Annotated in this window: 43 protein-coding genes, 1 pseudogene and 1 other annotated feature; of the genes and pseudogenes, 21 read left to right on the forward strand and 23 right to left on the reverse strand. The window is 52.1% G+C overall.

Annotated elements, in window-relative coordinates; genetic code table 11:
• Positions 1 to 253: 253 nt before the first annotated feature.
• The gene (gene tonB / locus ABDW13_RS15915) at positions 254 to 982 is read left to right on the forward strand and encodes a TonB system transport protein TonB (protein ID WP_343553527.1); all 729 of its coding nucleotides are present in this window, start codon (positions 254 to 256) and stop codon (positions 980 to 982) included.
• A gap of 51 nt (positions 983 to 1,033) precedes the next feature.
• Here tonB and yciA read toward each other — a convergent pair whose 3' ends face one another.
• From yciA to ABDW13_RS15935, 4 genes are read right to left on the reverse strand one after another with little or no spacing between them, the layout of a single operon-like run.
• A complete protein-coding gene (yciA, locus tag ABDW13_RS15920; protein WP_343553528.1) occupies positions 1,034 to 1,453 on the reverse strand; it encodes an acyl-CoA thioester hydrolase YciA in 420 nt (139 codons plus the stop codon).
• Between the two features lie 54 nt (positions 1,454 to 1,507).
• A complete protein-coding gene (locus ABDW13_RS15925) occupies positions 1,508 to 2,047 on the reverse strand; it encodes a septation protein A (protein WP_343553529.1) in 540 nt (179 codons plus the stop codon).
• Positions 2,048 to 2,106: 59 nt separating this feature from the next.
• Complete coding sequence (locus ABDW13_RS15930; RefSeq protein ID WP_343553530.1) at positions 2,107 to 2,841, reverse strand: YciC family protein; 735 nt, start codon at positions 2,839 to 2,841, stop codon at positions 2,107 to 2,109.
• A gap of 27 nt (positions 2,842 to 2,868) precedes the next feature.
• The gene (locus ABDW13_RS15935) at positions 2,869 to 3,285 is read right to left on the reverse strand and encodes a YkgJ family cysteine cluster protein (protein WP_343553531.1); all 417 of its coding nucleotides are present in this window, start codon (positions 3,283 to 3,285) and stop codon (positions 2,869 to 2,871) included.
• Positions 3,286 to 3,526: 241 nt separating this feature from the next.
• Here ABDW13_RS15935 and ompW point away from each other — a divergent pair, with 241 nt between their 5' ends.
• Complete coding sequence (gene ompW / locus ABDW13_RS15940) at positions 3,527 to 4,159, forward strand: outer membrane protein OmpW (protein WP_343553532.1); 633 nt, start codon at positions 3,527 to 3,529, stop codon at positions 4,157 to 4,159.
• A gap of 46 nt (positions 4,160 to 4,205) precedes the next feature.
• Here ompW and ABDW13_RS15945 read toward each other — a convergent pair whose 3' ends face one another.
• Entirely contained in the window at positions 4,206 to 4,520 is a 315-nt protein-coding gene (locus ABDW13_RS15945) for a BON domain-containing protein (RefSeq protein ID WP_343553533.1), read from the reverse strand.
• A 249-nt stretch (positions 4,521 to 4,769) separates the two neighbouring features.
• On the opposite strand from ABDW13_RS15945, the gene ABDW13_RS15950 reads away from it, so the two are divergent.
• Positions 4,770 to 5,207, forward strand: a complete 438-nt coding sequence (locus tag ABDW13_RS15950; protein WP_343553534.1) for a hypothetical protein — start codon at positions 4,770 to 4,772, stop codon at positions 5,205 to 5,207.
• 46 nt (positions 5,208 to 5,253) lie between these two features.
• On the opposite strand, the gene trpA is transcribed toward ABDW13_RS15950, so the two are convergent.
• From trpA to ABDW13_RS15975, 5 genes and pseudogenes are all read right to left on the reverse strand, one after another.
• Complete coding sequence (gene trpA, locus ABDW13_RS15955) at positions 5,254 to 6,057, reverse strand: tryptophan synthase subunit alpha (RefSeq protein WP_343553535.1); 804 nt, start codon at positions 6,055 to 6,057, stop codon at positions 5,254 to 5,256.
• Complete coding sequence (gene trpB, locus ABDW13_RS15960) at positions 6,057 to 7,250, reverse strand: tryptophan synthase subunit beta (RefSeq protein WP_343553536.1); 1,194 nt, start codon at positions 7,248 to 7,250, stop codon at positions 6,057 to 6,059. The genes trpA and trpB overlap by 1 nt, the downstream gene beginning before the upstream one ends.
• 46 nt (positions 7,251 to 7,296) lie before the next feature.
• Positions 7,297 to 8,664 (reverse strand): bifunctional indole-3-glycerol-phosphate synthase TrpC/phosphoribosylanthranilate isomerase TrpF, encoded by a 1,368-nt coding sequence (gene trpCF / locus ABDW13_RS15965; protein WP_343553537.1) that lies wholly within the window; start codon positions 8,662 to 8,664, stop codon positions 7,297 to 7,299.
• 1 nt (position 8,665) lies between these two features.
• A pseudogene (trpD, locus tag ABDW13_RS15970) lies at positions 8,666 to 10,259 on the reverse strand (bifunctional anthranilate synthase glutamate amidotransferase component TrpG/anthranilate phosphoribosyltransferase TrpD).
• Complete coding sequence (locus tag ABDW13_RS15975) at positions 10,259 to 11,821, reverse strand: anthranilate synthase component 1 (protein ID WP_343553538.1); 1,563 nt, start codon at positions 11,819 to 11,821, stop codon at positions 10,259 to 10,261. Before ABDW13_RS15975 ends, trpD begins: the two are co-directional and overlap by 1 nt.
• A gap of 23 nt (positions 11,822 to 11,844) precedes the next feature.
• Positions 11,845 to 11,949, reverse strand: a sequence feature (Trp leader region).
• Between the two features lie 154 nt (positions 11,950 to 12,103).
• Here ABDW13_RS15975 and ABDW13_RS15980 point away from each other — a divergent pair.
• Together ABDW13_RS15980 and ABDW13_RS15985 are read left to right on the forward strand one after the other, a co-directional pair.
• Positions 12,104 to 12,988 carry a PHP domain-containing protein gene (locus tag ABDW13_RS15980; RefSeq protein ID WP_343553539.1) on the forward strand — a complete coding sequence of 295 codons (885 nt, stop codon included), beginning with the start codon at positions 12,104 to 12,106 and terminating at the stop codon, positions 12,986 to 12,988.
• A gap of 12 nt (positions 12,989 to 13,000) precedes the next feature.
• Positions 13,001 to 13,621 (forward strand): L-threonylcarbamoyladenylate synthase, encoded by a 621-nt coding sequence (locus ABDW13_RS15985; protein WP_343553540.1) that lies wholly within the window; start codon positions 13,001 to 13,003, stop codon positions 13,619 to 13,621.
• On the opposite strand, the gene ABDW13_RS15990 is transcribed toward ABDW13_RS15985, so the two are convergent.
• Positions 13,622 to 14,278 carry a serine protease gene (locus ABDW13_RS15990; RefSeq protein WP_343553541.1) on the reverse strand — a complete coding sequence of 219 codons (657 nt, stop codon included), beginning with the start codon at positions 14,276 to 14,278 and terminating at the stop codon, positions 13,622 to 13,624.
• An 819-nt stretch (positions 14,279 to 15,097) separates the two neighbouring features.
• Here ABDW13_RS15990 and rluB point away from each other — a divergent pair.
• Positions 15,098 to 15,973, forward strand: a complete 876-nt coding sequence (gene rluB, locus ABDW13_RS15995) for a 23S rRNA pseudouridine(2605) synthase RluB (protein WP_343553542.1) — start codon at positions 15,098 to 15,100, stop codon at positions 15,971 to 15,973.
• A 36-nt stretch (positions 15,974 to 16,009) separates the two neighbouring features.
• Here the strand turns inward: rluB and cobO are convergent, their stop codons facing one another.
• A complete protein-coding gene (cobO, locus tag ABDW13_RS16000; protein ID WP_343553543.1) occupies positions 16,010 to 16,597 on the reverse strand; it encodes a cob(I)yrinic acid a,c-diamide adenosyltransferase in 588 nt (195 codons plus the stop codon).
• Entirely contained in the window at positions 16,594 to 17,358 is a 765-nt protein-coding gene (locus ABDW13_RS16005) for a YciK family oxidoreductase (RefSeq protein ID WP_343553544.1), read from the reverse strand. The genes cobO and ABDW13_RS16005 overlap by 4 nt, the downstream gene beginning before the upstream one ends.
• Before the next feature lie 173 nt (positions 17,359 to 17,531).
• Between ABDW13_RS16005 and sohB the strand changes: the two genes are divergently transcribed.
• Positions 17,532 to 18,578: a protease SohB gene (gene sohB / locus ABDW13_RS16010; protein ID WP_343553545.1), complete on the forward strand. Its 1,047-nt coding sequence runs from the start codon at positions 17,532 to 17,534 to the stop codon at positions 18,576 to 18,578.
• Between the two features lie 26 nt (positions 18,579 to 18,604).
• Here the strand turns inward: sohB and ABDW13_RS16015 are convergent, their stop codons facing one another.
• Positions 18,605 to 18,853 carry a DUF2498 family protein gene (locus tag ABDW13_RS16015; RefSeq protein WP_343553546.1) on the reverse strand — a complete coding sequence of 83 codons (249 nt, stop codon included), beginning with the start codon at positions 18,851 to 18,853 and terminating at the stop codon, positions 18,605 to 18,607.
• Between the two features lie 370 nt (positions 18,854 to 19,223).
• Between ABDW13_RS16015 and topA the strand changes: the two genes are divergently transcribed.
• The 5 genes from topA to acnA all read left to right on the forward strand — a co-directional run bounded on the left by topA (position 19,224) and on the right by acnA (position 26,950).
• The gene (gene topA / locus ABDW13_RS16020) at positions 19,224 to 21,821 is read left to right on the forward strand and encodes a type I DNA topoisomerase (protein ID WP_343553547.1); all 2,598 of its coding nucleotides are present in this window, start codon (positions 19,224 to 19,226) and stop codon (positions 21,819 to 21,821) included.
• A 190-nt stretch (positions 21,822 to 22,011) separates the two neighbouring features.
• Positions 22,012 to 22,986: an HTH-type transcriptional regulator CysB gene (gene cysB / locus ABDW13_RS16025; protein WP_007892425.1), complete on the forward strand. Its 975-nt coding sequence runs from the start codon at positions 22,012 to 22,014 to the stop codon at positions 22,984 to 22,986.
• 493 nt (positions 22,987 to 23,479) lie between these two features.
• Positions 23,480 to 23,638, forward strand: coding sequence for a YmiA family putative membrane protein (locus tag ABDW13_RS16030; RefSeq protein ID WP_343553548.1), 159 nt, complete (start codon positions 23,480 to 23,482; stop codon positions 23,636 to 23,638).
• A 3-nt stretch (positions 23,639 to 23,641) separates the two neighbouring features.
• Complete coding sequence (locus ABDW13_RS16035; RefSeq protein ID WP_343553549.1) at positions 23,642 to 23,821, forward strand: hypothetical protein; 180 nt, start codon at positions 23,642 to 23,644, stop codon at positions 23,819 to 23,821.
• Positions 23,822 to 24,268: 447 nt separating this feature from the next.
• The gene (gene acnA / locus ABDW13_RS16040) at positions 24,269 to 26,950 is read left to right on the forward strand and encodes an aconitate hydratase AcnA (protein ID WP_343553550.1); all 2,682 of its coding nucleotides are present in this window, start codon (positions 24,269 to 24,271) and stop codon (positions 26,948 to 26,950) included.
• A 34-nt stretch (positions 26,951 to 26,984) separates the two neighbouring features.
• On the opposite strand, the gene ribA is transcribed toward acnA, so the two are convergent.
• Positions 26,985 to 27,578 (reverse strand): GTP cyclohydrolase II, encoded by a 594-nt coding sequence (ribA, locus tag ABDW13_RS16045; RefSeq protein WP_343553551.1) that lies wholly within the window; start codon positions 27,576 to 27,578, stop codon positions 26,985 to 26,987.
• A 229-nt stretch (positions 27,579 to 27,807) separates the two neighbouring features.
• Here ribA and pgpB point away from each other — a divergent pair, with 229 nt between their 5' ends.
• The 5 genes from pgpB (at position 27,808) to yciH (ending at position 31,420) form a co-directional block, all read left to right on the forward strand.
• The gene (gene pgpB, locus ABDW13_RS16050; protein ID WP_343553552.1) at positions 27,808 to 28,572 is read left to right on the forward strand and encodes a phosphatidylglycerophosphatase B; all 765 of its coding nucleotides are present in this window, start codon (positions 27,808 to 27,810) and stop codon (positions 28,570 to 28,572) included.
• Positions 28,573 to 28,700: 128 nt separating this feature from the next.
• A complete protein-coding gene (locus ABDW13_RS16055; protein ID WP_343553553.1) occupies positions 28,701 to 29,006 on the forward strand; it encodes a LapA family protein in 306 nt (101 codons plus the stop codon).
• A 6-nt stretch (positions 29,007 to 29,012) separates the two neighbouring features.
• A complete protein-coding gene (lapB, locus tag ABDW13_RS16060) occupies positions 29,013 to 30,182 on the forward strand; it encodes a lipopolysaccharide assembly protein LapB (RefSeq protein ID WP_343553554.1) in 1,170 nt (389 codons plus the stop codon).
• A gap of 207 nt (positions 30,183 to 30,389) precedes the next feature.
• Positions 30,390 to 31,097: an orotidine-5'-phosphate decarboxylase gene (pyrF, locus tag ABDW13_RS16065; protein WP_343553555.1), complete on the forward strand. Its 708-nt coding sequence runs from the start codon at positions 30,390 to 30,392 to the stop codon at positions 31,095 to 31,097.
• A complete protein-coding gene (gene yciH / locus ABDW13_RS16070) occupies positions 31,097 to 31,420 on the forward strand; it encodes a stress response translation initiation inhibitor YciH (protein WP_343553556.1) in 324 nt (107 codons plus the stop codon). Before pyrF ends, yciH begins: the two co-directional genes overlap by 1 nt.
• A gap of 64 nt (positions 31,421 to 31,484) precedes the next feature.
• Here the strand turns inward: yciH and osmB are convergent, their stop codons facing one another.
• A complete protein-coding gene (gene osmB, locus ABDW13_RS16075; protein WP_343553557.1) occupies positions 31,485 to 31,703 on the reverse strand; it encodes an osmotically-inducible lipoprotein OsmB in 219 nt (72 codons plus the stop codon).
• A gap of 247 nt (positions 31,704 to 31,950) precedes the next feature.
• Here osmB and araD point away from each other — a divergent pair, with 247 nt between their 5' ends.
• Together araD and ABDW13_RS16085 are read left to right on the forward strand one after the other, a co-directional pair.
• Positions 31,951 to 32,649: an L-ribulose-5-phosphate 4-epimerase gene (araD, locus tag ABDW13_RS16080; RefSeq protein WP_343553558.1), complete on the forward strand. Its 699-nt coding sequence runs from the start codon at positions 31,951 to 31,953 to the stop codon at positions 32,647 to 32,649.
• A gap of 218 nt (positions 32,650 to 32,867) precedes the next feature.
• A complete protein-coding gene (locus ABDW13_RS16085) occupies positions 32,868 to 33,734 on the forward strand; it encodes a crotonase/enoyl-CoA hydratase family protein (RefSeq protein ID WP_343553559.1) in 867 nt (288 codons plus the stop codon).
• A 12-nt stretch (positions 33,735 to 33,746) separates the two neighbouring features.
• On the opposite strand, the gene pdeR is transcribed toward ABDW13_RS16085, so the two are convergent.
• From pdeR to ABDW13_RS16110, 5 genes are all read right to left on the reverse strand, one after another.
• Positions 33,747 to 35,732, reverse strand: a complete 1,986-nt coding sequence (pdeR, locus tag ABDW13_RS16090; protein WP_343553560.1) for a cyclic di-GMP phosphodiesterase — start codon at positions 35,730 to 35,732, stop codon at positions 33,747 to 33,749.
• 156 nt (positions 35,733 to 35,888) lie between these two features.
• Positions 35,889 to 36,185 (reverse strand): CstA-like transporter-associated (seleno)protein, encoded by a 297-nt coding sequence (locus ABDW13_RS16095; protein WP_343553561.1) that lies wholly within the window; start codon positions 36,183 to 36,185, stop codon positions 35,889 to 35,891.
• Positions 36,178 to 38,244, reverse strand: a complete 2,067-nt coding sequence (locus tag ABDW13_RS16100; protein ID WP_343553562.1) for a carbon starvation CstA family protein — start codon at positions 38,242 to 38,244, stop codon at positions 36,178 to 36,180. The genes ABDW13_RS16095 and ABDW13_RS16100 overlap by 8 nt, the downstream gene beginning before the upstream one ends.
• A gap of 184 nt (positions 38,245 to 38,428) precedes the next feature.
• On the reverse strand, positions 38,429 to 40,360 hold the full coding sequence (locus ABDW13_RS16105; protein WP_343553563.1) for an exoribonuclease II: 1,932 nt from the start codon (positions 40,358 to 40,360) through the stop codon (positions 38,429 to 38,431).
• Between the two features lie 124 nt (positions 40,361 to 40,484).
• A complete protein-coding gene (locus ABDW13_RS16110; RefSeq protein ID WP_343553564.1) occupies positions 40,485 to 42,791 on the reverse strand; it encodes an FdhF/YdeP family oxidoreductase in 2,307 nt (768 codons plus the stop codon).
• Between the two features lie 244 nt (positions 42,792 to 43,035).
• On the opposite strand from ABDW13_RS16110, the gene ABDW13_RS16115 reads away from it, so the two are divergent.
• Both ABDW13_RS16115 and ABDW13_RS16120 read left to right on the forward strand, forming a co-directional pair.
• Positions 43,036 to 44,625, forward strand: coding sequence for a PTS transporter subunit EIIC (locus tag ABDW13_RS16115; protein ID WP_343553565.1), 1,590 nt, complete (start codon positions 43,036 to 43,038; stop codon positions 44,623 to 44,625).
• A gap of 56 nt (positions 44,626 to 44,681) precedes the next feature.
• Positions 44,682 to 45,578 carry a LysR family transcriptional regulator gene (locus tag ABDW13_RS16120; protein ID WP_343553566.1) on the forward strand — a complete coding sequence of 299 codons (897 nt, stop codon included), beginning with the start codon at positions 44,682 to 44,684 and terminating at the stop codon, positions 45,576 to 45,578.
• Here ABDW13_RS16120 and ABDW13_RS16125 read toward each other — a convergent pair.
• Entirely contained in the window at positions 45,575 to 46,696 is a 1,122-nt protein-coding gene (locus ABDW13_RS16125) for an oxidoreductase (protein WP_343553567.1), read from the reverse strand. The genes ABDW13_RS16120 and ABDW13_RS16125 overlap by 4 nt on opposite strands.
• A 194-nt stretch (positions 46,697 to 46,890) precedes the next feature.
• On the reverse strand, positions 46,891 to 47,534 hold a 644-nt coding region (locus tag ABDW13_RS16130; protein WP_343553568.1), incomplete at its 5' end, for an SDR family oxidoreductase.

The following is a 47,534-nucleotide window of genomic DNA, read 5'->3' on the forward strand; positions in this document are numbered from 1 at the left end:
TTTTTCCAGTGAATCAGCGGTATCTTCCGCATAAATGACGTAAAGCACGATGGGATACTCCCGTTAGACTTGCCGAAATTGCGTGACACGTTAAGTGATCGTTAATCAGAGTGCAAACGAAAGATAATTCCGCTGTCATTCGGCGCAATTAGCGCTAAAAAAGGCCATTTCTGCCGTGGCTTACACATCGCTTATTGAAACTGATTGCTATTTGCATTTAAAATCTGCGCTTCACTCAATGAACATGAATGATATGACCACGTTGACTACGCCTTTACCTACACGTACCCCCATTGCTGTAATTTTATCCGTGGTACTTCACGGTTCGTTGATCGCTGGCATCCTCTATGCATCGTTTCATCAGGTGATTGAAGTTCCCAAAGCCTCGCAGCCAATCAGTGTTTCGATGGTGGCACCGGAAGTGCAGCCGGAACCGGCTCCGGCGCAAGTCACGCCGCCGCCTCCACAACCTGAACCGGAACCAGAAGTCGCACCAGAGCCGCCAAAAGCCGAGCCAGTGCCGATCCCCACGCCGGAACCTAAGCCCAAACCGAAACCTAAGCCGAAGCCAAAGGTGGAGAAAAAGCCGGAGCCTAAGCCGCGTCAGGAAGTGAAGCCGCAGGAAAATCCGTTTAAGCAAGATGCGCCGACCACGCAATCGCGGCCTACCACTGCGCCGAAAACCAATCCTGCGCCAACGCCAACCGTCTCCGATGGCCCAAAAGCGATGAGCGTCAGTAAGCCAGGCTATCCAACGCGCGCCTTAGCGTTGCGTGTAGAGGGGAATGTGCGGGTTAAATTTGATGTCGATAGCGATGGACGCGTCGATAACATTGAAATTCTGTCAGCCAAGCCAGCCAACATGTTTGAACGTGACGTGAAACTGGCGATGAAGAAATGGCGCTATCAGCCAGGGCGTCCGGGGAAAGGGTTGACCATGAATATCGTGTTCCGCATCAATGGCGGCGCGAATATCGAATAAGTACGGTTAATCGGCAAAGAAAAAGCGGTCATTTGACCGCTTTTTTTATCACTATAAATCGCTCAAATTGCTTCTACCTGCGGGTAACGGACGCGATTGTCCGCTGTTGTCGACGGCAACATAGACGAACACCGCTTCGGTAGCGCAGTAAGTTTGACCGATGGGTTCGGACGAGACTTTTTTGATCCACACTTCAACGTTAATGGTCATCGAACTGTTGCCGGTGCGAATGCAGCGCGCATAACAGCTCACCACATCACCAACCGCTACCGGTTTGAGGAACGTCATGCCGTCAACGCGCACGGTCACGACACGACCTTCAGCGATCTCTTTAGCTTTGATTGCGCCGCCCATGTCCATCTGCGACATCAACCAACCACCAAAGATATCACCATTGGCATTGGTATCCGCTGGCATCGCCAGGGTTCGCAATACCATTTCGCCTTGCGGCGACTTATGTTTTTCGTCCATTGCTCAGTTCTTCTGCAGGTGAAGAGAAGCCCGACGTTGCCGGGCGAAGAGGCATTATTTTTGTTCTTGTTGCGGCATCTGTCGCCAGATATACACGCCGCTCAACAGGGTAAACAGTAGGGTCAGGCCGGTCAGACCGAACACTTTAAAGTTAACCCAAAATTCCTGTGATAACCAAAACGCAACATAAATATTCGCTAAGCCGCAGGCGAGGAAGAAAATCGCCCAAGCGATGTTGAGATTGCGCCACACGCCTGAAGGCAGTTGCAGCTCTTTACCCAACATGGTTTGAATCAGTGGCTGTTTCATAAACCATTGGCTGTAAAGCAGCGCCAGAGCAAACAACGAATAGATCACCGTGACCTTCCATTTGATAAATTCATCATTGTGGAAAACCAGTGTTAAGGTGCCAAACACGGCCACAAGCACGAAGGTGAAAATGGTCATCTTTTCCAGCTTGCGGTACAGCACCCAGCTGACGACTAACGCCAAGCCTGTCGCCACAATCAAGGCGCCAGAAGCGACAAAGATGTCGTACAGCTTGTAGAAGATGAAGAAAACCACCAGGGGAAGAAAATCGAGTAACTGCTTCATAGCGTTTCCAATTAGGGCAGGAGCGTTCAGTTAAGGCGCCGCGTAAAGCGCCATAACGATTAACGTAACAGCATATACAGCCGGTACAAATAAATAACCAGAATAGCGGAGACCAGATTGCCCAGCGCATTCAACACCACGGAGGCAATATTCGCCGGCAGCACCGTCAGTGACGAGAAAAAGAACATCAATACGATCTTCGCTAACAGCCACAGCAGAATCGCGGGTGCAATCACCTTAATATTCTTCCAGGCAAGACGCATACTGGCGCGCATGGCGCCGATCACGCCGAGCTTTTCATTGGCCAGAATCACCGGCGCTAATGAAAATACGATCGCCAGCAACACACCCGGTACCATCAATACCATAAAGCCTAATTGCACCAGCAAGGTGATCAAAAAGGTTTGCAGCAGCAATTTCGGCAGCAACGGCGCAGACGCACCAATGGCGCGTAAGGCGCTGACGCGTTGGCCGCCCGATACCATCGGGATCAGGCACAGCATGCCGCCCAGCAGCAGCGTATTGCCAATTAAGGCTGCGAAGGTACCCGCCGCAGAAGCGCGCAGCAGAATGCGTTGTTGCTCTGGCGACATGTTCTGTACCAGTTCAAACAGCGAGGATGCGCTGTCATCTGACTGGCTCAACAGTGATAACTGGTCTTCACCGGGGGTTAAAGCATGGCCGACGATCACAGTAATGAACGAGGTCAGCAACGCCATCAGCAAAATAGTCACCAGCTGATGACGTAAAAAATTTCCTGTGTCACGGTATAACGAGCTTGCCGTGATAGACATGTAAACTCCTTGAAAGAACCGGGTTAATTAACCCGGCGATTGTACATGTTCTACTGGCGTGCTGGCACCCGCATTGCAATAACTTTCTGTCATGGAAGGTAAAGAAGGGTGAAAAAGCGCAGGAAGACCGTAGCGTGCACGCGCGCGATCGCAGGCTTCGTTATGCACGCCATTTTCACCCGACATGGAAAATTCGCGACACGGTGAGGGCCGTTGCTGATAAATGCCGCAAGAAACGCAGCCGCCAACTTCACCTTGCAGCGCGATACAGTGCGGCTGGCGCTGGTTAGTGCCGCGCATATTGCGCATCAGCAAGCCTAGCTGCTCGGTCAATTCAACGGGCACAGCACCGCCGCCATCTACGGCTTCGGCCCAGTAAAAAGAAACGCGGAAGTTAGCGCAGCATGCGCCGCAGGTCATACAAGGGTTAAGTGAATCGCTCATCTGATTACCCGCCACTCCTAAGACATCGAACCAAAATCACATTGGGAAAAATAAAATAATCACGGCGAAAAACTTTGGCAAGTGGACTTTTAAGACAACGCGCAAAGCCAAAATTGATCTGAATCAATTCATTGTTTTTTAAGTGATTAATTTGAATTGATGCAGATGATCTTTTACTGAAAAAGGGTTAGATATTGTGCCGCAATCCACATTGAGACCCTATTTTGGCAAAGGAGTGATTATGAAACTGGCAAAATGCGCACTGCTCATCGCGTTGGCGATCCCACAATTGGCGTTGGCTCATGAAGCGGGTGATTTCTTTATGCGCGCGGGCAGCGCCACCGTACGTCCAACCGAAGGCTCTGACAATGTGCTGGGTATGGGCGGCTTCAGTGTCAGTAACGACACGCAGCTGGGTTTAACCTTTACCTATATGGCCACCGACAATATTGGCGTTGAGTTGCTAGCTGCCACACCGTTCCGCCACAAAGTTGGGCTGGGGGCAACCGGCAATCTGGCAACGGTGCGTCAATTACCACCAACCTTGATGGCGCAATACTACTTCTTCGATAGCAAAAGCAAGGTACGTCCGTATGTCGGCGTCGGCATCAACTACACCACTTTCTATGATGCCAAGTTCAACCAAACTGGACAGGATGCGGGCTTAACCGATCTGAGTGTAAAAGATTCGTGGGGCATGGCGGGTCAGGTAGGTATGGATTATCAAATCAACCGTGATTGGATGCTGAACGCCTCGCTGTGGTACATGGACATTGACACCACCGTGAAATTTAAAGCGGGTGGTGAGCAGCAAAACATCAACACGCGTATCGATCCGTGGGTATTCTTCTTCGGCGCGGGTTATCGTTTCTAATCGGCAAGCGGAAATGAAGCGGGCGACCAGATGGTCGCCCGTTGTGTTATTTGATCTGCATGTTGTTCACAACAGATTTCACGCCAGCCACGCTGCGGGTGACTTCAACCGCGCGATTAGCCATTTGTGGTGAGCTAACAAAACCACTTAGCTGAACTTTACCTTTGAAGGTTTCGACATTGATTTCAGTCGATTTCAGCGATTCATCATGCAACAACTGCGCCTTCACTTTGGTGGTCACGACAGTATCGTCGATATAACCGCCGGTTCCTTCCTGAGTTGATGTCGGTGCACAAGCGCTAAGCGTTAACGCGACCACCGCAGCCATCAAAAATCCTGCAACGACTTTGAACAATTTCATTGGTTATCTCCCTGTCTTAAATAAAGTTTCGCCGCTTCATGGCGGCGCTATTAATTGTGGTCTGGCTTAGCAAAATCGGCAAATCATCCAGTGCAAAAAAATAGGAATAAGGGGACTTTTACCACTTATTGATCCAATTGCGTTTTTCCTTATCCCGCTAAGCTGATGGCGCAGGGCAAAAAAATGACTTCTACACCATAAAACACGCCGGTCTGTGCCTAAGCATAGATATTGCAGGGAACATAAATAATGAAAAAACGTGCCATTTTAGTCATCGCCACGGTTGGCTATTTGTCATATCTCCAGTTATTTGCGACACAAACGCTTCCTTTGCCGAGTGCGCAGGCGGAATCAATAATTAATCCGCACTTAGGCACGCTTTGCAAAGCTGCGGCGGCAATCAGTTTTGGTCGCAATTTTAAGATCATGCAATTAGATAAAGTTGATGAGCAGGGCGTTGCCTGGGTGCATTACCTGCGGCCGTCGGATCAATCGCGCTGGGCAATTCGTTGTCGCTTACAGGACAATCGGGTGATTTGGATGTCGGATAATCCAGACAGTACCGGACGCTGGCGTGACGGGCCGGATGATGAAGTGCTGACCTGGCGCATCAGCAATGACAAGCTCAGCATGAAACTGGCGTATCCAGACGGATCCGGGGAACAGCAGACGTTCAGATTGGAATAGGGAAGAGAAAGACCTTATCCGCACATGCAGATAAGGTCTTTTGGTATTAGCGGGTTGCCGCTTTCAGATTGCTGACGAAGGCTTTTAGCTCGCTCAGCAGCGTGGCCGGATCGTTCTGGTTACGCTCAATAATTTTCACAATCGCCGAACCCGAAATCGCTCCGGCGGCACCAGCGGAAATCGCATCCTTCACTTGGCCTGGCTCGGAAATACCAAAGCCTTGCAACGGAGGTGCGGCATTGAATTCACGTAGCTTGTTGATCAGGTGATGCAAAGGCTGGCTGGCGCGATTTTCAGAACCGGTTACGCCAGCGCGCGACAGCAAATAAGTGTAGCCACGGCCGTGTGAAGCGATTTCGCGTAACAGGTTATCATCCGCATTTGGCGGGCAGATAAAGATCGGCGCCACATTATGACGCATTGCCGCCTGACGGAATGGCGCTGACTCTTCCACCGGGACATCAGCAACCAGCACCGAATCCACGCCCACTTTTTCGCACTGCGCGTAAAAGTTATCGATGCCTTTGCTGAACACCAGGTTGGCGTACATCAGCAAACCAATAGGCAGGTCAGGATATTTCTGGCGCACGGTTGCCAGGATTTCGAAGCATTGCGCAACCGTCGTACCGGCAGCAAACGCACGCAGCGTGGCGCCTTGAATCGTTGGGCCATCAGCCAGCGGATCGGAAAACGGGATGCCGAGTTCCAGGGCATCTGCGCCGCCTTCCACCAGCGTGTCGATGATTTTTAGCGACAGCTCAGGAGAGGGATCGCCGAGCGTCACGAAGGGAACAAATGCGCCTTCTTTCTGCGCCGACAGACGTTGAAACAGCTGATTATAACGTTCCATCAGATCTCTCCCTTGGCTTTCAAAATATCGTGAACAGTGAAAATGTCTTTGTCGCCGCGACCCGAAAGATTGACCACCAGCAGTTGCTCTTTCTCCGGGTTCTCGCGGATCATTTTCAACGCGTGTGCCAGCGCATGGGATGATTCCAGCGCAGGGATGATACCTTCTGAACGGCACAGTTCTTTGAAGGCGTCGAGCGCTTCATCATCGGTAATCGACACATATTCTGCGCGGCCAATGCTGTTCAAATGCGCATGCTGAGGGCCAACGGAAGGGAAATCGAGTCCAGCAGAAATAGAGTAGGATTCTTCAATCTGACCTTCTTCGGTTTGCATCATCGGCGCTTTCATACCGAAGTAGATGCCAACGCGACCGTGTTTCAGTGGCGCGCCATGTTCACCGCTTTCGATACCGTGACCCGCTGGCTCTACACCAATCAGACCCACGCTGGTTTCATCGATAAAGTCAGCAAACATACCGATCGCATTAGAACCGCCGCCAACACAAGCCAATACTGCATCGGGCAAACGACCTTCACGCTCCAGAATCTGGGCTTTAGTCTCTTCACCAATCATGCGCTGGAATTCACGCACAATGGTCGGGAACGGATGCGGGCCGGCTGCGGTGCCGAGCATATAGTGCGCGGTTTCGTAGCTGCCAGACCAGTCGCGCAGCGCTTCATTACACGCATCTTTCAGCGTGGCGGAACCGCTGTGCACCGGAATCACTTCTGCACCCATCAAACGCATACGGAACACGTTTGGCGATTGGCGTTCTACATCTTTCGCACCCATATAAATGCGGCATTTCATGCCGAGCAGAGCGCACGCCAGAGCGGAGGCTACGCCGTGCTGTCCCGCACCGGTTTCGGCGATAATTTCATTCTTGCCCATACGCTTTGCCAGCAAAGCCTGGCCGAGCACCTGGTTAGTTTTGTGCGCGCCGCCGTGCAGCAAATCTTCACGCTTCAGATACAGGCGAGTTTTCGTGCCTTTGGTGAGGTTTTGGCACAGCGTCAAGGCGGTTGGACGTCCGGCGTAGTTTTTCAGCAAATCGGTAAATTCAGCCTGAAATTCAGGATCGCGTTGTGCTTCAACGAAGGCGCTTTCTAACTGGCGCAGCGCTGGCATCAGGATTTGCGGCACATATTGACCGCCAAACTCGCCAAAATAGGGATTCAATAACGTGGTCATTTTCTCATCTTCCTTCTTCGGCCCGCACGCAGGCGGGCAAGCGAAATTAATAAGCGCGCAGCGTGCGGAATACCGCCGCGACTTTGCTGGCATCTTTAATGCCGGGCGCAGACTCTACGCCGGAGTTGAAATCGAGTCCGGCGCAGCCCAGTTGTGCGGCTTCCACGCAGTTATCTGCGCTCAAGCCACCTGCCAGCAACACATTGCTCAGATCCTGGCCTTGCAGCAGTGACCAATCAAAACGCTGGCCGGTGCCGCCTTGGCCGTTATCAAATACATAACGATCAACATTCGGCCAATCGCGGGCTGGAAGGTTACTGCTGATGCTCAGCGCCTTCCAAATTTTCACCTCTTCAGGCAAGGCGTTGCGCAGTTCTGCGGCGAACGCTTGATCTTCATCACCGTGCAACTGCACCGCGGAAAGTTTCAGCAAAGTGGCTTGCGTGACAATGTCACTTATTGAGTTGTTGCGGAATACGCCGACATACTTCAACGGGGCGGCGTCAATCACGCTTTGCGCTTGTTCAGTCGATACTTTACGAGGTGAGCCATCGGCGAAAATCACTCCGCCATAAATCGCACCTGCTTCGTAGGCCGCACGCGCATCTTCAGCGCGAGTCAGGCCGCAAACCTTGTTATCGCCCAGCAGCACACGACGCACGCCAGCGCTAAGATCGGCTTCTTCCATCAGCGCGGAGCCAATCAGGAAACCGTTAGCGAAATGGCTTAACTCACGCACTTGAGCGTAATTATGAATACCGGATTCGCTGATCACCGTGACGCCATGTCCCAGACGTGGTGCCAGTTGGCGCGTACGGTTCAGGTCGATTGACAAGTCGCGAAGGTCGCGATTGTTGATGCCGACCACTTTGGCTTCCAAAGCAATCGCGCGCTCGAGTTCTTCTTCATTACTCACTTCGGTCAGCACGCCCATTTTCAGGCTGTGTGCTACGGCGGCAAGTTGGCGATATTGTTCATCGTCCAGCACTGACAGCATCAGCAGGATGGCATCCGCCTGATAGTGGCGCGCCAGGTAAATTTGGTAAGGGTCGATGATAAAGTCTTTGCACAGCACCGGCTGAGTAATCGCCGCGCTGACAATCGGCAGAAACGCAAAATCACCCTGGAAATATTTCTCGTCGGTCAACACCGACACCGCAGAAGCGTGGTGGCGATACACGCCCGCGATGGTGGCAGGATCGAAATCTTCGCGGATCAGCCCTTTAGAAGGTGAAGCCTTTTTACATTCCAGGATGAACACGGTGCGGGAGCCGCGCAGCGCATCATAAAAGTGGCGTGCTGCAGGCTGCAACTCGTTTTGAAAGGTCGCCAGCGGCTGCTGTGCTTTGCGCGCTTCAACCCAAACCGCTTTGTCTTGTACGATTTTTTCTAAAACAGTGCCCTTAATACTCATCTCATCCTCTCGCTGCCAGAGCGACAACACGCTCATAAGCCTGACCGCTGCGAATGGCAGCAATGGCGCGCTGTGCGTTGTCGCGCAAATCTTCATTTCCGAATACTTTCAGCAACATTGCGACATTCACCGCAACGGCCTGCTCATGGGCGGGCTGGCCTTTACCCTGGAGTAAACGGGTCAAAATGTCACGATTTTCTTCCGGTGTGCCGCCGGCTAACGCTTCTTTATCGTGGAAGCCAAAACCGAAATCTTCTGGGGTCAATTGGTAGCCGGTAATTTCACCGTCACGCAGTTCAGCCACTTGCGTTGGACTGTGCAGCGCCACTTCATCCATGCCGCCGCCATGCACCACAGCCGCACGCTGATAACCCAGCACTTTCAGCGTTTGCGCAATCGGTAACACCAGTTCTGGACTGTAAACGCCAATCACTGCTAAAGGAGGGCGCGCCGGATTAATCAACGGGCCAAGCACGTTAAAAAGTGTGCGCGTTTTCAACTGCTGGCGTACCGGCATCGCGTGACGAAATCCGCTGTGATATTGCGGTGCAAACAGGAAGCAGACGTTGAGATCGTCCAGTGCCTTGCGCGCTTGTTCTGCCGGCATATCAAGATTAATACCGAATGCAGCCAGTAGATCGGAGGAACCGGATTTGCTGGAAACGCTACGGTTGCCATGTTTGGCGACTTTCAAGCCGCAGGTTGCAGCCACAAATGCGCTGGCAGTCGAGATATTAATGCTGTTGCTGCCGTCGCCGCCGGTACCGACAATGTCGGCAAACGTATAATCAGGACGCGGGAACGGTTTAGCATCTTCCAGCAGCGCCGAAGCGGCACCGGCGATCTCTTCCGGGCGCTCGCCGCGTACTTTCATGGCAATTAGCGCTGCGGCTAACTGCGTTGGCTCTAATTGGCCGGTAATAATCGCGCTAAACAGCTGATGGCTTTCGCTCTGGCTCAGCGTTTGTGACTGATAAAGTTTTTCCAAAATAGCTTGCATCATAATCTCCCTATTATTTCGCCAAAGCCCAGGCCAACGTCTGCTCTAACAAGCGCGCGCCTTGGGTGGTGAGAATCGATTCGGGGTGGAACTGGAAGCCACAGACGCGGTCGGCATCGTGGCGCACCGCCATCACCATACCGTTGTAGCTGGCGTTAACTGTTAATTCGGCTGGTGTATTGCTACCGACTAATGAGTGATAGCGCGCGACCGGCAGCGGGTTGCTGAGTCCTGCAAACATGCCTTCGCCATCGTGGGTAATAGAAGAGGCTTTGCCGTGCAGGATTTCACCCGCTTGACCAACATGGCCACCGTAAGCTTCTACAATCGCCTGATGTCCGAGACAAATACCGATAATCGGCAGACGTCCGCGCAAGGTTTGCAGTAATACCGGCATGCAACCGGCATCTTTCGGTGCACCTGGACCTGGAGACAGCATCAGAATCGGATTTTCCATCTGTTGCAGACGTTCAATCAGTACCTCTGCTGGCACGTTGTTGCGATAAATCACCACGTTGTGACCAAAGGTACGCAGCTGATCAACGAGGTTATAAGTAAAGGAGTCGATGTTATCGAGCAGCAGGATATCGGCCATCAGAAAATCTCCTTGCAATGATGGGCTGTTGCGATGGCACGCAATACCGCGCGCGCTTTATTGCGGCTCTCGTCCGCCTCTGCCTGAGGTTGGGAATCCAGCACTACACCGGCTCCGGCTTGAACGGTGGCAACGCCGTCTTCCACATAGGCGGAGCGGATCACAATGCAGGTATCCAGGTCGCCGCTGGCGGTGAAGTAGCCGACGGCACCGCCGTAGCTGCCGCGACGAGTGCCTTCTTTCTCGGCAATCAGCTGCATGGCGCGGACTTTTGGCGCGCCGCTCAATGTGCCCATGTTCATGCAGGCGCGATAGGCGTGCAGCACATCAAGATCTTCACGCAGCGAACCAACCACGCGTGAAACCAGATGCATGACGAAGGAGTAACGATCGACTTTGGTCAGATCGGCAACGTAGCGGCTGCCAGGAACACAGATGCGCGCCAAATCGTTACGCGCTAAATCCACTAACATCAAATGTTCGGCCATCTCTTTATGATCGGTACGCATTTCCAGTTCGATGCGGCTGTCGAGATCGCGATCCAGCGATCCATCTGCATGACGTCCACGCGGACGGGTGCCAGCAATCGGGTAGATCTCAATCTGGCGCGAGGTAGCATCATATTTCAGTGAGCTTTCTGGCGAAGCACCAAACAGCGCGAATTCCTGATCCTGCATGAAGAACATATAAGGACTTGGATTGCTATGCTTCAGCGTGTCGTAAGCGGCCAGTGGAGAAGGGCACGGCAGCGAGAAACGGCGTGATGGCACCACCTGGAAGATTTCACCGACGCGAATCGCTTCCTGCATCTCACGCACTACGTTGCAATACTCCTCATCGCTTTGGCTGGTGCTCAGCGTCATATGTTCAACGCGCTGCACGGGTAAGGCTGGTGCAGCTTGCGTCATTTGACCGCGCAACTGTTCGATGCGCCCTTGCAGGCGTTGGAACTCGCTGGTGGACGGCGTGAATAAGCTGGCTTGCAGACGTGCGCTGCGTTGCTGATGGTCGATCACCAGTAACGTTTCGGCCAGATAGAAGCAGTAATCCGGGCAACGCTGATCGTTACGCAACTGCGGTAAATCTTCGAAGCCGGCGACTAAATCGTAGGCGAACAGACCACCGAGCAGCATCGCTTCGCGTTCTTCTTCTGGACTATTGACCAGCTGCGGAATCAGGCGCAGTGCATCAAACACAGACAGCGCTTTCAAGCGTGAGTCTTCATCCTGCAAATCGTGTGTTGGGGTGAAATGCAACTCACGACCATCGGGACGCACTTCAATGCGCACATCAGTTGGCAGCGCTTCATCTAATAATGGCAACAAAGCGCGGCCATTTTCGGAGAGTGCGTTGATGGTGACAACGTTGCCTAGCGCGCTGATGCGCAATGCGCTATCCACGATTAACAGGCTTTTGAGGTTTTTTTTGCTATCGATATCGGCGGATTCGAGCAGCAAGGTTGCTGGACGTGCGCCGCAAATTTGATGAAACACTGCGGCCGGATCTTCGCGGTAGGGCGCGGTACCGGTAATCAACTTCAATGTAGGTTTCGCATTAGCCATTATAAATTCTCTAAATTTCGCTCAAAAAAAAGCCCGCTCGGTGGCGGGCTTAGGTATCTGCACAGCGGTTACGCAAATTGTGCACGACGACGTCGCCCGTTCAAGGGATCATCGCGCCACCAACCATTTAAATGCGTACCCAAAATAGCCATGATTAAATACCCGTTACGTGTGAACTTGTGTACTAGTTAACTGGTTCGGGCGAAAAAAGTCAATACCCTTTTTCAGCCAGGGACAAAATCGTTATCATGCCTGCCGGTTTATGCAGTTGCTGGAGTTATCTTGTCGGACATTGCTCGTTTTCCCCTTTACGATTTACACAGTCATACGTTGGCTTCTGACGGTTTGTTGACGCCAACTGCGTTGGTGCAGCGCGCGGTAGAGATGAAAGTTGGCGTGCTGGCCATTACCGATCACGACACGGTTGCGGGCGTGGCAGAAGCGCAGGCCGCCGTGGTCGCACAGGATTTGCCGATTCGCGTGCTGGCGGGTTTAGAAGCGTCAACGCTGTGGGAAAATCACGAAATCCATATTGTTGGGCTAAAGGTGGATTGCCAGCATCCCAGCTTAACCGCGTTCCTCGCGCAGCAATATCACTGTCGTCTTGATCGTGCACATCAGATTGCAGAGCGTCTGGAGCGAGCACGCGTGCCGGATGCACTAGCGGGCGCGCAGCGTCTAGCGCAAGGCGGCATGATCACTCGCGGCCATTTTGCACGTTATTTGGTGGAGATTGGCAAAGCCGATAATTTGGCGCAGGTATTCAAGAATTATCTGGCGCGGGGGAAAACCGGCTATGTGCCGCCGCAATGGTGTACAATTAAACAAGCCATTGATGCCATTCATCATTCTGGCGGCTATGCGGTATTAGCGCATCCGGGCCGTTATGGTTTGTCGGCGAAATGGCTCAAGCGACTGATTGCGCATTTTGCTGAAGCGGGCGGTGACGCGATGGAAGTGGCGCAGTGTCAACAAGCGCCCAACGAACGTACCCAATTGGCAACCTACGCACGCGATAACCAACTGGCGGGGTCGCAAGGATCTGATTTCCACCAACCTTGTCCGTGGATAGAGCTGGGACGCAAATTATGGCTGCCGGGCGGCGTTGAACCCATTTGGGAACGCTTTCCTGCGCTGGCGCCCAGCGTTACTGTTGCAGACAAGTGATATGAGGTTTTTATGAGTCAATATTTTCACATTCATCCTGAGAATCCGCAGCCGCGTTTAGTTAATCAAGCCGTTGATTATCTGAATAAAGGCAGCGTGATTGTCTATCCAACCGATTCCGGTTATGCGCTGGGCTGTCGATTGGAAGAGAAGAATGCCATGGAGCGCATTTGCCGCATCCGTCAATTAGATGGCAATCATAATTTCACTTTGATGTGCCGCGATTTGTCAGAACTTTCGACCTATGCGCAGGTGGATAACTCGGCATTTCGTATCCTTAAAAACAATACGCCGGGTAACTACACCTTTATTCTCAAAGCGACCAAGGAAGTGCCGCGTCGTTTGATGAATGACAAACGCAAAACCATCGGTTTGCGTGTGCCGTCCAATCCGGTGGCGCTGGCGATACTTGAGCGTCTGAATGAGCCGATGATGTCGACTTCATTGATGCTGCCGGGCAACGACTTTACCGAATCCGATCCAGAAGAAATTCAACACAGCATTGGCAAGCTGGTGGATCTGATCATCGATGGCGGCACGCTAGGTCAGCAGCCAACCACCGTTATCGATCTCACCAGCGATGCGCCATTAGTGGTGCGTGAAGGCGTGGGTGATACGCGTCCTTTCCAGTGATCAAACATGGTTGGGCGTTGCGTCTGGCGCCTGACCTATATTTGCTTCCAACCATTTTTTGAAATCACCGTACGGAATATACAGCGAGACATCTTTTAAGATGATTTTCTTGCTGCGCACGTTTTCTATTTCATGGCTGTAACCAACAATCACACCACCAATAGTTTGGTCAGCATTATATACCGCGCCACCGGACATTCCTTGCACTACGCCAGCATTTGATGCCATCGCCATGCACGGTTTCTTATTCCATTTATTGGTGATTGCGGTACGCGCTAAATTAACGCCGCTGGATTCTACTGGCATAGCGGAAATAAAGCTGTAACCGTACATCTTAATGGGTTCGCCTACTGCACCACTGCGGAATTTAGCCAAGGTTTCCGGGCTATTTTTGTGGTAGATAATGGCGACGTCGCAATAAGGGTGATATGCCTTCACTCGTTGCACCGCTGTTTTCGCAACGTGTGCAGCCGTAAGGCTATATTCAGGCGTAAGCGGAATGGTTGTGCCGAGGATACCCAAACCCAGCACCGTCGGGATGCCTGTCACGCTCATATCAACGTGTTGCATCGCAGTACGACTGTACTCAGTGTGGCCCACAGAACAACCGCTCAGTGCCAGCGATGCAAGCGCAGGCCAAAGCAGAGTGGTTTTCATATTCAGTGATCTTCATTAAAGCATGTCAGTAAAATCCCTGGTGAAGACTTTCGACATGCGAATTAAATTCATTCCGTAAATGAATAAACGCATCATATCCCGTGCGCGCCGGTTTATATTATCAGTGAAATTGCACAGTGATCGTTAATGGCTTGTTATGAGAACGAATATAAATGGTAAATTAAAGCTATGTTATTATGGCGTCTCACTGGATTTCAGGCTTAAATTTTACACAGTTTTTTCATCAGAACAATTCATCATATTTAATATTAATCAAAAAATACAAAAATACAGACTTAATCCAACCTGTAGCGCCAATAAGCTATTAATTTAAATTTGTTGGCGTGATGAGGCTTATTTAACTCGGTTGATTGGAGTTTTATGCTGTTTTGCCGTTTATGTTTAGATTTAATGTTTGGGATTATCCTTAAGTTCAACCAGCTCTGCTGCCCGCAAAGTTGTGAGGTGCGCTAATGTGTCAGGGCGTTAAAGTGGGATGCGTTTGCAGGTGAACAGGGATGTCGGCAAACAATTTCAATTCAGTCACTTGGCAGATGAGTACGGCAAGCTTTTATAAGCAAAGTATCAGTAATATGAATGTTTAGGGTGCTGGCCCTAAATGGTCACTTTTCAGCAGGCCATCTATTATCGGCAGCAAAGGAAAAGGTGTTAACAAAACTTGCATTAGTGTAAAATCCCGGGCCGTCTGTGATGGCATGAGCGATGCACAACGGTAACAGATTCTGATATGGGAGTTGGTAATCCCTGTATCGCACCCCTTCATTACCACGACGCCTGGGAAGGCGACAATGAGGCTCCATGAGCGAAAAATTACAGAAAGTATTAGCGCGCGCCGGTCACGGTTCGCGTCGCGAAATCGAAACTATGATTTCGGCCGGACGCGTCAGCGTTGACGGCAAACTGGCGACGCTGGGCGATCGCGTCGAAAGTGACAAATCCCTGAAAATCCGTATTGATGGTCATCTGGTTTCGATCGCTGAATCAGCGACAGAAGTGTGCCGCGTGTTGGCGTATTACAAACCAGAAGGCGAACTGTGCACCCGTAACGATCCGGAAGGGCGTCCAACGGTGTTTGACCGCTTGCCGCGCCTGCGTGGTTCACGCTGGATTGCCGTTGGCCGTTTGGATGTTAATACCTGCGGTTTGATGTTGTTCACCACCGATGGCGAGCTGGCAAATCGTTTAATGCACCCAAGTCGTGAAGTTGAACGCGAATATGCGGTTCGCGTGTTTGGTGAAGTGGACGACGATAAAATCCGTCAACTCAGCAAAGGCGTACAGTTGGAAGATGGCCCTGCGTCATTCAAAACCATCAAGTTTGCCGGTGGCGAAGGCATAAACCAGTGGTACAACGTCACCTTGACCGAAGGACGTAACCGCGAAGTGCGTCGTCTTTGGGAAGCAGTGGGCGTGCAGGTTAGCCGTTTAATGCGCGTGCGTTATGGTGATATTCAACTACCAAAAGGTCTGCCACGCGGCGGCTGGATGGAGATGGAATTACCGGCAGTCAACTACCTGCGCACCCTGGTCAGCATGCCGGAAGAGACAGTAACGAAAGTCGCCGTCGAGAAAGATCGCCGTCGTACTAAAGCGAATCAAATCCGTCGTGCCGTGAAACGTCATGGCGTGACCAGCAACAGTCCGCGTCGCAACAGCAGCAAACGCGGTTCTTGATGCAAAAACTGACGCCGCATCATGCGGCGTCAGCATTTACCAATCAATGCCTTGTTGTGCCTGAATTCCTGCGTCAAAAGCATGTTTTACCGGGCGCATTTCCGTGACGGTATCCGCCATATCCAGCAAGGTTCGATGACATCCGCGACCAGTAATGATGACCGTTTGCTGCGCAGGACGTTGTTGTAAAGCCTGCACCAACTCAGCCAAATCAAGATAATCCATGCTGACCATGTAAGTGATCTCATCAAGAATCACTAAGTCAATGCTGCTATCTGCCAACATTCGGCGCGCTTGTTGCCAAACTTGCTGACAAGCCGCGGTATCGGTTTCGCGGTTTTGTGTATCCCAGGTAAATCCGGTGGACATCACCTGGAATTCAACTCCATGTTGCTCGAGTAAATTGCGTTCCCCGTTCGGCCATTCACCTTTAATAAACTGTACTGCGGCAACTTTTTTGCCGTGTCCGCAAGCGCGTAGCGCAGTGCCAAAAGCGGCAGTCGTTTTACCTTTGCCGTTGCCGGTGAACACCAGCAAAATGCCACGCGTTTCGGTAGCGGCGGCGATGCGGGCATCGACCTGTTCTTTCAGGCGCTGTTGCCGTTGTTGATGACGATCGCTCATGCTGTCGCCGGTCCCGCTTTGCGGCCCGGTTGGGCATCAAAGCTGGTGCCGGTTTTGCGGCGGCTATCATCACCCATTAAATAAAGGTAGAGCGGCATCAAATCAGCGGGCGTTTTGAGCAAATTCGCGTCTTCTTCCGGGAAGGCGCTGGCGCGCATTTTGGTGCGCGTGCCGCCAGGATTAATGCAGTTCACGCGCAGATGACGATTTTTATATTCATCGGCCAACACCTGCATCATGCCTTCAGTGGCAAACTTCGATACCGCATAGGCACCCCAGCCTGCACGTCCGGTGCGGCCAACGCTGGAGGTGGTAAATACCAGCGAACCCGCGTCAGATTTCAGCAGCAACGGCAGCAACGCCTGAGTTAAATAGAAAGTGGCATCGAGGTTAATCTGCATCACATCACGCCAGATTTTAGGATCGAGCTCTTCCAACGGTACGATTTCGCCGAGAATGCCGGCGTTGTGTAATACGCCATCCAGACGCGGCACCAACGCGGCAACCTGATCCGCCAGTTGTTGGCAACTTTCCGGTGTGGCTTCGGCCAGATCCAACAGCAGCGAAGAGGCCGGTTGTTTATTCAATTGATTTATAGCGTGCTCGGTTTGTTGCAATGTGGTGGCATTGCGACCAAGTAAAATAACGCGGGCGCCATAGCGCGCATAGGTCAATGCGGCTTCACGGCCAATGCCGTCTGAAGCGCCCGTGACGAGAATGATGCGATTTTCCAGCAGATCGCTTTTCGGTTGATAATGCACAGCGATGTCCTTTGCGTGGGTCAGAAGGTTTTGGGCTTTATGCCTTAAATCGCCGCCAGGTGCAATCATCCGGCCTCGCATTCTGTGCCGCTTGCGGGCATTTCAGGCGACGACAGCGGACAAAGCAGGTAAACTTAGGCCAGTTGTAATTCACTGTTTAATAAGGCGGCAGAATGGATTTTTTCTCCAGTTACGGATTATTTCTCGCGAAAGCCGTTACCGTGGTGGTGGCGATCGCAGCGATTGTATTGATTGTGCTCAACGCCGCGATGCGCAAACGTCATAGCGGTGGCCAGCTGCGCTTAACGCATCTTGATGATGATTATCGTGAGATGAAGGAAGATTTGCAGCTCGCCAAGATGAAGCCGCAGGCGCAAAAGGTCTGGCTCAAACAGCATAAAAAAGAAGAGAAACAAAAAGCCAAAATTGATAAGCGCAATGCCAAAGCGGGCGTCAGTGAAGCGGTTAAACCTACGCTGTATGTGCTGGAATTTAAGGGCAGCATGGATGCCAGTGAAGTGACTTCATTGCGCGAAGAGATTTCCGCAGTGCTGGCGGTGGCGGTGCCGGGTGATGAAGTACTGTTGAGATTGGAAAGTCCTGGCGGCGTGGTGCACGGTTACGGTTTGGCTGCGTCACAATTGCAACGCTTGCGTGATGCGGGTCTGCAATTGACCGCGGTAGTCGATAAAGTGGCAGCCAGCGGCGGATACATGATGGCCTGCGTGGCGGATCGCATTGTTGCCGCGCCGTTTTCTATTATTGGTTCGATCGGCGTTGTCGCGCAGATTCCAAACTTCAACCGCTTGCTGAAGCGTAACGATATTGACGTTGAGCTGCATACGGCGGGTCAATACAAACGCACCTTGACGCTGTTTGGCGAAAACACTGATGAAGGTCGTGAGAAGTTCCAGGAAGATCTCAACGAAACGCATCAGCTTTTCAAAGATTTCGTTCAACAAATGCGCCCGTCGCTTGATTTGAGCAAAGTGGCAACCGGCGAGCATTGGTATGGCCGTCAGGCATTGGATTTAGGCTTGATTGATGAGATCGGCACCAGCGATGCGTTGATTATCAAACATATGGATCGCTTTACCGTGCTCGGCGTCCATTACGCACGTAAACGTAAAATGATGGATCGCTTTACTAACAGCGCCAGTGTGGCGGCTGAGCGGCTGATTCTGAAAATGTGGCAACGCGGCGAGAAGCCGCTGCTGTAACCGAGCCCGGCAATTGCCGGGCTTTTTTATGCCAGATGATATTGAGCGGAGAGTTCAACCGCGAGGTGTTTAAACACGTTAAACACGGTAGTGGTTTTGCTGGTCGGTAAACCTTGATCATCGAGGAAATAGGGACCACGAAACACCAAAACTTCACCTTGCTGAATCACATCATTCGCTTCTAATCCGACAAAATAATCGTCGTGTTGCGTGATTATCTGATTGGCTATTTCCAGTAACGCCTGGCGTGAAATAGATTCCTTTGGCAATGACATTTTTCACCTCTTTTTTGACAGCCATTTTTCTCCTTCTATATTACTTGCCAGTAAGCGCGTTCAGCAAATCAGCATTGCGTCATAAAACTGGCGCAAAATTAGGCAGAATGCTAATTAAGTTGCGTAACGGATTTTATCAGGTAGAGTGTGGGCGATTCAGCTTTCAGGGAGATCACACCCGGATGTGTGATACTGTCAGATGGAAAACTCGCTCCTAATCATAAAGTTGCAGAAGTCGACGCAATCTGACCTGAGATTATCCCTGCTGCCTTGAAATGCGAAATGCCGGCAGCAATATTAAACCCATTGGGTTTTGGGACCTCCAATTCTCTCCCGTTTATCAGGACGTTTCATTTAGGTAAAGGTACATATGGGTAAAGCACTCGTAATCGTTGAGTCCCCGGCAAAGGCCAAAACAATCAATAAATACCTCGGTAATGATTACGTGGTGAAATCCAGCGTCGGTCATATCCGTGATTTGCCGACCAGCGGTTCAACTGCCCGTAAAAGTGCCGAAGGGGAAAAGCCGAAAACTGGCAAAAAGGTTAAGAAAGATGAGAAAGCCGCATTAGTCAGCCGCATGGGTGTGGATCCCTGGCATGGCTGGGAAGCGGATTATCAAATTTTGCCGGGCAAAGAAAAAGTTGTCGCTGAGCTGAAAAACCTCGCTGCCGATGCTGACCACATCTATCTCGCAACCGACCTTGACCGCGAAGGGGAAGCCATTGCCTGGCACCTGCGGGAAGTGATCGGCGGCGATGACAAACGCTTTAGCCGCGTGGTGTTTAACGAAATCACCAAGAATGCGATTCGTCAGGCGTTTGAAAAGCCGGGCGAGCTGAATATTGAACGTGTTAATGCGCAGCAAGCGCGTCGCTTCATGGACCGCGTGGTCGGCTACATGGTTTCGCCGCTGCTGTGGAAGAAAATTGCCCGTGGTCTGTCTGCCGGACGTGTTCAGTCGGTGGCGGTGCGTTTGGTGGTTGAGCGCGAACACGAAATCAAAGCTTTCGTACCCGAAGAGTATTGGGAAATCGATGCCGATTTCGCGACGCCGAAGGGCGCTGACTTAGCGATGCAAGTCACGCACCAGAATGATAAAGCGTTCCGCCCGGTTAACGGTGAGCAAACTCACGCGGCGGTCGCCATTCTGCAGAAAGCACGCTATGAAGTGTTGGATCGTGAAGACAAACCGACCAGCAGCAAGCCTTCCGCACCGTTTATTACCTCAACCTTGCAGCAGGCAGCTAGCACCCGTCTTGGCTTCGGCGTGAAGAAGACCATGATGATGGCGCAGCGTCTGTATGAAGCCGGTCACATCACTTATATGCGTACCGACTCCACCAACCTGAGCCAGGATGCAGTGGCGATGGCGCGTGGTTATGTTGAGAACAGCTTTGGCAAAAAATATCTGCCAGACGCACCAAACACGTATGCCAGCAAAGAAAATTCACAGGAAGCGCACGAAGCAATTCGTCCTTCTGACGTGAATGTGGTGGCTGAGCAATTAAAGGATATGGAAGCGGATGCGCAGAAACTGTATCAGCTAATTTGGCGTCAGTTTGTCGCTTGCCAAATGGTACCCGCGCAATACGACTCCACCACGCTGACCGTTGGCGCGGCTGAATTCAAACTGAAAGCTAAAGGCCGTACGCTACGTTTTGATGGTTGGACGCGTGTAATGCCAGCGCTGCGTAAAAATGATGAAGATCTGACGCTGCCGCCGGTAGATGTTGGTGATGTTCTCGACTTGAAAGATTTGATGCCAAGCCAGCACTTCACCAAGCCGCCAGCGCGTTTCAGCGAAGCGTCATTGGTGCGTGAACTGGAAAAACGTGGCATTGGTCGTCCATCGACCTACGCGTCGATTATTTCTACCATTCAGGATCGTGGTTATGTGCGCGTTGAAAACCGCCGTTTCTACGCTGAGAAAATGGGTGAAATCGTTACCGATCGTCTGGAATCGAATTTCCGTGAGCTGATGAACTATGACTTCACTGCGCGCATGGAAAATAGCCTCGATCAGGTAGCGAATAACGAAGCCGAATGGAAAGCGGTGCTTGACTCCTTCTTCAGTGATTTCAGTCAGCAGTTAGACCACGCTGAGAAAGATCCGGAAGAGGGCGGCATGCAGCCGAACCAGATGGTGCTAACCTCGATCGATTGCCCAACCTGTAGTCGTCCGATGGGTATTCGTACCGCCAGCACCGGCGTATTCCTCGGTTGTTCTGGTTACGCGTTGCCGCCAAAAGAGCGTTGCAAGCAGACCATCAACCTGATTCCGGAAAACGAAGTGCTGAATGTATTGGAAGGCGATGATGCCGAAACCAACGCGTTGCGTGCGCGTCGTCGTTGCCAGAAGTGTGGCACTGCGATGGATAGTTATCTGATCGATAATCAGCGCAAACTGCACGTTTGTGGTAACAATCCAGAGTGCGACGGCTACGAAATCGAGCAGGGCGAATTCCGTATTAAAGGTTATGACGGCCCGATCGTTGAATGCGAGAAGTGTGGTTCAGAAATGCACCTGAAAATGGGACGTTTCGGTAAGTACATGGCGTGTACCAACGACGAGTGCAAAAATACCCGTAAAATTTTGCGTAATGGCGATGTTGCGCCGCCGAAAGAAGATCCGGTGCCGCTGCCAGAATTGCCATGCGAAAAATCAGATGCTTACTTTGTGTTGCGTGACGGCGCAGCAGGCGTGTTCCTTGCAGCGAATACCTTCCCGAAATCGCGTGAAACGCGCGCACCGCTGGTGGAAGAGCTGCAACGCTTTGCCGATCGTCTGCCAGAGAAGTTGAAATATCTGTCGGAAGCGCCGGCTCAAGACCCGGAAGGGAATAAAACCATGGTGCGCTTCAGCCGTAAGGCCAAACAGCAATATGTGTCTTCGGAAAAAGACGGCAAAGCGACTGGCTGGTCGATGTTCTACATTGACGGCAAATGGCAGGAAGCGAAGAAGTAATTCCCCAAGGCCAGCGTCTGCTGGCCTTTCTCCTTTCCTTATAGCTAATCGTTCTACATTCTTCCCTTAACTGATATAGTAGTTATAGATTCTTTTCGTTTCGCTCACTCGCTTTCCCTCATTTGCCGCAATCAAGGCGGAAACACGCCTGCTGGGAATGCACCTCTGACGCTACCAGGAAGCTATAACTATGAAATTGCAGCAGTTGCGTTACATCGTCGAAGTGGTCAATCACAACCTCAACGTCTCTTCCACTGCGGAAGGTTTATATACCTCGCAGCCTGGCATCAGTAAGCAGGTGCGTATGTTGGAAGACGAGCTGGGCGTGCAAATCTTTGCCCGCAGCGGTAAACATCTCACGCAAGTGACGCCAGCAGGCGAAGAGATCATCCGCATTGCGCGTGAAGTGTTATCGAAAGTGGATGCGATCAAATCGGTTGCGGGTGAACATACCTGGCCAGATAAAGGTTCGCTGTATGTCGCCACCACGCACACACAAGCGCGCTACGCGCTGCCAGGTGTGATTAAAGGCTTTATCGAACGTTATCCTCGCGTTTCATTGCATATGCATCAAGGCTCGCCGACGCAAATCGCTGAGGCAGTTTCGAAAGGCAATGCGGATTTCGCGATTGCGACCGAAGCGCTGCACCTTTATGACGATCTGATCATGCTGCCGTGCTATCACTGGAATCGTGCGATTGTGGTTACGCCAGACCATCCGTTGGCGGGCAAATCGAATGTGACGATTGAAGAGCTGGCTGATTTCCCATTAGTGACCTACACATTCGGTTTCACCGGGCGCTCTGAGCTCGATACCGCATTTAACCGCGCAGGATTAACGCCACGTATTGTCTTTACCGCGACGGATGCTGATGTCATTAAGACTTATGTGCGTTTAGGATTGGGCGTTGGCGTGATTGCCAGCATGGCGGTGGACCCGATCGCTGACCCCGATTTAGTGCGGATTGAAGCATCAGAAATCTTTACGAATAGTACGACCAAGATTGGCTTTAGACGCAGCACCTTCCTGCGCAGCTATATGTATGATTTCATTCAACGTTTCGCACCTCACCTCACGCGTGATGTGGTGGATGCGGCGGTCGCATTGCGCTCCAATGAAGACATCGAAGCGATGTTCCGCGATATCAAATTACCCTTCAAATAATTTCCTAACTCATTATTTTGCCAAGGTGTCCAGTGGGCACCTTTGGAATCTCATAGCGCTTAGCGCCACGCGTATCTCAAAAAATTTCATTATTTTTATGTAAATGAAACATGGGTCACATGTTTTTTCATTGTTAGTTCTTAAATGCGAATCAGTACACAATTTTTACGATGTCACTTTGCAGCTCGCCAGGAATATTCCCATACTCCAGTTAAGAGTTGATGGAGAACGCCTTTTTAACTGGGTTAAAAAATTAAACTCAAATTTAGATTGGATCTAATTTGTGATTAACCCAAATTTACAATGTAACTATTTAATTAATAGTTATCATGGCAATTAAATTTATCTCATCAATCTTTGGCGTTTTGATAAATACCGTTAATCGTTGTGCTCAATAAAAATAACTGGATTTTCGGACTTAACAAGTTTAGGATTCGTCCTAAATCTTAATCGTTGTCATCAATCGTTTTATTGAGAGTGATTATCAAAAACTATGAACACGAGAATAACTGTACAGCCGGATTTCCGGACTAAAAGCACCAAAGTTGAGCGTACTGGCAACACCCGTCGCAAAGCTTGGTTGACCGTCTTCGCTGCTTCAGCACTGTTCTGGGTAGTGGTGGCATTAATGATTTGGCGTATGTGGGGTTAAGCCATGTGGGCAAATACACTCAGCCGTAAACATCCGGTTTCAGCGCGTCAGTCGCAAACGCCTGCGTGCAAACCGAAAGACGTTGCGGTGACTGAACAACAAGTCACAATTCCTACTTCGTGGGAACTGAGTGAGAATCAACGCAACTTTATTGAATCATTCATGGATCCGAAGTCGAAATAACGCAGCCTGCGTTCTGTTTCTATATATAGCTATTTTAAGTCCCTCATTTTACCGGATTATCCGGTGGGCAAGTTAAAAGCCCGTCCTTTAACACTCAGCATTAAAAAAAACGGTGTCATCAGTACAACGCTGACGACGGTGGACTTTTTTTGCCCGGCATCCGGGAGGGAGTGAATCATGAACATCAATACCACCACTTTATCTTGGTTTAGCGTATATACCTTTTCGCTGGCTTTTTGGGCTGCGGCATTTTGGGCAATGATGTAAAGCTATAACGCAAATTCACCTTATTTATATTGATGCCCTGACAAATGTCGGGGCATTTTTCATTGTATTTTAATGTGTCATTTCGTGTTGTTATCAAAACGTTAACGAAAATGTGGTCTATCTTTAGTTAAACCTTGCAGTCACTGAGGTTTAAAAGAGATCACCTTACATGGAGGCGCTATGTCGTTAACGTTACGCGAGCAGAGTCAGGACACGCTGGATGTTCGGGCAAAAAAATATCATTACTACAGCCTGCCGAAAGCAGCCCAGCAACTGGGCAATATTGATCGCTTGCCGAAATCAATGAAAGTCCTGCTTGAGAACCTATTGCGTTGGCAAGATGGTGATTCTGTCACGCTCGAGGATATTGAGGCGCTGGTGGCTTGGCAGAAAGATGCGCATGCAGATCGTGAAATCGCCTATCGCCCAGCGCGTGTATTAATGCAGGATTTTACCGGCGTGCCGGCGGTTGTCGATTTGGCCGCAATGCGCGAAGCGGTAAAACGTTTGGGCGGCAATGTCGCCAAAGTGAATCCGTTATCACCCGTCGACTTAGTTATTGACCACTCAGTTACGGTTGATCACTTTGGCGATGAACAGGCATTTGATGAAAACGTGCGTTTAGAAATGGAACGCAACCACGAACGTTACGTTTTTTTGCGTTGGGGGCAAAAAGCCTTTAACCGCTTCCGCGTGGTGCCGCCCGGCACCGGCATTTGTCATCAGGTTAATCTTGAATATCTGGGTAAATCAGTCTGGCACGAAAATCAAAATGGCGATGAATTTGCCTATCCCGATACGTTAGTCGGCACCGATTCGCACACCACCATGATTAACGCGCTGGGTGTATTAGGGTGGGGCGTTGGCGGCATTGAAGCGGAAGCAGCAATGTTGGGCCAGCCGGTTTCGATGCTTATTCCTGATGTGGTTGGATTTAAACTCACCGGTAAACTGCGTCCCGGCATCACAGCCACCGATTTAGTGTTAACTGTAACGCAGATGCTACGCAAACACGGTGTGGTCGGTAAGTTTGTTGAGTTCTATGGCGATGGTTTGGCCGATTTGCCGCTCGCCGACCGCGCGACCATTGCCAACATGGCGCCAGAATACGGCGCGACTTGCGGCTTCTTCCCGATTGATGAAGTCACGCTGAGCTATATGACGTTGACCGGTCGTGAAGCCGAACAAGTTGAACTGGTTGAGGCCTACGCCAAACAACAAGGCATGTGGCGTAATGCCGGTGACGAACCGGTGTTTACCAGTTCACTCGCGCTGGATATGGGCGATGTGGAATCCAGCCTTGCTGGACCAAAACGTCCGCAAGATCGCGTCTCATTGCAAAATGTGCCAACCGCCTTCAATGCCAGCAACGAGTTGGAAGTGAACCAGGCGCAGAAACCGCATAAAACTGTCAATTATCGCGACAGCGAAACCGGCGACACCTATCAACTTGATGATGGTGCGGTAGTGATCTCCGCTATTACTTCTTGTACCAATACCTCGAACCCGAGCGTATTGATGGCTGCAGGTTTACTGGCGAAGAAAGCGGTTGAGCGTGGCTTGCAGCGCAAACCGTGGGTGAAAGCCTCACTGGCTCCCGGCTCCAAAGTGGTGTCCGATTATCTGGCCGTGGCGCAATTAACGCCATATTTGGATGAGTTAGGTTTCAACCTGGTTGGCTACGGTTGCACAACGTGTATTGGTAACTCAGGCCCATTGCCGGATGAAATCGAGAGCGCGATTAAAGAGGGCGATCTGACGGTAGCCGCTGTGCTTTCCGGTAACCGTAATTTTGAAGGCCGCATTCACCCGTTAATTAAAACCAACTGGTTAGCTTCACCGCCGTTGGTGGTAGCTTATGCTTTATCCGGCAACATGAAGATCAACTTGCAGAGTGAGCCGATCGGACAGGATCGTCAGGGCAACGATGTGTTCTTAAAAGACATTTGGCCATCGCCGGAAGAGATCGCCGAAGCGGTACAGAAAGTCACCAGCGACATGTTCCATAAGGAATACGCTGAGGTCTTTGATGGTACGCCGGAATGGCAACAGATTAAAGTCAGTGAAGCCGCAACCTACGATTGGGATGGCGATTCCACCTACATTCGCCTGTCACCGTTCTTCGATGACATGGAAAAAGCCCCTAAGCCGGTGCAAGACATCAAAGGCGCGCGCATTCTGGCCATGTTGGGCGATTCCGTCACTACCGACCACATTTCTCCCGCGGGTAGTATTAAAGCTGAAAGTCCGGCAGGACGCTATTTGTTGTCGCACGGGGTTGAGCGTACCGATTTCAACTCCTACGGTTCACGTCGTGGTAACCATGAAGTGATGATGCGCGGCACCTTCGCAAACATTCGCATTCGCAATGAAATGGTGCCGGGCGTGGAGGGCGGTTACACCAAACATTTCCCGAGCAACGAACAATTGGCTATTTACGATGCGGCGATGAAGTATCAGCAAGATGGCGTGCCGCTGGCGGTGATTGCCGGCAAAGAGTACGGATCGGGCTCGAGTCGTGACTGGGCGGCCAAAGGCCCAAGACTGCAAGGCGTACGGGTAGTGATCTCCGAATCCTTCGAGCGTATTCACCGTTCAAATCTGATTGGTATGGGGATCTTACCGCTTGAATTCCCGGCTGGCGTCACGCGCAAAACGCTGCAACTGACCGGTGAAGAGACTATCGATGTGGCGAATTTGTCACAGCTCAATCCCGGCTGCACCGTTCCTGTGACGCTGACGCGTGCAGATGGCAGTAAAGAGACGTTGGAAACGCGTTGCCGTATCGATACCGGAAACGAACTGACGTATTATCAGAACGACGGTATTTTGCATTATGTGATACGCAATATGCTGAATTAAAAGGAAAAGCCGGGGTTGCCCGGCTTTTTTATGCTTACGATTTGGGTAACAAATGTCCCATCTTCTCAGCTTTGGTATCGAGATAATGTGCGTTTTTCGGGTTACGCCCGACAATCAACGGCACGCGCTCAACGATATTGATGCCCGCTTCGCTGAGAATCTCAACTTTGCGTGGATTGTTCGTCAGCAAGCGCACTTCATTGACGCCCAACAGTTTGAACATATCCGCACACAAGGTGAAATCACGTTCATCTGCGGCAAAACCTAGCTGATGGTTCGCTTCAACCGTGTCGTAGCCTTTATCTTGCAAAGCATACGCGCGGATTTTATTCAGCAATCCAATGTTGCGACCTTCCTGACGATGGTACATCAGGATGCCGCGTCCTTCTTCAGCGATGGCGGTTAACGCGGCTTCCAATTGGAAACCACAGTCGCAGCGCAAGCTGAACAGGGCATCGCCGGTTAAACATTCGGAATGGACGCGCGCCAGCACCGGATTGTGATCGCTAATATCACCATAAACCAGCGCGACATGGTCGTGGCCGGTTGCCAGTTCTTCAAAACCAACCATCAGGAAATCTCCCCATGGCGTGGGCAGTTTGGCTTCTGCTACCCGTTTAAGCTGCATGTGACTCTCCAGAACCTTCAGAGGATGCGCTATCATCATGATAACGCACGGGCCCACGTGGCCCGATGAAACTTACGCTATTGTGCCACAACCCGAACTCGCGCCGTTAATCGGTCAGAGTGATTGTAGTGATAAAGCACAATTATCCAAGCCGCAATGGGTATGTTATTCTTTTTTCAGCTAAAGTTATGCAAGACCCGCGCGAATAGGCGGATCTAAAAGGAAGCGCATGCTAAAAATCATTCAACGCACCACCTTTGGGGCGTTTTTATTGTTGTTAATGCCGTTGGGTGTTTGGATATCGGGTTGGCAATGGCAGCCCGGCGAAAGTGGAACTGTGCTGCGGGTACTGTTTTGGATGACGGAAACCGTCACTAGCCCGTGGGGTATTCTCACCAGTGTCATTCTTAGCGCCTTGATGCTGTGGTGTTTACGCTTCCGGCTTAAACCTGCCATTTTGCTCATCCTGATAATGAACGGCGCCATCCTCGCTGGTCAGTACACCAAAACCTCAATAAAAGAACATGTGCAGGAACCGCGACCTTATGTCATTTGGCTGGAAAAAAGTCATGGCATTAATGGTGATGAGTTTTATCAATTACATCGCCAACAGCGCAGCGAAATGGTTTCAACTTTGCTGGCGAACGATACTCAATTGCCGATGTGGTTAAAAAAACATTGGGCTTTCGAAACTGGATTCGCCTTTCCCTCTGGACACACCATGTTCGCCGCCAGTTGGGCGCTCTTGGCGATGGGATTGCTCTGGCCGCGACGTCATATTGCCACAGTGGCAATATTATTCGTCTGGGCGACGGCAGTGATGGGCAGTCGTCTTGTTTTAGGCATGCATTGGCCGCGAGATCTGGTGGTGGCAACCTTGATTTCCTGGCTGCTGGTGACCGTGGCAACCTTGCTGGCACAGCGGTTTTGCGGTCCATTAACATTGCCGCCGGAAGAGCATCAAGAGATTGCGCAACGTGATGATGGATTGTAATTCGGCTATTTGTCCCCATATGATTGATTACGCATACAGAAAAATGCGCTAACTGATGCGGCGATAAGCAGCATCGACGGCGCTTTTTTGGCATACTTCTATTGGATAACCTTTCGACAGGACGCATTGTGAAATATTTGCTTATTTTTCTCGTGGTTTTGGTCATTTTTATCATCTCCGTCACACTCGGAGCGCATAACGACCAAATGATCACCTTTAACTATCTGCTCGCGCAGGGCGAATTCCGGATTTCAACATTGCTGGCAAGCCTGTTTGGTGCTGGATTCCTATTGGGATGGGCAATTTGCGGCCTGTTCTGGTTACGCTTACGTGTTTCGCTTGCCAATGCGCAGCGAAAGCTTAAACGTATACAGGCGCAAAATGAGCAATCAACTGCGGTAACGACTTCAACTACTGTTAGTCGTCGGGATTAATTTTCGATGCTTGAACTGCTGTTTCTGCTTCTTCCTGTTGCTGCGGCGTATGGCTGGTACATGGGCCGTCGTAGCGCCCATCAGGACAAACAACAAGAAGCGAATCGCCTGTCGCGCGAGTATGTGACCGGCGTTAACTTCCTGCTATCAAACCAGCAAGACAAAGCGGTTGAACTCTTTCTCGACATGTTGAAAGAGGACAGTGGCACGGTTGAAGCACATCTCACGCTTGGCAACCTGTTCCGTTCGCGCGGCGAGGTTGATCGCGCCATTCGCATTCACCAATCTTTGATGGAAAGCGCCTCGCTCAGTTACGAGCAGCGTTTACTGGCGGTGCAGCAGTTGGGCCGCGATTACATGGCCGCAGGTTTATACGATCGCGCAGAAGACATGTTCGGTCAGCTGGTCGATGAAACAGATTTCCGCATTAGTGCGCTGCAACAACTGTTGCTGATTCATCAGGCGACCAGCGATTGGCAAAAAGCCATCGAAGTGGCCGAAAAGTTGGTTAAGCTCGGCAAAGATAAGCAGAAGGGCGAAATTGCCCATTTCTACTGCGAGTTAGCGTTACAGGCCTTAAGCAGCGACGATCTCGATCGCGCGATGAATTTGTTGAAAAAAGGCGAATCTGCCGATCAGCAGAGTGCACGCGTTTCGATCATGATGGGCCGCATTTTTATGGAGCAGGGCGAGTATGTGAAAGCGGCTAACCGGCTACAACGCGTGCTTGAGCAGGATAAGGAGCTGGTCAGTGAAACCTTGCCGATGCTGGAAACCTGTTATCAACGGTTGAACCAACCTGAAAATTGGGCGCAATTCTTACAGCGCTGCGTCGATGAAAATACCGGTGCTGCGGCCGAACTGTATCTTTCCGATATCCTCGAACAGCAGCAGGGGCCAGAAGCGGCGCAGCTGTACATCAATCGCCAACTGCAACGCCATCCCACCATGCGTGTGTTCCATCGTTTGATGGATTTCCACTTACACGAAGCGGAAGATGGTCGCGCGAAAGAGAGTTTGATGGTGTTGCGTGACATGGTTGGCGAACAGATTCGTACTAAACCACGTTATCGCTGCCAAAAATGTGGCTTTACTGCACATGCACTTTACTGGCATTGCCCATCTTGCCGAGCCTGGTCTTCAGTCAAACCGATTCGCGGACTCGACGGCCAATAACCAACGGCCGATTTATTTTCGCGCTTTGATGCTTATTAGTTACAACATGCTAGTGGTTTTATCTTTCATCAAAGCTTTGACATCGTGCAGCTAGCAGTCAAACAGGCAATTGACGGCAGGAGTTGGATTGTCGTTGCTGCCTCGCGCAGGTAGAATGCTTGCCGTTTGTCCATCGCGCCTGCGGGTGCCAGTCACAGAGGAAACGTTATGCCTGTAACCACTTCACCTATTCTGGTGGCACTCGACTATCATGATCTCAACAGTGCACTGCAATTCGTTGATCGCATTGATCCCAGCCAGTGCCGCCTGAAAGTGGGCAAAGAAATGTTCACGCTGTTTGGTCCAAGCGTGGTCAAGACCTTGCAGGATCGCGGTTTCGACGTGTTCCTCGACCTCAAATTCCATGACATCCCTAACACCACTGCGCATGCCGTGGCGGCAGCGGCGGATCTGGGTGTGTGGATGGTAAACGTTCATGCCAGCGGCGGGGCGCGCATGATGAACGCAGCGCGCGAAGCGCTAGTGCCATTCGGTAAAGATGCACCGTTGCTGATTGCGGTGACCGTGCTGACCAGTATGGATGTAGATGATCTCAAAGGTTTAGGCATTACGCTGTCACCGGCTCAGCAGGCAGAACGTCTGGCACGCCTCACTCACGATTGTGGTCTGAATGGCGTAGTTTGCTCGGCACAAGAAGCGGCGCACTTCAAGCAAGTGATTGGTCAGGACTTCGCTCTGGTTACGCCGGGTATCCGCCCGGCAGGCAGCGATGCCGGCGATCAGCGCCGCATCATGACACCACAGCAAGCAAAACAGGCCGGCGTGGATTATATGGTGATCGGGCGTCCAATAACGCAATCCGCCGATCCCGCTGCGACACTGCATCAAATCCTGCAAAGTTTACAGGAGGCTTAATGGCTAAGGACAACCGTCTGGTGTATTCGACCGAAACGGGTCGCATCATTACAGAAGAAGAGAAAACGCCACGACCAAAAGGCGATGGCATTGTGCGCATTCAGCGCCAGACCAGCGGCCGCAAAGGCAAAGGCGTCTGCCTGATTACTGGTATCGATGTTGATGATAATGAACTGGATAAACTGGCCGCAGAATTGAAGAAAAAATGCGGTTGCGGTGGTTCAGTGAAAGAGGGCGTGATTGAGATTCAGGGCGACAAGCGCGATCTCATTAAAACGCTGCTGGAAGCCAAAGGCATGAAGGTCAAGCTGGCTGGCGGATAAAAATTCGGGCCACATGATGTGGCCCGATGTTATGTAGATGCGCTGCGTAGCCCGTATTATTTTTTTACTTGCTGACCTGATGGCCGATAATGCCGCCGACGGCTGCGCCGCCCACTGTTCCCAGCCCGCTACCGTTTGTCAGAATTGAACCACCGATAGCACCCGCACCGGCACCAATTGCCGTATTGCGGTCGCGTTTCGACCAATTCGAGCAGCCACTCAAAGCCACAACTAAAGTGGTAGCCAATAATGCCGCCGTTAAACGTTTCATTGTTGTCGTCATTTACTTCTCCTTGATTGTTAACACAGAGGTAACCTTATAAGTATAGATGTTACGCTCACCTCGTCAGGGTAAAACGGTCCTAAACTGCGAGTCTGCAATCCACATCTTGTTTCTCTGTTCAAGCCGTACAAACCACACAAATTCTCAGCCTTAGCCACTTTCCGCAGCCTTTACAGCCAATCACTCCATAACGCTTTTAGCGCCTGCTCCGCACAATTCAGCTATCACAGTTTGCTGGAGAAAAATCATGCTGGAAGCGTTAAAGCAGCAGGTATTAGAAGCCAACCTCGATCTGCCGAGTTATAACCTGGTTACCTTTACCTGGGGCAATGTCAGTGCTATCGATCGTGAACAAGGTTTGGTGGTTATTAAGCCATCGGGCGTGAAGTACCAGCATATGCAACGTGACGATATGGTGGTGGTGGCTTTGGAAAGCGGTGAAGTCATCGAAGGTGAGATGCGTCCGTCATCGGATACGGCCACGCATCGCGCGCTCTATCAGGCTTGGCCTGAGATTGGCGGCATCGTGCATACCCATTCACGCCATGCCACCATTTGGGCGCAAGCGGGGCGCGAAATCCAGGCTTTAGGCACCACGCACGCGGATGATTTTTACGGCACCATTCCGTGCACACGGGCCATGCAGCGGGAAGAGATCGAGCAGGATTACGAGTGGAACACCGGGCAAGTGATTATCGAAACCTTTGCGCAACGCAGTATTTCACCGATGGCGATCCCTGCGGCATTGGTCAACTCGCACGGTCCATTTGCCTGGGGAAAAGATGCCGAGGCCGCCGTTCATAGCGCTGTGGTATTAGAGGAAGTGGCGTACATGGCGCTGCACAGCGAACAACTGCGCCAGGAATTGCCGCCTATCTCGCAAACGCTGTTGGATCTACACTATCTGCGCAAGCACGGAAAAAATGCCTGGTACGGGCAAAAGTAATATCACCACCATTTATTCAAAACCTGTTAAGCGATCTCATGTTGCTGTAGGTCAACGCGCCGCTATTAAGTAAGCCTGCTAATGCTTCCCCGGCCTTGTGTCGGGGATATCTCTGGATTTTGCTTTATAAATCAATCTCTCATTTGGTCTGGCCTCACTCTGGATTACGCTGATGTTGCGTTCAACGCACTACATAAACATAAACAGAGGATGAGACAATGACAGTAATTAACCAACCAACATGCAGACTGTTCACCGAAGTTGGACAAACCACACAGCTCGCCGCTTATTACGAAGAGGGTCGCCACACCATGTGGATGATGCTGCGTGCGCAACCGCGCCCGAGTTTCAACCACGAATTAATTGAGGAGATCATGAATCTGAGCTATTCAGCGCAGCGTTCCGGTCTGCAAATTGATTTCTGGGTGACGGGATCGTTAGTGCCGCAAATGTTCAACGCAGGCGGCGATTTGCGTTTCTTTGTCGAATGCATTCGTAACAACCGTCGTGAGGCGTTGCGAGCTTATGCGCGTGCCTGTGTCGATTGCATCCACTCTGCGGCACGCGGGTTTGATACTGGCGCGGTGACGTTAGCGATGATTGAGGGCAGTGCGCTGGGCGGCGGCTTTGAAGCGGCGCTGGCGCATCACTTCATTCTGGCGCAGAACAGCGCACGCATGGGATTCCCCGAAATTGCCTTTAACTTGTTCCCCGGCATGGGCGGTTATTCATTGGTGGCGCGTCGGTCTGGCATGAAGCTGGCCGAAGAGCTGATTATTGAAGGCGAATCACACAGCGCGGAGTGGTATGAAACACGTGGTTTGGTCGACAAAGTGTTCCAGCCAGGTGATGGATATCGTACTACGCGTACCTTTATCGATACCTTACGTCCGAAGTTAAACGGTGTACGCGCCATGCTGAAAGCGCGTCAACGCGTGCTGCAACTGTCGCGTGCTGAGTTGATGGACATCACGGAAGATTGGGTAGATTACGCCTTCACGTTGGAACCGAAAGACATTGCTTACATGGAACGTCTGGTGCAACTACAAAACCGTCATAGCGCCTCCTTGCGCAAAGCCGGGTAGTTGTAACCAGCGTTAGACGCGGGCAGGATGCTTAGCCAGCCAATGCCCGAGCTCTTCTGCGGGCATTGGTTTTGCATAAAGATAGCCTTGACGCCCATCGACACCGTTGGCCATAACAAATTTCTCTTCAGCTTTGGTTTCAATGCCCTCGGCGATCACCTGCAACTTAAGGGCTTTGGCAACCGCGACAATCGCACGGACCAGCGACTGCGCAACAGGTTGCTTATTGATATTACGCACAAAACTCTGATCCAGTTTAATGGCATCGATAGGGACGCGCGCCAACTGGGAAAGCGAAGAGTAGCCGGTACCAAAATCATCGAGATGCACTTGCGCGCCCAACTCCTGAAACTGCTTCATCAGTCTTAGCGCACCAGCTTCATTCTCGATCAGGCAACTTTCCGTCAGTTCGATATCAATCGGACAATCAGTGAGGCCCGCTTCACTTAACGCATGTTTTAAATCGGTATAAATACTTTGGTCGATCAGTTGCTTAGCTGAAACATTCACCGCCACGCGCAGGTAAATGCCTTCGCGCCGCCATTTAATGATTTGTTGCAGCACATTGAGCATCACCCAACGACCCAGCGGCACGATCAAACCCGACTCTTCAGCATAAGAAATAAAATCACCCGGCGGCACCAGGCCACGCTCCGGTGAGTTCCAGCGCACCAACGCTTCAGCACTCAGCACTTCGCCTTCGGCATTGAGTTTGGGTTGATAATGCACCACCAGATGTTCGAGTTCGAGCGCTTTACGCAGGTTGGTATCGAGCCATAAATACTCAAACACGCGCTGATTCATCTCGTTAGCGAACACGCAGAATTTGCCGCGACCATTCTCTTTGGCGTGATACATCGCGGTATCGGCATTACGGATCAGGCTTTCACGATCTTCGCCGTGCAGCGGGGCGAGGGCGATACCAATCGAGCAGCCGCTGTAGACCTCAATCAAACCAATGCGGAACGGCTGACGCAGACGTTCCAGAATGCGTGACGCCATCGCTTCTAACGCCGCCTGGCTGGTGTGTTCCGCCAGCACCACAAATTCATCGCCGCCGAGTCGCGCCAGCGTTTGGTCTTTGCCAAGACAGCTCAGGATCGCCAGCGACACCGCTTGCAGCAGCTGATCGCCGAACATGTGGCCGTAAGCGTCGTTGACCTTCTTAAAATTATCTAAATCGAGATAAACCACGCCGGTTTGACTGCCATTCGCCAACTCCAGTGCCAGACTAATCTGCTGATGAATGGCATTGCGATTGGGTAAACCGGTCACGGTATCAGTATTGGCTAAGACGCGGAGACGTTCCTGAGCCCGACGCTCTTCTGTGATGTCCGTTCCAGAACAGATGAGGAAAATTTCATTTTTCCCGCTACCGCTGTGCACAAACTTATTACGAAACAGAAACAGTCGCTGACCTTTGCGGGTTTTAACCCAGCGCTCAACTTCATAAGAACTGCCTTCGCGGAAAAATCCTGAGATGTTGCGGCGTGAGGCTTGCGCTTCCTGTTTGGTCATAAAAAGCTGAAACACATTCCGGCCAATCACTTCCTGCTCTTTCAAGCCGGTGTACTCTTCGCTTAAGCGATTGAATCGTTGGATATTACCGCGTTGATCAAGGATGACGATCACCGAATTGGCTTCAGAAACCACTTGTTCAGCGAAAGATAAACCCAGCGTTAAATCGCGCGCGACAGCCGAAGTATCGCCCCAGGCCGATGACGTGCCTGCCCAGGTAGATTGATTGACTTTACGACCGACAAAATGCATCGGTACAGGCTCGCCATGCAGTGACAGCGTGAGGTTGATGCTCGAAGTGATAACCGTCATGGCGCGCAATAAACTGGCCTGCGCGGGCGTCAACGGGATCGCCATATTGGTGTTCGCGTTTTCGTCTTCGGCAAAATGCAGAGCATCACTATCTGAAGTTAAACGCCAATGAGGGCTAGTTGTGCCAAACAACGTGTACAACAGTGTTTGCCCTTGTTCATCGGTCATGGAAACTTCCTCCGGGGGAATGCTCAGCGGGCGGTATCTCATTATTTTAGCAACAGTATTCAACCTCTTGAGCCAGCACAAGATGCAAACCAAATATATTTTTGTTTTTATTAAAGAATGGCACGAAAAAGCCCCGATAAACGGGGCGGGAGAATTTTAGCAGGGGCACTTTCCAAGTTTGCCTGGCTGGCTGGGAAAACGCGCGTCGAGACAATGTCGATGAAAAGCGCGCTCATCCATTGGCACGATGTCTGGGTGGTGCTCACGCATATGCTTCAGATAAGTTTGATAGTCGTGCACGCCAACCATTAAGCGAAAACTTTGCTGTAAACCGCGCCACAATCGTTGCCAACGATTAAGACTTTGCCCATCCGTTGCGGGTGCAATCGGTAAGCAGTGCTGAATCTGCCACGCGCCTGCCGGTTTTCTCCAGTGGAAAATGGACTTAGACATTTCGCACCTCTTTGCGTAGTGAGATCTCGGATTCGTGAGTGGTGGGGACATGGCTATTGAGCGCACGACGAATCACAAAGAAGGCGGCAACCAGCATGGTTACGGCCACCAGCATAAAGAAGGCGCACAGGGCCGCGTTAATTTGATTGCTAAACACGATGGTTTGCATATCCGCCACGGTTTTCGCCGGAGCAATGATCATGCCGTCATCAATGCCTTTGCGGAACTTGTTGGCTTGCGCAAGGAAACCAATCGACGGCTTCTCATGGAAAATTTTCTGCCAACCGGCGGTCATCGAGGTAATGAACAACCAGGCAGTTGGTAAAATCGTCACCCATGCGTAACGCTGTTTTTTCATCTTGAACAGCACCACGGTACCCAGAATCAACGCCATTGACGCCAACATCTGGTTGCCGATACCAAACAGCGGCCACAGCGTATTAATACCGCCCAGCGGATCAACCACGCCTTGATAGACGAAGAATCCCCAACCGGCGACGGCAACCGTGGTGCCCGCCATATTGCCCAGCCAGGAGCGGTTATTCGCCATCGAAGGCACCACGGTGCCGACCAGATCCTGCACCATAAAACGACAGGCGCGGGTACCGGCATCCACGGCGGTGAGAATAAACAGCGCTTCGAACAGAATGGCGAAGTGATACCAGAACGCCATCATCACCCGGCTGTTAAACACTTCAGTAATGATGTGCGCCATACCGACGGCGAAGGTTGGTGCGCCACCGGCCCGCGATAGAATGGTGCTCTCGCCGACATCACGCGCAATGCCACTCAGCATCTCTGGTGTCACCACAAAGCCCCAACCGTTGATCACCTGTGAAGCGCTCTCCACCGTGGTACCGATCAGTGCAGCCGGTGAATTCATCGCGAAGTAAACGCCCGGATCGAGTACCGAGGCGCAAATCAACGCCATGATGGCGACGAAAGATTCCATCAGCATTGCGCCATAGCCGATAAAGCGAATATGGCTTTCACGCTCCACCAGTTTCGGCGTGGTGCCGCTGGAAACCAGCGCGTGGAAGCCTGAAATCGCCCCGCAGGCAATGGTGATAAACAGGAACGGGAACAGTGCGCCAGAGAAGACCGGGCCGGTTCCGTCGATGAATTTGGTTACCGCAGGCATCTTCAGTTCAGGCATGGCAAAAAGAATGCCGACCGCCAACCCAATGATGACGCCGATTTTCAGGAAGGTGGAAAGATAATCACGCGGCGCCAGCAGCAGCCACACCGGCAGTGAAGAGGCGACAAAGCCATAAATCACTAACACCCACGTCAGCTCGGTGCCTTTCAGGGTGAAAAGCGGTCCCCAATAGGGATCGGCTGCGACATCGCCGCCGTAAATGATCGCTGCCATCATCAGCACAAAGCCAATAATCGACACTTCAGCGATTTTTCCCGGACGCAGGAAGCGCATATACACGCCCATAAACAGCGCAATGGGAATGGTGGCAGCGATAGTGAACAAGCCCCACGGACTGTTGGCTAGCGCTTTAACCACCACCAACGCCAGCGCTGAGAGGATGATAATCATCACGCCAAGCGCGCCCAGCATGGTAACCACGCCGGCGAACGATCCCAGCTCCTGACGCGCCATTTCCCCCAGCGAACGACCGTCGCGGCGGGTAGAAATAAACAGAATCAGGAAATCCTGCACCGCGCCAGCAAACATCACGCCGACCAGAATCCAAATGGTGCCGGGCAAAAAGCCCATCTGCGCCGCAAGGATCGGGCCAACCAGCGGACCCGCACCGGCAATCGCGGCAAAGTGGTGACCGAACAGCACCCATTTGTTGGTGGGCACATAATCCAGCCCGTCACTCAGGCGCTCGGCTGGCGTGCGGCGGCGATCGTCTAATTCGAAAATACGTTTAGAAATAAATAGGCTATAGAAACGATAAGCGATGCTGTAGCAAGCCACCGAGGCAATCACCAGCCAAACGGCGTTGACGTGTTCGCCACGACTTAGCGCCAACATGGCAAATGCGCCCGCGCCAATTAACGCCACTGCTAACCAGATGGCGCCGGTTCTGACGTTGTTCATGAGTTAACTCCTTGTAGGGACCGGGAAAACAAGCGATCGGATACAACAAGTTAAAAGTAATGTAATGAATTGTTAACGAAAGATGATCGAGTAAGAAGTGTGAAGCAGAAGGCAAATTTAACATTTGCTAAAACGGCGGGGGAGAAATGCGGGATAACGGCTGTTATCCCGCAGGATTTCATGCTCAGGCGGCGGGACGTGCCACCACACTACGCGTTTCCATGCGCACTTCGGCGATGGTCACATCAATGATGTCGGTCACGCGGTAAGCCACTTCACCTTTAATCTGCACGGTGCCGCTATCTTGCGAGCACACCAGCTCATCACGTACAGCGTGAATGAACGGGGCAGGGATAAAGGCAACGGCGCCATTTTCCTGCAAGCGCACGCGCATACCGCCACGCGAAACATCGATTATCTCCGCGCTGAACTTGCGATCGGTACCCGCAAATGGCGCGAGGAAGCGCGCGTACAGCCAATCACCGACATCACGTTCTGCCATGCGGTTGAGGCGACGACGTTCACTCATGATGGTCGTCAACTCGTCCTGCGGACGCGCAATGCTGTCGCCACGCACAATTGCTTTCAGCAGGCGATGGTTGATCATGTCGCCGAACTTACGAATTGGCGAAGTCCAGGTGGCGTAGGCTTCAAGGCCAAGACCAAAGTGCGGGCCCGGTTCAGTGCCCACTTCAGCAAATGACTGGAAGCGACGAATGCGGCTGTCGAGATATTGCGTTGGTTGCGCATCAAGTTCACGACGCAACTGACGGAAACCTTCCAACGTAGTAATCGCCTGCGGATCAACGGTGATGCCGTGACCGGCCAGCACGCCAGCCGCTTGCTCAGCATTCGCCAGATCAAAACCGGTATGCAGGTTATAGATACCAAAGCCCAGCTTCTCTTGCAGCACGTTGGCCGCGCAGACGTTAGCCAGAATCATCGCTTCTTCCACGATACGGTTGGCGATGCGGCGCGGCTCGGAAATGATATCCAGCACTTCGCCTTTCTCGCCCAACACAAAGCGGTAATCAGGGCGATCTTTGAATACCAGCGCATGGGTTTGACGCCATTCGCTGCGCGCCAGGCACAACTGATTTAGCAGACGAATTTGCTGCGCAATTTCGTCGTTTTCAGGCTGCCAGCTGCCGGTGTTTTCCAGCCAATCTGACACTTCGTCATACACCAGCTTGGCTTTCGACTCGATCCACGCGGCAAAGAACTGCGCATTTTCGAGGCTGCCATCTTTCAACACGGTCACGCGGCAAGCCAGCGCAGGGCGGCGTTCGTTCGGACGCAGTGAGCACACATTGTCGGAAAGCTCGCGCGGCAACATTGGAATGTTGAAGCCTGGCAAATAGTTGGTGAAAGCACGTTTGGACGCCAGGGTGTCGAGTTCGCTGCCTTCCGCCACGTAAGCGGTAGGATCGGCGATGGCGATAATCAGCGACAGATTGCCGTCGGTACTTTCTTCCACATACAACGCATCATCCATATCCTGGGTGCTGGCGCTGTCGATGGTGACGAAATTCAACGCGGTCAGATCTTCACGCGTTAGGTTTTCATCGAGCATCTCGCCAAAGCCGACATCCGGCGCCTGGCGCTCAAGGTTATGGCGTGACAACGTGACCCACCACGGCGCGAGGTGATCGTCCGCCGTGACAATAAATTCGGTCAGTTCAGCATAAAAACCGCGATCGCCTTTCAACGGATGGCGACGCATTTCTGCTACCGCCCAATCGCCGGTTTGGAAATCGTGGGTTACGCTGCGTTCTGCACGGCATTGAATCGCGTCTTTCAGCAACGGATGATCGGGCACAATTGACAGACGATCGTCTTTCTTCTGCACGCGGCCAACAAAGCGGCTGAGGAACGGCTCAATAAGGGTTTCCGGCTCGGCACTCTCGCGGTCTTTATCGGTGTGGATCACGGCAGAAATGCGGTCGCCGTGCATCACTTTCTTCATTTGTGGTGGCGGAATGAAGTAGCTTTTTTGAGCATCAACTTCAAGGAAGCCAAAGCCTTTTTCCGTACCTTTAACAACACCTTCAACGCGCGGGGTCTGGGCGTGAAGCTTCTCTTTAAGCTGCGCGAGCAGCGGATTATCCTGGAACATAATTTATATAGTTTCGTGGCCTAAGAGCGGCTGACAGTTTTACGCGAATCGGGTGCGCGCGGCAAGGCCAAAACAGGCGAAAAAGCCGCTTTACGCGGCTTTTTACCTTCTGATAACGCGTCGATTAGGCGATGCGTTGAGACGGAACGGCGGCAGTCAATGCCAGCTTCACCGGCACTGATTTCGAGGTTGGCGTGCCGCTGCCGTCACCAAAGCTGGAAAGCGGTACCAGCGGGTTGGTTTCCGGATAATAGGCGGCGAGGTTGCCACGCGGAATGTTGTACGGCACCAACTTGAAACCGCTGACGCGACGGGTTAAGCCGTCATTCCACAACGTTTCGATATCCACCAATTGCCCTTCGCTGAAGCCGAGTGATTCCATATCGTCCGGATGAATAAACACCACTTCGCGCTGACCGTACACGCCGCGATAACGGTCATCGAGGCCGTAAATCGTGGTGTTGTATTGATCATGAGAACGCAATGTTTGCAGGGTAAACGGCACCGCGACATCGCCTAACTGTGGGAACAGCGAAGTCGGCAAGGCTGCTGCACTGAACTCGGCTAACTTGCTTGGCGTATTGAAGCGCAATTCCGCGGCCGCGCTGCCAAGGTAGAAGCCGCCCGGCAGATCGCATTTGTTATTGAAATCAGCAAAGCCGGGAATGGTGGCGGCGATGTGATCGCGAATCAGATCGTAATTGCCCGCCATTGCTAACCAGTCGATTTTGTGGCTGCCTAAGGTGGCATGCGCGATACCGGCAACAATCGCGGTTTCTGATCTCTGCGTTTCGGCCAACGGGATACCCACGCCTTCTGAAGCGTGCACCATGCTGAACGAGTCTTCAACGGTGATGAACTGATTACCGCTTGCCTGGCGATCGCGTTCGGTGCGGCCCAAGGTTGGCAAAATCAAACCTTCGTGGCCCGGCACCAAGTGGCTGCGATTGAGCTTGGTGCTGATGTGCACGGTCAAACCGCAATGCTGCAACGCTTCTTCAGTCACCGGTGAATCCGGCGCTGCAGCAGCCAGATTGCCGCCGAGCGCGATCAGCACTTTGACTTCATCACGCAGCATCGCATTCAGCGCTTCAACGGTGTTATGACCGTGTGCGCGTGGTGGTTCAAAATCGAAATGTGCGCCGAGTGCATCGAGGAATGGCTTATTCGGCTTCTCATCAATGCCCATGGTGCGGTTGCCCTGCACGTTACTGTGGCCGCGCACAGGACACAAACCGGCACCTTTCTTGCCGAGCTGACCAAACAGCAATTGCAGATTGGTAATTTCGCGCACGGTATCAACCGAATGCTTGTGTTGAGTAATGCCCATTGCCCAGGTGATGATCACGCGCTCAGCGCTTTGGTAAATCGCCGCCGCTTCACGGATTTGCGCTTCACTCAGCCCCGATTGACGCACGATATCGTCCCAGCGCGTGTTATCGACCGCGGCGAGATACGCTTCCAATCCGTGCGTATTGGCATCAATAAATGCCTGATCGAAGATGCCTTTTTCACCGGCCGCCAGACGTTCACGCTGCACTTCCAACAGGGTTTTCACCATGCCGCGAATCGCCGCCATGTCGCCGCCGAGATTCGGCTGGTAATAGGCCGAGCTAATGGTGCCTGCCATTGAAGTCACCACTTCCAGCGGTTTTTGCGGATCGGCAAAACGCTCAAGCCCACGTTCACGCAAGGTATTGAAGGTGACGATCTTCGCACCGTGATCGGCGGCGTGACGCAGGCTGTGCAGCATGCGTGGATGGTTGGTACCCGGATTCTGACCGAAGACGAAAATCGCATCCGCGTGGTCAAAATCGTCCAAACGGATAGTGCCTTTACCCACGCCAATGCTGCGCTTCAGGCCGGTGCCGCTGGCTTCGTGGCACATGTTGGAGCAATCCGGGAAGTTGTTGGTGCCCATCACGCGACCAAACAGTTGATACAACCACGAAGCTTCGTTGCTGGCGCGTCCGGAGGTATACAACTCCATTTGATTAGGATGATCCATCGCCTGCAAATGGCGGGCGATCAGCGCAAAGGCGTCATCCCAGCTAATCGGTTCGTAGTGATCGGTAGCGCTGTTATAGCGCATCGGATGGGTCAAGCGGCCTTGATATTCAAGGAAGTAATCACTTTGCTGGTAAAGGGTGCTCACGCTGTGCTGGGCAAAAAATGCGGGCTCAACCACACGACGCGTGGCTTCCCACGTCACCGCTTTGGCGCCGTTTTCACAGAAGCTGAAGGTGCTTTTATTGTCATCGCCCCAGGCGCAACCGGGGCAGTCAAAGCCGCGCGCTTTGTTCATGCGCATTAAGTTGCGCATATTTTTCAGTGCCGCTTTGCTATCAAGGACGAAACGGGTGGTGGCTTCCAAAGAACCCCAGCCGCCCGCAGCAGCGCGATAGGGTTGAATCTTACGTTTAAATTTCATGGTCGCAGGCTTATTTGTTTATGAATTGTTATCAGAATATGTCTTCTGTTAGCGGGAAGTGTGCGACTCAGCTTAAAAGTTGTCTAATTGATTGGTTTAATGGTGCGATAGGCGGTGTTTATCGCGTAAAGGCTTAAATTCGTGACCTAAGTCAAACTTTCCCGGCTGCGCTGGCGCGCTGATTACGTGCCAAAGAGATAACTGGCTAATAATTGCTCTTTCCATCATGAAAAGGGCACGCAGCATGAAGAATCTGGCAAGCCAAATTCACGCATTCGGCAAGGCTTTGATGATGCCGATTTCGGTTATCGCTGCGGCAGGCATCTTTCTTGGGCTGGCCGCGGCGATGCAAAATCCCGCGATTACCGGCGATGCCTTCGCCAGCATGCAAGTGCCGCAACTGATCATTGGGTTTATCCGTAAAGTCGCCGGTGCACTGTTTGCCAATTTGCCGCTGTTCTTTGCCGTTGCCAGCGCCATTGGCCTGGCGAAAGCCGAAAAACCTACCGCCGCGTTTGCTGCGGTGATTGGCTATATTGCGATGAATGTCGGGATCAGCACCACGTTGGCATCGAAAGGCTTAACCGCTGCCACCACCACGCCGGAAGCGTTGCAGAAAGCGGGAATGGACCAAACTACGGCGATGATGACCTCGGCGGAATACATCGACATGCTGGGCATCTTTACCTACAACATGAGCGTGCTCGGCGGTGTGATTGCTGGGCTGATCACCGTGCTGCTGCATAACCGTTTTTATACCCAACAGTTGCCCACGGCGATCAGCTTCTTCGGCGGACGGCGTTTTGTGCCGATTGTCACCGTGGTGCTGCTGCCTTTAGTCGGCGTGTTGCTGGCCTTGATTTGGCCCACCATCGGCGAAGGGATTGCGTGGGTCGGTTTGATGATTGGTCAAAGTGGCCAATACGGCGCGTTTTTGCTCGGCACCAGCGAACGCCTGCTGATTCCCACCGGTTTGCACCACATCCTCAACGAAACGGTGCGATTTACGCCGATTGGCGGCATGGCAACGGTCGATGGGCAAAGCATTGTCGGCGCGCTGAATATCTTTAATACATCTCTGACGCATCCTGGCGCTATCCCCGATGACACCGTGCGCGGTGCCACGCAGTTCCTGGCGCAAGGTAAAATCCCGGTGATGATGTTTGGTTTACCGGCGGCGGCGCTGGCGATTTATCATACCGCGCGGCCCGAACATAAACAGCGGGTCAAAGCGCTGGTGCTGGCGGGCGCGTTGACCTCGTTCACCACCGGCATCACCGAACCGTTGGAGTTCTGCTTCATCTTCGTTTCGCCGGTGTTGTACATCCTGCATGCGCTATTGACCGGCTTGTCATTTATGTTGATGTCGATGCTGCATCTGATGATCGGTAACGTACAAGGCGGCGCGATCGATTTGGTGGTGTTCGGTATTCTTGGTGGCAGCAAAACTCATTGGTGGTGGACGATTGCGCTGGGCGTGATTTATGTGCCGATTTATTACTACGGCTTTCGTTGGGTGATTACGCGTATGCGGGTAGAAACGCCGGGCCGCGAATCGGATGACGAACATAAACCTGAGCAAGTGACGGCGGATGAACGCACCAAAGTGATCATCAGCGGCCTTGGCGGCGAAGCCAATATCGAGGATGTCGATTGCTGCTTCACACGCTTGCGCGTGCGCGTTAAAGCGATGAATGAAGTGGTCGATCAAACTTTGCTAACCACCGGCGCTAACGGCATTAATCGGGTCAGTGAGCACGATGTGCAGGTGATTTACGGCCCGCAGGTCGAGAAAATTTCTCATCAAGTGAAGATCGCGTTAGGCATGGCGTAACACCGTGCCGCTGTGCGACATGCTACACTGCGCTTTTCCAGCCAATTCTGATTTCCATGGACATCAAACAGTTAATTTATCTGGTCAATCTTGAACGCGAAAGCCACTTTGGCCGCGCCGCCGAGGCCAGTTTTGTCAGCCAGCCGACGCTGTCAATGCGCCTGAAAAATCTTGAGCGTGAATTGGGGCTGTCGCTGATTAATCGCAGCAACAACTTTGACGGTTTCACGCCAGAAGGCGAGCGTGTATTGACGTGGGCGCGTGAGATTGTCTCGGTGTATCAGGGATTGAAGCTGGAAGTCGAATCGCTCAAGCACGGCGTCAATGGCACCTTGCGACTTGGCGTGATGCCGCAATGCAGCGTGGCGCTGCCGGCGTTATTGAAAGCGGTGCAAGCGCGTTATCCGCAACTTGATTATCGCGTTTCGGCGATGAGCGCCGATCAACTGTTGGAAGCGCTGAACAGTCATACCGTTGATGGCGGCATTGGTTTCTTTGAGTTGACGTCATTACGCGAACTCCACTTCCAGACTGCGTTGCTTAAAGATCCCGGCGTCGAGGCGATCTTTAATCCAGCACATTTCCCGGCTTTGCTGGATCAGGAAACGCTTTCTCTCAATACGCTTGCCGCACAACCGCTGTGCCTGGCTGAGCCCACGCGCTATTTTCGCCGCTATCTGGATGGTCAACTGCGTGAAACCGGCGTGGTACCGCGCGTGATCGTCGAAAGCGCCTCGATTATGCAACTGCTGCAAAGTGCGCAGGTCGGATTAGGCGTTATGGTGTCGCCGCGCGGACATTTGTTGCCGGAGTTGTTGCAGAATCTGGCGCAGCGACCGATTGATATTGCGCCGATGGGGCGACAAGCCGCGTTAGTGGTTGCCGAGCCGGGCAAAGCATCGCCGCTGGCTCAGCATTTCTTTGATGAAGCGCGTCGGCATCTGCCCGACTAACGCGTTTCGCCTAATGCCATTAGCAGGCGATCTTGCCAGTTGGCGAACGCCACCGCTTGCAGCAGCGTAAACAGACGTTCGCTGCCCCAACCGGCATTCAGCAGCGGCTGCAAATGGGCGGCGCTGAAGCGATCGGGTTGGCGCGTTAACTGCAAGCTCAATGCAATCATCGAGGACGTTTCGCTCGCGCCGTTTAAGTCCTGTAACAACGCTTCGCGCCATGGTCCTGCAAATTGTGCAAATTGGCGGCGACAACCCAATGCGCGTGCGCTAGCAGCCTGAGCCAAGACTTCGTCTTCGTGGAAATGCTCGTTCAAGCGTTGCTTCAAGGTGGTGAAGCCATACAGCGCCGGTGCATCGTGCACCAACAACCAAATCGCCTCATCCAAACCGTCGATGCCCTGGCAAAACGTCACGGCTGCCAGCTGTTCGGCGCTGGCATAGCGCAACTCCACCGGCTTCAACGCGGGTTGCCATGAGTCGTTGCTGGCGAACAGTGCGGCGCTGGCATCGGGCGGCGGGGTAACGCCGGGGATCCAACGCACCGGCACGCCCATCATCGCTTGCAATGACGCCACCACGCGCGATTGATAACTGACAAAGCCAATCAATTGGTTGAGCGTGACGATATCCGGTTCAGTCAATCCCACCGCATCCAACGCACTGATGCTGTGCGCCGTAATCAATTCCGGCTGCATGGCTAATTGCCGCGCATATTGGGTGATTTGCGTCAGGCGATTGTTACTTTCACGCGAAGAGTCGGGGCCGGGCAGTGGATTGAGTCGCGCGGAGTAGTGATTACACAAGCGCTGAACGCCCGCGACTTGCGCCACTGTCAGCGCGGTGCTGAGACGATCGTAAAGCGTTAAGGTGTGCGTCAAGCTGGTGGTCAGCGCATCCGGGAACAGAATCTGGCTGAGATCGCGTGCGGCCAACAAAGCCGGCTGAAAACGCGATAGCAGCGGCTGGAGCGCGCTGGCTTCTTGCTGTAAACCCAGCAAAAAGCGATCTTCGATATGGGCGGCTTCCGGGACTAACGGCGCGGTGGCGGTGTTATTCGGGCGAGTCTGGCTTTCATAAAACCAGTGGTCATGGCCGGGAGAACGGCGTTGTTCCATGGTCATTCCTTTCGCTAAAAACGGACTTGCTGTGCAGCGTGCGAATCTGAAAAGCAGGCGGACAACAAAGGGCTAGCTTATCGTCGCTGAACGGCGGTCCACGGCAAAAGAATGATGAGGAATAATTAATAGCTTACGAGTATAAGGCGTGGGTTTTTAAAAGCGGGTCACCATAAATGGCGACCCTATAAAACTTATTTCAGTTCCAGCTCGTTCATTGCGGCAATGCTGAAGCCGCCATCAACGTGAACCACTTCACCGGTGATACCACCCGCGAGGTCAGAGCACAGGAACGCGGCTGAGTTGCCCACGTCTTCGATGGTCACAGTACGACGAATTGGGGTAACCGCTTCGCAGTGCGCCAGCATCTTACGGAAATCTTTGATACCTGAAGCTGCCAGCGTACGGATTGGACCGGCAGACACGGCGTTAACACGCGTACCTTCTGGACCCATCGCGTTCGCCATGTAGCGTACGTTTGCTTCCAGAGACGCTTTCGCCAGACCCATCACGTTGTAGTTCGGGATCGCGCGCTCTGCACCCAGGTAAGACAGGGTCAGCAGGGCGGAGTTCGGGTTCAGCATCGCACGGCACTCTTTCGCCATCGCCACAAAGCTGTATGCGCTGATGTCGTGAGCGATTTTGAAGCCTTCACGGGTAACGGCGTTCACGTAGTCGCCATCCAGCTGATCGCCAGGTGCGAAACCGATTGAGTGAACGAAACCGTCAAATTTCGGCCAGGTTTTTGCCAGTTCGGTGAACAGCGCAGTGATGCTCTCGTCTTCAGCCACATCGCATGGCAGAACAATGTCTGAACCCAGATCTTTAGCAAACTCTT

Source organism: Pantoea sp., assembly GCF_039594315.1.
Classification (GTDB): domain Bacteria; phylum Pseudomonadota; class Gammaproteobacteria; order Enterobacterales; family Enterobacteriaceae; genus Pantoea.

Bases quoted from the DNA above. Each gene is read 5' to 3' on its own strand.
- tonB (WP_343553527.1), top strand. From the start codon at position 254: ATGACCACGTTGACTACGCCTTTACCTACACGTACCCCCATTGCTGTA.
- yciA (WP_343553528.1), bottom strand. From the start codon at position 1,453: ATGGACGAAAAACATAAGTCGCCGCAAGGCGAAATGGTATTGCGAACC.
- ABDW13_RS15925 (WP_343553529.1), bottom strand. From the start codon at position 2,047: ATGAAGCAGTTACTCGATTTTCTTCCCCTGGTGGTTTTCTTCATCTTC.
- ABDW13_RS15930 (WP_343553530.1), bottom strand. From the start codon at position 2,841: ATGTCTATCACGGCAAGCTCGTTATACCGTGACACAGGAAATTTTTTA.
- ABDW13_RS15935 (WP_343553531.1), bottom strand. From the start codon at position 3,285: ATGAGCGATTCACTTAACCCTTGTATGACCTGCGGCGCATGCTGCGCT.
- ompW (WP_343553532.1), top strand. From the start codon at position 3,527: ATGAAACTGGCAAAATGCGCACTGCTCATCGCGTTGGCGATCCCACAA.
- ABDW13_RS15945 (WP_343553533.1), bottom strand. From the start codon at position 4,520: ATGAAATTGTTCAAAGTCGTTGCAGGATTTTTGATGGCTGCGGTGGTC.
- ABDW13_RS15950 (WP_343553534.1), top strand. From the start codon at position 4,770: ATGAAAAAACGTGCCATTTTAGTCATCGCCACGGTTGGCTATTTGTCA.
- trpA (WP_343553535.1), bottom strand. From the start codon at position 6,057: ATGGAACGTTATAATCAGCTGTTTCAACGTCTGTCGGCGCAGAAAGAA.
- trpB (WP_343553536.1), bottom strand. From the start codon at position 7,250: ATGACCACGTTATTGAATCCCTATTTTGGCGAGTTTGGCGGTCAATAT.
- trpCF (WP_343553537.1), bottom strand. From the start codon at position 8,664: ATGAGTATTAAGGGCACTGTTTTAGAAAAAATCGTACAAGACAAAGCG.
- ABDW13_RS15975 (WP_343553538.1), bottom strand. From the start codon at position 11,821: ATGGCTAATGCGAAACCTACATTGAAGTTGATTACCGGTACCGCGCCC.
- ABDW13_RS15985 (WP_343553540.1), top strand. From the start codon at position 13,001: ATGAGTCAATATTTTCACATTCATCCTGAGAATCCGCAGCCGCGTTTA.
- ABDW13_RS15990 (WP_343553541.1), bottom strand. From the start codon at position 14,278: ATGAAAACCACTCTGCTTTGGCCTGCGCTTGCATCGCTGGCACTGAGC.
- rluB (WP_343553542.1), top strand. From the start codon at position 15,098: ATGAGCGAAAAATTACAGAAAGTATTAGCGCGCGCCGGTCACGGTTCG.
- cobO (WP_343553543.1), bottom strand. From the start codon at position 16,597: ATGAGCGATCGTCATCAACAACGGCAACAGCGCCTGAAAGAACAGGTC.
- sohB (WP_343553545.1), top strand. From the start codon at position 17,532: ATGGATTTTTTCTCCAGTTACGGATTATTTCTCGCGAAAGCCGTTACC.
- ABDW13_RS16015 (WP_343553546.1), bottom strand. From the start codon at position 18,853: ATGTCATTGCCAAAGGAATCTATTTCACGCCAGGCGTTACTGGAAATA.
- topA (WP_343553547.1), top strand. From the start codon at position 19,224: ATGGGTAAAGCACTCGTAATCGTTGAGTCCCCGGCAAAGGCCAAAACA.
- cysB (WP_007892425.1), top strand. From the start codon at position 22,012: ATGAAATTGCAGCAGTTGCGTTACATCGTCGAAGTGGTCAATCACAAC.
- ABDW13_RS16030 (WP_343553548.1), top strand. From the start codon at position 23,480: ATGAACACGAGAATAACTGTACAGCCGGATTTCCGGACTAAAAGCACC.
- ABDW13_RS16035 (WP_343553549.1), top strand. From the start codon at position 23,642: ATGTGGGCAAATACACTCAGCCGTAAACATCCGGTTTCAGCGCGTCAG.
- acnA (WP_343553550.1), top strand. From the start codon at position 24,269: ATGTCGTTAACGTTACGCGAGCAGAGTCAGGACACGCTGGATGTTCGG.
- ribA (WP_343553551.1), bottom strand. From the start codon at position 27,578: ATGCAGCTTAAACGGGTAGCAGAAGCCAAACTGCCCACGCCATGGGGA.
- pgpB (WP_343553552.1), top strand. From the start codon at position 27,808: ATGCTAAAAATCATTCAACGCACCACCTTTGGGGCGTTTTTATTGTTG.
- lapB (WP_343553554.1), top strand. From the start codon at position 29,013: ATGCTTGAACTGCTGTTTCTGCTTCTTCCTGTTGCTGCGGCGTATGGC.
- pyrF (WP_343553555.1), top strand. From the start codon at position 30,390: ATGCCTGTAACCACTTCACCTATTCTGGTGGCACTCGACTATCATGAT.
- yciH (WP_343553556.1), top strand. From the start codon at position 31,097: ATGGCTAAGGACAACCGTCTGGTGTATTCGACCGAAACGGGTCGCATC.
- osmB (WP_343553557.1), bottom strand. From the start codon at position 31,703: ATGACGACAACAATGAAACGTTTAACGGCGGCATTATTGGCTACCACT.
- araD (WP_343553558.1), top strand. From the start codon at position 31,951: ATGCTGGAAGCGTTAAAGCAGCAGGTATTAGAAGCCAACCTCGATCTG.
- ABDW13_RS16085 (WP_343553559.1), top strand. From the start codon at position 32,868: ATGACAGTAATTAACCAACCAACATGCAGACTGTTCACCGAAGTTGGA.
- pdeR (WP_343553560.1), bottom strand. From the start codon at position 35,732: ATGACCGATGAACAAGGGCAAACACTGTTGTACACGTTGTTTGGCACA.
- ABDW13_RS16095 (WP_343553561.1), bottom strand. From the start codon at position 36,185: ATGTCTAAGTCCATTTTCCACTGGAGAAAACCGGCAGGCGCGTGGCAG.
- ABDW13_RS16100 (WP_343553562.1), bottom strand. From the start codon at position 38,244: ATGAACAACGTCAGAACCGGCGCCATCTGGTTAGCAGTGGCGTTAATT.
- ABDW13_RS16105 (WP_343553563.1), bottom strand. From the start codon at position 40,360: ATGTTCCAGGATAATCCGCTGCTCGCGCAGCTTAAAGAGAAGCTTCAC.
- ABDW13_RS16110 (WP_343553564.1), bottom strand. From the start codon at position 42,791: ATGAAATTTAAACGTAAGATTCAACCCTATCGCGCTGCTGCGGGCGGC.
- ABDW13_RS16115 (WP_343553565.1), top strand. From the start codon at position 43,036: ATGAAGAATCTGGCAAGCCAAATTCACGCATTCGGCAAGGCTTTGATG.
- ABDW13_RS16120 (WP_343553566.1), top strand. From the start codon at position 44,682: ATGGACATCAAACAGTTAATTTATCTGGTCAATCTTGAACGCGAAAGC.
- ABDW13_RS16125 (WP_343553567.1), bottom strand. From the start codon at position 46,696: ATGGAACAACGCCGTTCTCCCGGCCATGACCACTGGTTTTATGAAAGC.